Source organism: Mesorhizobium sp. M0618 (genome assembly GCF_040320765.1).
Taxonomy (GTDB): domain Bacteria; phylum Pseudomonadota; class Alphaproteobacteria; order Rhizobiales; family Rhizobiaceae; genus Mesorhizobium.
Map to the genome: position 1 here is coordinate 54,769 of NZ_JAMYQH010000022.1, position 55,703 is coordinate 110,471.

The 55,703-nt window shown below is 62.2% G+C and carries 55 protein-coding genes and 1 tRNA gene (2 of these 56 only partly in view); 39 read left to right on the top strand and 17 right to left on the bottom strand.

Annotation, left to right across the window (positions count from 1 at the left end):
- Both gap and tkt read right to left on the bottom strand, forming a co-directional pair.
- On the bottom strand, positions 1-823 hold the 5' portion of the coding sequence (gene gap / locus NKJ04_RS22310) for a type I glyceraldehyde-3-phosphate dehydrogenase (RefSeq protein WP_013529249.1). Its footprint begins 188 nt before the window's first position; the window shows 823 of its 1,011 coding nt (coding positions 1-823); the start codon lies at positions 821-823; the stop codon falls past the left edge of the window.
- A gap of 154 nt (positions 824-977) precedes the next feature.
- Positions 978-2,969, bottom strand: coding sequence for a transketolase (tkt, locus tag NKJ04_RS22315; RefSeq protein ID WP_352677395.1), 1,992 nt, complete (start codon positions 2,967-2,969; stop codon positions 978-980).
- 263 nt (positions 2,970-3,232) lie between these two features.
- Between tkt and NKJ04_RS22320 the strand changes: the two genes are divergently transcribed.
- The 4 genes from NKJ04_RS22320 (at position 3,233) to NKJ04_RS22335 (ending at position 5,785) form a co-directional block, all read left to right on the top strand.
- Positions 3,233-3,505 carry a DUF4164 domain-containing protein gene (locus tag NKJ04_RS22320; RefSeq protein WP_013529251.1) on the top strand — a complete coding sequence of 91 codons (273 nt, stop codon included), beginning with the start codon at positions 3,233-3,235 and terminating at the stop codon, positions 3,503-3,505.
- 11 nt (positions 3,506-3,516) lie between these two features.
- Positions 3,517-3,882: a cell division protein ZapA gene (locus tag NKJ04_RS22325; RefSeq protein ID WP_352677396.1), complete on the top strand. Its 366-nt coding sequence runs from the start codon at positions 3,517-3,519 to the stop codon at positions 3,880-3,882.
- Between the two features lie 223 nt (positions 3,883-4,105).
- Positions 4,106-4,765 (top strand): peroxiredoxin, encoded by a 660-nt coding sequence (locus tag NKJ04_RS22330; RefSeq protein ID WP_352677397.1) that lies wholly within the window; start codon positions 4,106-4,108, stop codon positions 4,763-4,765.
- A gap of 147 nt (positions 4,766-4,912) precedes the next feature.
- A complete protein-coding gene (locus tag NKJ04_RS22335; protein WP_352677398.1) occupies positions 4,913-5,785 on the top strand; it encodes an MBL fold metallo-hydrolase in 873 nt (290 codons plus the stop codon).
- 301 nt (positions 5,786-6,086) lie between these two features.
- Here NKJ04_RS22335 and rpoH read toward each other — a convergent pair whose 3' ends face one another.
- Together rpoH and NKJ04_RS22345 are read right to left on the bottom strand one after the other, a co-directional pair.
- Positions 6,087-6,998: an RNA polymerase sigma factor RpoH gene (rpoH, locus tag NKJ04_RS22340; RefSeq protein ID WP_013529255.1), complete on the bottom strand. Its 912-nt coding sequence runs from the start codon at positions 6,996-6,998 to the stop codon at positions 6,087-6,089.
- Between the two features lie 201 nt (positions 6,999-7,199).
- Complete coding sequence (locus NKJ04_RS22345; protein WP_352677399.1) at positions 7,200-8,240, bottom strand: RluA family pseudouridine synthase; 1,041 nt, start codon at positions 8,238-8,240, stop codon at positions 7,200-7,202.
- Positions 8,241-8,268: 28 nt separating this feature from the next.
- Between NKJ04_RS22345 and NKJ04_RS22350 the strand changes: the two genes are divergently transcribed.
- The 6 genes from NKJ04_RS22350 to NKJ04_RS22375 all read left to right on the top strand — a co-directional run bounded on the left by NKJ04_RS22350 (position 8,269) and on the right by NKJ04_RS22375 (position 11,665).
- The gene (locus tag NKJ04_RS22350) at positions 8,269-8,652 is read left to right on the top strand and encodes a fimbrial protein (RefSeq protein WP_013529257.1); all 384 of its coding nucleotides are present in this window, start codon (positions 8,269-8,271) and stop codon (positions 8,650-8,652) included.
- Positions 8,653-8,700: 48 nt separating this feature from the next.
- Complete coding sequence (locus tag NKJ04_RS22355; protein WP_352677400.1) at positions 8,701-9,108, top strand: VOC family protein; 408 nt, start codon at positions 8,701-8,703, stop codon at positions 9,106-9,108.
- A 90-nt stretch (positions 9,109-9,198) separates the two neighbouring features.
- Positions 9,199-9,273, top strand: a tRNA-Glu gene (locus NKJ04_RS22360).
- Positions 9,274-9,444: 171 nt separating this feature from the next.
- A complete protein-coding gene (locus NKJ04_RS22365; protein WP_352677401.1) occupies positions 9,445-10,026 on the top strand; it encodes a VOC family protein in 582 nt (193 codons plus the stop codon).
- Between the two features lie 22 nt (positions 10,027-10,048).
- Positions 10,049-10,906 carry a glutathione S-transferase family protein gene (locus NKJ04_RS22370; RefSeq protein WP_352677402.1) on the top strand — a complete coding sequence of 286 codons (858 nt, stop codon included), beginning with the start codon at positions 10,049-10,051 and terminating at the stop codon, positions 10,904-10,906.
- A gap of 390 nt (positions 10,907-11,296) precedes the next feature.
- On the top strand, positions 11,297-11,665 hold the full coding sequence (locus NKJ04_RS22375; protein WP_352677403.1) for a UCP034077 family protein: 369 nt from the start codon (positions 11,297-11,299) through the stop codon (positions 11,663-11,665).
- 10 nt (positions 11,666-11,675) lie between these two features.
- Here NKJ04_RS22375 and NKJ04_RS22380 read toward each other — a convergent pair whose 3' ends face one another.
- The gene (locus NKJ04_RS22380) at positions 11,676-11,888 is read right to left on the bottom strand and encodes a hypothetical protein (protein ID WP_352677404.1); all 213 of its coding nucleotides are present in this window, start codon (positions 11,886-11,888) and stop codon (positions 11,676-11,678) included.
- Between the two features lie 318 nt (positions 11,889-12,206).
- Here NKJ04_RS22380 and NKJ04_RS22385 point away from each other — a divergent pair, with 318 nt between their 5' ends.
- Complete coding sequence (locus NKJ04_RS22385; protein WP_352611785.1) at positions 12,207-13,121, top strand: DUF2865 domain-containing protein; 915 nt, start codon at positions 12,207-12,209, stop codon at positions 13,119-13,121.
- A gap of 124 nt (positions 13,122-13,245) precedes the next feature.
- Positions 13,246-13,482 (top strand): hypothetical protein, encoded by a 237-nt coding sequence (locus tag NKJ04_RS22390; protein WP_352677405.1) that lies wholly within the window; start codon positions 13,246-13,248, stop codon positions 13,480-13,482.
- Positions 13,483-13,555: 73 nt separating this feature from the next.
- Here the strand turns inward: NKJ04_RS22390 and NKJ04_RS22395 are convergent, their stop codons facing one another.
- The gene (locus NKJ04_RS22395) at positions 13,556-13,906 is read right to left on the bottom strand and encodes a hypothetical protein (RefSeq protein WP_023810980.1); all 351 of its coding nucleotides are present in this window, start codon (positions 13,904-13,906) and stop codon (positions 13,556-13,558) included.
- Between the two features lie 190 nt (positions 13,907-14,096).
- Between NKJ04_RS22395 and NKJ04_RS22400 the strand changes: the two genes are divergently transcribed.
- From NKJ04_RS22400 to NKJ04_RS22445, 10 genes are all read left to right on the top strand, one after another.
- Positions 14,097-18,656, top strand: coding sequence for a PAS domain-containing protein (locus tag NKJ04_RS22400; RefSeq protein WP_352677406.1), 4,560 nt, complete (start codon positions 14,097-14,099; stop codon positions 18,654-18,656).
- Between the two features lie 507 nt (positions 18,657-19,163).
- Entirely contained in the window at positions 19,164-20,192 is a 1,029-nt protein-coding gene (locus tag NKJ04_RS22405; protein ID WP_352611788.1) for a PstS family phosphate ABC transporter substrate-binding protein, read from the top strand.
- Between the two features lie 95 nt (positions 20,193-20,287).
- Positions 20,288-21,754, top strand: coding sequence for a phosphate ABC transporter permease subunit PstC (pstC, locus tag NKJ04_RS22410; RefSeq protein WP_127295148.1), 1,467 nt, complete (start codon positions 20,288-20,290; stop codon positions 21,752-21,754).
- A complete protein-coding gene (gene pstA, locus NKJ04_RS22415) occupies positions 21,751-23,067 on the top strand; it encodes a phosphate ABC transporter permease PstA (RefSeq protein WP_023810984.1) in 1,317 nt (438 codons plus the stop codon). Before pstC ends, pstA begins: the two co-directional genes overlap by 4 nt.
- Positions 23,068-23,084: 17 nt before the next feature.
- The gene (pstB, locus tag NKJ04_RS22420; RefSeq protein ID WP_013529271.1) at positions 23,085-23,903 is read left to right on the top strand and encodes a phosphate ABC transporter ATP-binding protein PstB; all 819 of its coding nucleotides are present in this window, start codon (positions 23,085-23,087) and stop codon (positions 23,901-23,903) included.
- 26 nt (positions 23,904-23,929) lie between these two features.
- The gene (gene phoU / locus NKJ04_RS22425; RefSeq protein WP_127413489.1) at positions 23,930-24,637 is read left to right on the top strand and encodes a phosphate signaling complex protein PhoU; all 708 of its coding nucleotides are present in this window, start codon (positions 23,930-23,932) and stop codon (positions 24,635-24,637) included.
- A gap of 16 nt (positions 24,638-24,653) precedes the next feature.
- Positions 24,654-25,343, top strand: coding sequence for a phosphate regulon transcriptional regulator PhoB (gene phoB, locus NKJ04_RS22430; protein WP_010911896.1), 690 nt, complete (start codon positions 24,654-24,656; stop codon positions 25,341-25,343).
- Between the two features lie 463 nt (positions 25,344-25,806).
- Complete coding sequence (eglC, locus tag NKJ04_RS22435) at positions 25,807-27,231, top strand: endo-1,3-1,4-beta-glycanase EglC (RefSeq protein ID WP_352442041.1); 1,425 nt, start codon at positions 25,807-25,809, stop codon at positions 27,229-27,231.
- Between the two features lie 74 nt (positions 27,232-27,305).
- The gene (locus NKJ04_RS22440) at positions 27,306-29,033 is read left to right on the top strand and encodes a type I secretion system permease/ATPase (protein ID WP_352677407.1); all 1,728 of its coding nucleotides are present in this window, start codon (positions 27,306-27,308) and stop codon (positions 29,031-29,033) included.
- Between the two features lie 3 nt (positions 29,034-29,036).
- On the top strand, positions 29,037-30,356 hold the full coding sequence (locus NKJ04_RS22445; protein WP_352442043.1) for an HlyD family type I secretion periplasmic adaptor subunit: 1,320 nt from the start codon (positions 29,037-29,039) through the stop codon (positions 30,354-30,356).
- A gap of 33 nt (positions 30,357-30,389) precedes the next feature.
- Here the strand turns inward: NKJ04_RS22445 and NKJ04_RS22450 are convergent, their stop codons facing one another.
- Complete coding sequence (locus NKJ04_RS22450; RefSeq protein ID WP_352442044.1) at positions 30,390-31,634, bottom strand: ROK family protein; 1,245 nt, start codon at positions 31,632-31,634, stop codon at positions 30,390-30,392.
- Between the two features lie 268 nt (positions 31,635-31,902).
- Between NKJ04_RS22450 and xylF the strand changes: the two genes are divergently transcribed.
- From xylF to NKJ04_RS22470, 4 genes are all read left to right on the top strand, one after another.
- A complete protein-coding gene (gene xylF, locus NKJ04_RS22455) occupies positions 31,903-32,943 on the top strand; it encodes a D-xylose ABC transporter substrate-binding protein (protein WP_352442045.1) in 1,041 nt (346 codons plus the stop codon).
- Positions 32,944-33,088: 145 nt separating this feature from the next.
- Positions 33,089-34,441 carry a sugar ABC transporter permease gene (locus NKJ04_RS22460; RefSeq protein WP_023810991.1) on the top strand — a complete coding sequence of 451 codons (1,353 nt, stop codon included), beginning with the start codon at positions 33,089-33,091 and terminating at the stop codon, positions 34,439-34,441.
- Between the two features lie 11 nt (positions 34,442-34,452).
- Positions 34,453-35,253, top strand: a complete 801-nt coding sequence (locus NKJ04_RS22465) for an ATP-binding cassette domain-containing protein (protein ID WP_352677408.1) — start codon at positions 34,453-34,455, stop codon at positions 35,251-35,253.
- A 127-nt stretch (positions 35,254-35,380) separates the two neighbouring features.
- Complete coding sequence (locus NKJ04_RS22470) at positions 35,381-37,009, top strand: CHASE domain-containing protein (protein WP_352677409.1); 1,629 nt, start codon at positions 35,381-35,383, stop codon at positions 37,007-37,009.
- Positions 37,010-37,105: 96 nt separating this feature from the next.
- Here NKJ04_RS22470 and NKJ04_RS22475 read toward each other — a convergent pair whose 3' ends face one another.
- From NKJ04_RS22475 to NKJ04_RS22495, 5 genes are all read right to left on the bottom strand, one after another.
- Positions 37,106-37,351 (bottom strand): YMGG-like glycine zipper-containing protein, encoded by a 246-nt coding sequence (locus tag NKJ04_RS22475; protein ID WP_023810994.1) that lies wholly within the window; start codon positions 37,349-37,351, stop codon positions 37,106-37,108.
- Positions 37,352-37,433: 82 nt separating this feature from the next.
- Positions 37,434-37,760 (bottom strand): hypothetical protein, encoded by a 327-nt coding sequence (locus NKJ04_RS22480; RefSeq protein ID WP_352677410.1) that lies wholly within the window; start codon positions 37,758-37,760, stop codon positions 37,434-37,436.
- 426 nt (positions 37,761-38,186) lie between these two features.
- Entirely contained in the window at positions 38,187-39,218 is a 1,032-nt protein-coding gene (locus NKJ04_RS22485) for a sensor histidine kinase (protein ID WP_352677411.1), read from the bottom strand.
- 176 nt (positions 39,219-39,394) lie between these two features.
- Positions 39,395-39,562 carry a DUF1328 domain-containing protein gene (locus NKJ04_RS22490; protein ID WP_013529282.1) on the bottom strand — a complete coding sequence of 56 codons (168 nt, stop codon included), beginning with the start codon at positions 39,560-39,562 and terminating at the stop codon, positions 39,395-39,397.
- Positions 39,563-39,733: 171 nt separating this feature from the next.
- Positions 39,734-40,528, bottom strand: coding sequence for a response regulator (locus NKJ04_RS22495; protein ID WP_023810997.1), 795 nt, complete (start codon positions 40,526-40,528; stop codon positions 39,734-39,736).
- A 221-nt stretch (positions 40,529-40,749) separates the two neighbouring features.
- Between NKJ04_RS22495 and NKJ04_RS22500 the strand changes: the two genes are divergently transcribed.
- Entirely contained in the window at positions 40,750-40,953 is a 204-nt protein-coding gene (locus NKJ04_RS22500) for a NepR family anti-sigma factor (RefSeq protein ID WP_352677412.1), read from the top strand.
- Between the two features lie 3 nt (positions 40,954-40,956).
- Positions 40,957-41,508 carry an RNA polymerase sigma factor gene (locus NKJ04_RS22505; RefSeq protein ID WP_013529285.1) on the top strand — a complete coding sequence of 184 codons (552 nt, stop codon included), beginning with the start codon at positions 40,957-40,959 and terminating at the stop codon, positions 41,506-41,508.
- 13 nt (positions 41,509-41,521) lie between these two features.
- On the opposite strand, the gene NKJ04_RS22510 is transcribed toward NKJ04_RS22505, so the two are convergent.
- On the bottom strand, positions 41,522-41,833 hold the full coding sequence (locus NKJ04_RS22510) for a response regulator (RefSeq protein WP_050592687.1): 312 nt from the start codon (positions 41,831-41,833) through the stop codon (positions 41,522-41,524).
- A gap of 208 nt (positions 41,834-42,041) precedes the next feature.
- Here NKJ04_RS22510 and NKJ04_RS22515 point away from each other — a divergent pair, with 208 nt between their 5' ends.
- From NKJ04_RS22515 to NKJ04_RS22525, 3 genes are all read left to right on the top strand, one after another.
- Entirely contained in the window at positions 42,042-42,803 is a 762-nt protein-coding gene (locus NKJ04_RS22515; protein ID WP_352611791.1) for a Crp/Fnr family transcriptional regulator, read from the top strand.
- A 128-nt stretch (positions 42,804-42,931) separates the two neighbouring features.
- A complete protein-coding gene (locus NKJ04_RS22520; protein WP_023811001.1) occupies positions 42,932-43,258 on the top strand; it encodes an ElaB/YgaM/YqjD family protein in 327 nt (108 codons plus the stop codon).
- A gap of 11 nt (positions 43,259-43,269) precedes the next feature.
- Positions 43,270-43,728, top strand: a complete 459-nt coding sequence (locus NKJ04_RS22525; RefSeq protein ID WP_352677413.1) for a hypothetical protein — start codon at positions 43,270-43,272, stop codon at positions 43,726-43,728.
- 13 nt (positions 43,729-43,741) lie between these two features.
- Here NKJ04_RS22525 and NKJ04_RS22530 read toward each other — a convergent pair whose 3' ends face one another.
- Positions 43,742-45,274, bottom strand: a complete 1,533-nt coding sequence (locus NKJ04_RS22530; protein WP_352677414.1) for a sensor histidine kinase — start codon at positions 45,272-45,274, stop codon at positions 43,742-43,744.
- A 149-nt stretch (positions 45,275-45,423) separates the two neighbouring features.
- On the opposite strand from NKJ04_RS22530, the gene NKJ04_RS22535 reads away from it, so the two are divergent.
- Positions 45,424-45,624 carry a hypothetical protein gene (locus NKJ04_RS22535; protein ID WP_127295178.1) on the top strand — a complete coding sequence of 67 codons (201 nt, stop codon included), beginning with the start codon at positions 45,424-45,426 and terminating at the stop codon, positions 45,622-45,624.
- Positions 45,625-45,653: 29 nt separating this feature from the next.
- Here NKJ04_RS22535 and NKJ04_RS22540 read toward each other — a convergent pair whose 3' ends face one another.
- Positions 45,654-46,574 (bottom strand): diacylglycerol/lipid kinase family protein, encoded by a 921-nt coding sequence (locus NKJ04_RS22540; protein ID WP_352554482.1) that lies wholly within the window; start codon positions 46,572-46,574, stop codon positions 45,654-45,656.
- A 253-nt stretch (positions 46,575-46,827) separates the two neighbouring features.
- On the opposite strand from NKJ04_RS22540, the gene NKJ04_RS22545 reads away from it, so the two are divergent.
- Positions 46,828-48,165, top strand: coding sequence for a PRC-barrel domain-containing protein (locus tag NKJ04_RS22545; protein ID WP_352677415.1), 1,338 nt, complete (start codon positions 46,828-46,830; stop codon positions 48,163-48,165).
- A gap of 48 nt (positions 48,166-48,213) precedes the next feature.
- Here the strand turns inward: NKJ04_RS22545 and NKJ04_RS22550 are convergent, their stop codons facing one another.
- On the bottom strand, positions 48,214-49,782 hold the full coding sequence (locus tag NKJ04_RS22550) for an alkaline phosphatase family protein (RefSeq protein WP_352677416.1): 1,569 nt from the start codon (positions 49,780-49,782) through the stop codon (positions 48,214-48,216).
- A 227-nt stretch (positions 49,783-50,009) separates the two neighbouring features.
- Between NKJ04_RS22550 and NKJ04_RS22555 the strand changes: the two genes are divergently transcribed.
- The 6 genes from NKJ04_RS22555 to NKJ04_RS22580 all read left to right on the top strand — a co-directional run bounded on the left by NKJ04_RS22555 (position 50,010) and on the right by NKJ04_RS22580 (position 55,102).
- On the top strand, positions 50,010-50,942 hold the full coding sequence (locus NKJ04_RS22555; RefSeq protein ID WP_352677417.1) for a VOC family protein: 933 nt from the start codon (positions 50,010-50,012) through the stop codon (positions 50,940-50,942).
- 4 nt (positions 50,943-50,946) lie between these two features.
- On the top strand, positions 50,947-51,567 hold the full coding sequence (locus NKJ04_RS22560) for an alpha/beta hydrolase (protein ID WP_352677418.1): 621 nt from the start codon (positions 50,947-50,949) through the stop codon (positions 51,565-51,567).
- A 2-nt stretch (positions 51,568-51,569) separates the two neighbouring features.
- On the top strand, positions 51,570-51,869 hold the full coding sequence (locus NKJ04_RS22565) for a GNAT family N-acetyltransferase (protein WP_023811010.1): 300 nt from the start codon (positions 51,570-51,572) through the stop codon (positions 51,867-51,869).
- A 144-nt stretch (positions 51,870-52,013) separates the two neighbouring features.
- A complete protein-coding gene (locus NKJ04_RS22570; protein ID WP_127295190.1) occupies positions 52,014-53,072 on the top strand; it encodes a dipeptidase in 1,059 nt (352 codons plus the stop codon).
- A 99-nt stretch (positions 53,073-53,171) separates the two neighbouring features.
- The gene (locus tag NKJ04_RS22575) at positions 53,172-54,482 is read left to right on the top strand and encodes a flavin monoamine oxidase family protein (RefSeq protein WP_352677419.1); all 1,311 of its coding nucleotides are present in this window, start codon (positions 53,172-53,174) and stop codon (positions 54,480-54,482) included.
- Between the two features lie 209 nt (positions 54,483-54,691).
- Positions 54,692-55,102, top strand: a complete 411-nt coding sequence (locus tag NKJ04_RS22580) for a hypothetical protein (RefSeq protein ID WP_023811012.1) — start codon at positions 54,692-54,694, stop codon at positions 55,100-55,102.
- A 104-nt stretch (positions 55,103-55,206) separates the two neighbouring features.
- Here the strand turns inward: NKJ04_RS22580 and NKJ04_RS22585 are convergent, their stop codons facing one another.
- A protein-coding gene (locus NKJ04_RS22585) for an ATP-binding protein (protein WP_352677420.1) crosses the window boundary here: on the bottom strand, positions 55,207-55,703 show its 3' portion. It continues 1,591 nt past the right edge of the window; only the last 497 of its 2,088 coding nucleotides appear in the window; its start codon lies beyond the right edge, outside the window; the stop codon is at positions 55,207-55,209.

A 55,703-nucleotide genomic window follows, 5' to 3' on the forward strand; every position in this document is an offset into this window, starting at 1 on the left:
CGAGAATGCCCTTGAGCTTGCCGTTGGAGGCGGCGATCACCGCTTCGTTGATCTCCTGCACCGTGGTCGACCGCTTGGCGATGAACTTGAAATCGACGACCGAGACGTTCGGGGTCGGCACGCGGATCGAGATGCCGTCGAGCTTGCCCTTGAGGTCGGGCAGCACCAGTCCGATCGCCTTGGCGGCACCGGTCGAGGTCGGGATCTGCGACAGGGCAGCGGCGCGGGCGCGGTAGAGATCCTTGTGCATGGTGTCCAGCGTCGGCTGGTCGCCGGTGTAGGAATGGATCGTCGTCATCATGCCCTTTTCGATGCCGACCGTCTCGTGCAGCACGGCTGCCAGCGGCGCCAGGCAGTTGGTGGTGCAGGACGCATTCGAGATGACGATGTGGTCCTTGGTCAGCTGGTCGTGGTTGATGCCGTAGACGACGGTGAGGTCGGCGCCTTCGGCCGGGGCCGAAACGATGACGCGCTTGGCGCCGGCGGTCAGGTGTGCGGCTGCCTTGTCGCGGGCGGTGAAGATGCCGGTGCATTCGAGCGCGATGTCGATGCCCAGTTCCTTCCACGGCAGCTGCGTCGGATCCTTGATCGCGGTGACCTTGAACGTCTCCTTGCCGACGGTGATCTGGTCGCCGGAAACCGAGACTTCATGCGGGAAGCGGCCATGCACGCTGTCGTAGCGCAAGAGATGCGCGTTGGTCTCGACCGGGCCGAGGTCGTTGACGGCGACGACGTCGATATCCTTGCGGCCGGATTCATGGATGGCGCGCAGGATGTTGCGGCCGATGCGGCCGAATCCGTTGATGGCAACTCTGACGGTCATTATTCTCTCCCTGGGAGTTGGAGGGCAGACGATGGGTCCGCAGTTTCATAGCGGCGGAAGCGGAAAGAATCCAGCCGCAGCGACGTGGATTTAAATCGATTAAGTTGGTCCAGCCCGGCGAGGCCGCCTTACGCGATTTCGCCGAACCTTGAACCTACTTGGCATGCAGGCGGGTTTCCGCCGCCTTGGCCGCGGCTTCGGCGGTGATGCCGAAATGCGGATAGAGCTGCTCAATGGTGCCTGAGGCGCCAAAGCCGGTCATGCCGACGAAGATGCCGTCGGAGCCGATCAGATGATCCCAGCCCTGGCGGATGCCGGCTTCGATCGCCATCTTGATTGGCGCGTTGCCGATCGTTTTCTTGCGGTAGTCGTCGCTCTGCTGGTCGAACAGTTCGAAGCAGGGCACCGAGACGACGCGGGTGGGATGGCCGTGCTTTTCCAGCAGGTCGCGGGCGCCGAGCGCGATCTCGACCTCGGAGCCGGTGGCGAAGATCGTCACCGCCGCTTCACCGCTGGCGGCTGCCAGCTCGTAGGCGCCCTGGCTGCTGAGATTCTCAGCAACGAATTCGTTGCGTACCGTCGGCAGGTTCTGGCGTGTCAGCGCCAGCGTCGACGGCGTCTTTTCCGACTCGAGGGCGATCTGCCAGCATTCAGCGGTTTCGACCGCGTCGGCCGGGCGGAAGACATTGTGGTTGGGAATGGCGCGCAATGCGGCCAGATGCTCGACCGGCTGGTGGGTCGGGCCGTCTTCGCCCAGACCGATGGAATCATGGGTCATGACGAAGATGGAGCGGATGCCCATCAGTGAGGCCAGCCGCATCGACGGCCGAGCATAGTCGGAGAAGCACATGAAGGTGCCGCCATAGGCGATGAGGCCGCCATGCAGCGTCAGGCCGTTGATCGCAGCCGCCATGCCATGCTCGCGGATGCCGTAGTGGACATAGCGCTGGCCATAGTCGTCCGACGTGATGTTCTTGGTCTGGCTGGTCTTGGTGTTGTTGGAGCCGGTCAGGTCGGCGGAGCCGCCGATGGTCTCGGGCACGGCGCCGTTGATGACTTCCAGCGCCATCTCGGAAGACTTGCGGGTGGCGACCTTCGGCTTGTCGGCCGACAGCTTCTTCTTGTAATCAGCGATGACGGCGTCGAAATTGGACGGCAGCTTGCCGCTGATGCGGCGCTCGAACTCGGCCTTCAGCTTGGCATCGGCCTTGGCCAGGCGGCTTTCCCAGTCTGTACGCGCCTTGACGCCGGCCTTGCCGGCGGTGCGCCAGGCGTCGAGGATGTCGGCTGGAATCTCGAAGGGCGGCGAATCCCAGTTGAAGAACTTGCGCGCGCCGGCGATTTCGTCGGCGCCCAGGGGGGAGCCGTGCGCCTTGTTGGTGCCAGCCTTGGTTGGCGCGCCGAAGCCGATGGTCGTCTTGCAGGCGATCATCGTCGGCTTGTCGGAATGGCGGGCAGCTTCGATGGCATAAGCGATGGCTTCCGGATCGGTGCCGTCGATGTGGCTGGCATTCCAGCCGGAGGCCTGGAAGCGGGCGACCTGATCGGTGTTGTCGGACAGCGAGACCGGGCCGTCGATCGAGATGTCGTTGTTGTCCCAGAAGACGATCAGCTTGTTGAGCTTGAGATGGCCGGCAAGCGCGATGGCTTCCTGGGAAACACCTTCCATCAGGCAGCCGTCGCCGGCCAGCACATAGGTGTAATGATCGACGAGATCGTTGCCGAAGGCGGCGTTCATGATGCGCTCGCCGAGCGCGAAGCCGACCGAATTGGCGAGACCCTGGCCGAGCGGGCCCGTCGTCGTCTCTATGCCGGCGGCATGGCCATATTCGGGATGGCCGGCGGTCTTCGAGCCCAACTGGCGGAAGTGCTTGATCTGGTCGATTGTCATGTCTTCGTAGCCGGTCAGATGCAGCAGCGAATAGAGCAGCATCGAGCCATGGCCGGCCGACAGGATGAAACGGTCGCGGTCGGCCCAGTGCGGGGCCTTGGGATCATATTTCAGGAAGCGCGTGAACAGCACCGTGGCGATGTCGGCGCAGCCCATGGGCAGGCCCGGATGGCCGGAATTTGCCTTCTCGACGGCGTCCATGGAGAGAAAGCGGATCGCATTGGCCATCCGGTCATGTTGTTCACGCGACGTCATGGTTCCTCCAGAAGTGGGGGTTTGGGGGCTTGGGAGAGCCCTTGAAAAGGGTGCGCGACACATAGCAGGCGCGGGCTTTTAGTCAACAAATCGGGTGCACATTTGCCGGTCTTGTGATGCCGGCGGCGGACCTACATTAGCGTTAGCGGGGGACAGTCGCGAGAGCTTTGTTGACGTTGCCTTCACCCGGTGCCTAATGTTTCAGGGATAACGCGTTCTGAACGTGAACGATTCGGTGATGGGCAGGGCACAGGACGAAGGCCATGACCGGGGAAGCCACACTCAAGGAAGTCATCGCGAGGCTGGGCAAGGCCATCGAGGGGCTGGAAAACGCCGTCGCGGCCAAGCTCGAGCATGAACGCGACTACTCCGAAGCCGAGGCCGAGGTGCAGCGGATGAATGCCGACCGCTCGCGGCTGGCGCAGGAACTCGATAATTCCGAAGCGCGCGCCGAACGGCTGGAAGATGCCAACAAGGAAGTCTCGCGACGTTTGGTGACCGCCATGGAAACCATCCGCGCCGTGTTGGACAGATAGGAGCTGGCCCGATGGCACAGGTCACGGTTTCAATCGACGGCAAGCAGTATCGCATGGCCTGCGACGAGGGCCAGGAAGAGCATCTGATCGACCTTGCCGAACGCTTCGACCGCTATGTTTCACACCTGAAGGACTCGTTCGGCGAGATCGGCGATCAGCGGCTGACCGTGATGGCCGGCATCATGGTGATGGATGAACTCTCGGAGTTGCAGAAACGCGTCAAGGGCATGGAAAGCGAAGTGCTGACCCTGCGCAAGACCCGCGACGAGGCTCTGACCAAGGCCGACAAAAGCGATAGCGTGCTGACCAACGCGCTCGGCGCGCTGGCACAGCGCATGGAAGACCTGACTGTGACGCTGGCGGTCAACAAAACCTGAGGCAGGAACCTTTCCTGTCCAGCCCAACAGGCTCTCATACGCGCGCAGCGTATTCGGCAGCATAAAAATGCTCGCCTGCCGCCGACAAGAGTTTCATATTATCTTGCAGCCACGATTTTTGCGCTAAGATGCAACGATGCCGGGCGGGACAGCTTGATGTCGGCGTGATTGCCGCGTGCTGTTCCTCGCTGCCGACGGGTTCCGTTTACAGGGGAGATGTACCATGAGCCTTCGTATCAACGACATTGCGCCGGATTTTACCGCCGAGACCACGCAAGGGACGATCAAATTCCATGATTGGATCGGTGACGGTTGGGCGATCCTGTTCAGTCACCCGAAGAATTTCACGCCGGTCTGCACGACCGAGCTTGGCACGATGGCGGGGCTCGAAGGCGAGTTCAAGAAGCGCAATGTCAAGATCATCGGCATTTCGGTCGATCCGGTCGAGAGTCACGGCAAGTGGCAGGACGACATCAAGACGGCGACCGGTCATTCGGTGAACTACCCGCTGATCGGCGACAAGGACCTCAAGGTCGCCAAGCTCTACGACATGCTGCCGGGCGGTGCCGGCGAGACGTCGGAGGGCCGTACGCCGGCCGACAATGCCACGGTGCGCTCGGTCTACGTCATCGGATCAGACAAGAAGATCAAGCTGGTGCTGACTTACCCGATGACCACGGGGCGCAATTTCGATGAGATCCTGCGCGCGGTCGATTCCATGCAGCTTACCGCCAAGCACCAGGTGGCGACACCGGCGAATTGGAAGCAGGGCGAGGACGTTATCATCACCGCTAATGTCTCCAACGAAGACGCGATCAAGCGCTTCGGCGCCTACGAGACCATTTTGCCCTATCTGCGGAAGACCAAGCAGCCATCGGCCTGATCCCAGGCGCTTCGGAGCGATCTTTGGCCTTCTCGCCCTTGCGAGCCAAGTGATACTTGACTGCCGCACCCGAGCGGACAACCATGCTCCTCTCGGGTGTCGTCAGAGCAAATCATTCCTGGCGACCGAGAGTTGGGGAAGCCGGAATTGGACGTAGCTTTGGCCAAGCCGCAGGTCAGCGGCTTCTATGACAAGCCGACCGGGGCCATCCAGTATGTCGTCGCCGACCAGGCGACGAAGCGCTGTGCGATCATCGATCCGATCCTTGATTTCGACGAGAAATCAGGTGCTACGGCAACGACGAATGCCGATGTCCTGCTCGACTTCGTCAGCGAGCAGGGGCTGAGCGTCGAATGGATCCTCGACACGCACCCGCACGCCGATCATTTCTCGGCGGCGCACTATTTGAGAGAGAAGACCGGAGCGCCGACAGCGATCGGCGACAGGGTCGTCGACGTCCAGAATTTGTGGAAGGCGATCTACAACTGGCCGGATTTTCCCGCCGACGGTTCGCAGTGGGACAGGCTGTTTGGTGAAGATGAAACCTTCAAGGTCGGCACGCTTCCGGTCAAGGTGCTGTTCTCGCCTGGCCATACGCTGGCCTCGGTCACCTATGTGATCGGCGATGCCGCCTTCGTCCACGACACGCTGTTCATGCCCGACAGCGGCACAGCGAGGACGGACTTTCCCGGCGGCAGTGCCGCGCGGCTCTGGCGCTCGATCCAGGACATACTGGCGTTGCCGGACGAGACGCGGGTGTTCGTCGGCCATGACTATCAGGCCGGCGGCCGCGAACCTTTGTGGGAAAGCACGGTCGCCATACAGAAGGCAACCAACACCCATCTCGCCGCCGCCCGCAGCGAGGCCGAGTTTATCGCCCTGCGCGAGGCGCGCGACAGGACGCTGCCGATGCCAAGGCTCATCCTGCATGCGCTGCAGGTCAACATGAATGGCGGGAGGCTGCCCGAACCCGAAGCCAATGGCCGGCGGTACCTGAAGTTTCCGCTGGACGGGCTTTGAGGGGCTGTTGGCGAAGTTGCCAATCTCGCCCCTTGCGGGGGAGATGCCCGGCAGGGCAGAGGGGGGTGCTGTCCCGCCAACCTGTCAGTTAATTGTGGCTGTGCCTTCAGTCTTTCGGTTGGGTGACTGACGCCGAAAAGTAGCGATCCTTCACACCCCCCTCTGTCCTGCCGGACATCTCCCCCGCAAGGGGGGAGATCGGATGTCGCCTTCGCTTTCGCCAACCACCATTGCAGTCCGCTACAAAAAAGGCGGCGCCAGTTTCCTGGCGCCGCCTTGATTTTTGTTGCCTTAGCCGGCTTTAAGCCGCGGGCTGTGCCTCAATCGTACGCAGCGCCTGGGTCTGGCGCTTGGCGGCGGCCTTGACCGCATCCTGCACCTTCTCGAAGGCGCGCACCTCGATCTGGCGCACGCGCTCGCGGCTGATGTCGAACTCGGACGACAGCTCTTCCAGCGTCAGCGGCTCCTCGGCGAGGCGACGGGCCTCGAAGATGCGCCGCTCGCGCTCGTTAAGCACGGCAAGAGCGCCCGACAGCATGCCGCGCCGGTTTTCCAGCTCGTCCTGCTCGATCAGCATCTCTTCCTGGCTTTCGTGGTCGTCGACCAGCCAGTCCTGCCACTCGCCGGACTCACCTTCGCTCGCCCGGATCGGGGCATTGAGCGAGGCGTCGCCCGACAGGCGGCGGTTCATCGACACCACCTCGGCTTCGGAAACGTTCAGCCTGGTGGCGATCTCGGCGATCTGGTCGGGCTTCAAGTCGCCGTCGTCCAGCGCCTGGATCTTGCCCTTCACCTTGCGCAGGTTGAAGAACAGGCGCTTCTGATTGGCGGTCGTGCCCATCTTGACCAGGCTCCACGAGCGCAGGATGTACTCCTGGATCGAGGCCTTGATCCACCACATGGCATAGGTCGCGAGGCGGAAGCCACGCTCGGGTTCGAATTTCTTGACGGCCTGCATCAGGCCGACATTGCCTTCCGAGATCACTTCACCAATCGGCAGGCCATAGCCGCGATAGCCCATGGCGATCTTGGCGACGAGCCTGAGGTGGCTGGTGACGAGCTTGTGCGCAGCAGAGGTGTCCTCATGCTCGGCGTAACGCTTGGCGAGCATGTACTCTTCCTGCGGCTGCAGCATGGGAAAGCGGCGGATTTCTTCCAGGTAGCGGCTGAGGCCGCCTTCGCCGGAAACGATACTGGGTAGTGACTGGGCCATGATAGCGCCCCCTCTCTATTGGAGTGATGCCCCCGAAACGCGGCGGGCATGTGACGCGAGCACCAAAAGGCTCGCCCGCGACATCAGATCTTATACAGGAACAAAACCAGAAAAGACAGGCATTTGTTCAACACGAAACAGTGTGTCACGGTGAAGTGAACAATGTCAGTCAGGTTTTTTGATGGCTTGTTGGTGACGGGTTCAGAGTTCGCGGAGGCCGCCGACGAGTTCCTCCATGTCCCTCGGTAACGGCGCCTCGAACCTCATCGTTAGATGGGTAGTGGGGTGCCGAAATGCAAGGAGCCAGGCATGCAAAGCTTGCCGGGGAAATGCCTTGACCTGACTTTTCAAGGGTTCGGGCAGCCGGTTGCCCTTGGTGCGGAAGGCCTGGCCATAATCGGGGTCGCCGATCACCGGATGGCCGATATGTGCCATGTGGACCCGGATCTGGTGGGTGCGGCCGGTCTCCAGCCGGCATTCGACCAAGCTGGCCGTGGCGAACTCCTTTTGGCTCTCGCCGAAACGCTCCTGCACGGCGAAGTGGGTGACCGCATGGCGGGCGTCGTCGCGTCCTTCCGGCACCACGGCACGGCGCACCCGGTCGGCGGCGCGGCCGAGCGGCGCGTCGACCCTTCCGGCCGGCCTCTGCGGTATCCCCCAGACCAGCGCCAGATAGGCACGTTCGAGATCGCCGGTCAGGCCGTGATCGGCGAAGGCTTCGGACAGCGACTTGTGGGCGCGGTCGGTCTTGGCGACGACCATGACGCCGCTGGTCTCCTTGTCGAGGCGGTGGACGATGCCCGGCCGGCGCACGCCGCCGATACCTAAAAGACTGTCGCCGCAATGATGGATCAGCGCGTTGACCAGCGTGCCGGTCCAGTTGCCGGCGCCGGGGTGCACGACAAGCCCGGCCGGTTTGTTGATGACGATCAGCTCGTCGTCCTCATAGAGCACGTCTAGCGCGATGTTCTCGCCCTGCGGCTCCGCCGGCTCCGGCTCCGGCATGGTAACCGACACGCTTTCGCCCGGCGCCATCTTGCGCTTGGTCTCGTCGACAGGCTTGCCGTCGACCGAGACCGCGCCCTGCCTGATCAGCATCTGCACGCGGCTGCGTGATATGTCCGGGCCAAGGCTTGCGGCCAGCCACTGGTCGAGGCGCAGGCCGGCCGCATCCGCGCCCGCCACCAGCACGGTCGGTACCGCCTCTATCAATTCGGGGGCCTCTTCGCTATGAGCGCTCATTGAAAAACCGTTCCGGAACTGTTTTGCCATGGCCAGCCCGATCGCCGAAGAAGACCAGGATAAGCCGCTCGACCCCGAGGTCGAAAAGGTGCGCAGGAAACTCGTCCGCTTCGTCGGGATCAATCTCGGCCTGCTGTTCCTCGCCCTTATGGTGGTGATCGGCGCCCTTGTCTACAAAGCGCGCAATGCACCGCCGGCGAACCCGCCGCTGGCCGGCGATATCCAGACACCCGCCGGCGAACCGGTCAGCGGCGACATCGTGCTGCCGGTCGGGGCCAAGGTGGTCAGCCAGTCGCTGTCCGGCAATCGTGTCTCGATCGATGCCGAGCTTGCCGACGGCAGCCGCACGATCTTCGTCTACGACATCACCGAGCGACGCCTGATCGGCCGCTTTGCGATCCGCAACAAGTGACCGAGCCGCAACGATGAACGGCAGCAGGCCAATGAGCAAGCCACAGGCATGATCGGGTTCGCCGAACGTCGACGCGTCGCGACCGTCGCCCTGGTCGTCGCCAGCTATGACGAGGCGATTGCCTGGTATGTCGAGCGGCTGGGGTTCCTGCTCATCGAGGATGTCGATCTCGGCGGTGGCAAGCGCTGGGTCACTGTGGCACCGGCCAGCGGCCAAGGCGCCAGGCTGCTTCTGGCCGAAGCTTCCGACGAGGCACAAAGCAAAAGTATCGGCAACCAGACCGGCGGGCGTGTCTTCCTGTTCCTCGAAACCGACGACTTTGCCCGTGACCACGCGGCGATGCTGGAAAAGGGCGTCGAGTTTCGCGAAGCGCCGCGCTTTGAGCCCTATGGCACGGTGGCGGTTTTCGCCGATCTGCATGGCAATCTCTGGGACCTGATCGAGCCGAAACGCTAGGCTTGCGCACGGCTTTTCCCCGATACGACAAAGCCGGCGAAGCCCAGTTGCTTTTTCCCAGCGCTCAGCCTATATCGCCGGTTCTTGAACGCGCCCATCGTCTAGCGGTCAGGACACCGCCCTCTCACGGCGGGAACAGGGGTTCGATTCCCCTTGGGCGTACCAAGCTTGTCTCCACCAATCGCTCGATCCTGGCTACGTTCGTGGCTTCTGGCGCAGTGGGCCCGATTGCATTAGCATCGCGTCATGGGTCCTCGGGCACGGCTCCAGCGGCGCGCAGAACGCCCGGTGTTGGGCGGATCCGGACGGGCAGTCGATGCCTCGGGAGGAAGGCCAATGCAGAAGCTGCAATCGCAGGGCGTCCATCACATCACGCTGGTCGGCGCCGGGCGCCAGACCTCTATCGATTTCTGGGAAGGCGTGCTCGGCATGCCGTTCATCTTCGAACAGCCCAATCTCGACAAGCCGAGGGAAAGCCACCTCTATTTCGATCCTGGCGACGGCCGGCTGGTCACCATCTTCACCGACGAGAGCCGCACACCAGAGAAGCGGCGCACGCCGACCGATCCGGGTTGTGTTCACCACATCGCCTTTTCGGTGTCGCGCGTCACCTTCCTGCAGGCGGTCTCCCGGCTTGACGAGCGCGGCATCAAGCACAGCGGCGTCAAGGATCGCGGTTTCATGGATTCGATCTATTTCGAGGATCCGCTCGGCCTGCTGATCGAGTTGGCGTCCTACCGCTTCGAACCGCCGGCGGGCTTTGCCCATGCCGACGTGCTGATGGAAGCGCACAAGATCCGTGTCGCGCGCGGCGACTACAACATCGCGGAAGTGCATCTCGCCGATGCGATCCAGGCGCTCGTCGAGCGCTCCCGCGCCACCTTGTCGGAGGACCGGGCAGCGAAGAACCCATACTGAACAGACCAGAGGGAGGAATAAGATGGCCAAGACAGCGACGAAGACTGCCGGGGAATCCGCGGCCAAAGCTGCCGCCAAGCCGGCGGCGAAAGCTGCGGCAAAGCCAAAAGCCAAGGCGGCCGCCAGGCCTGCGGTGAAGGCGACGGGAAAAGCCGCGCCCAGGGCCAAGGCCAAGTCGGCCAAGAAGCCGGCGCTGAAGCTCAGCATGCTGAAGCCCAGCGTCAACAACATGACCGTGCGGGTGTTTGCGCGCGCGGCCGGTTTCGACCATGCCGAGACCGATGCCTGGGGCCACACCCGTTCGCCGGAATTCATGGCGCGAAATCCCGCCCATTTGACACCGATGATCGAGGACAAGGGCCTCCCCAGAGGCGTGCTGTGGGAAAGCTGCGCCATCATGCAGTATCTCGCCAACAAGCACGGGCTGGAGAAATTCTATCCAAAGGCGCCGGCCAAGCGGGCGATGGTCGATAGTGCCATGTTCTACCTGATCGGTACGCTCTACCCCTATGTGGCGCGCGCGACATATCCGGCGCTCGGCTTCCCTCATTATGCCGGCGAGGTCGGCCACAGCGACGCGCACCCCGACAGGAAGTCGGAGGCCCAGAAGGCGGCGATGGCCGCGATCGCCGAGCCGCTGGAGGTCTTCCACAGCTTCTTCAGGGACGGCAAGCCGTTCATCGGCGGCAAGCATCCTTCGATCGCCGATATCCGGCTGGCGGCGACGCTCGAATTCCTGGCCGTCGTCGACTATTCCCTGCCCCGATGGGCGAAGGACTATGTGGCGGCGATCGAGAAGACGCTCGGCAAGGCCTATAGCGAGCCGGCCGGCGACGTGCGCGGCTATATCGCGCATGTGAAGTCGCAGGCCAAGGCCTGAGGTTAAGGATGCGTTAACCAAAGCCCTGTCTACTGCGGGGCAATTCGCTTTCGGCCCGCGACCACGGATGTACTGGCGCAGAACGTCGTAGCGATAGGAAAGGTCGGCGCAATGCCGGCCTTTTTGCTTTCGCACGCGGTCTCTTTGTTCAACGCAATTCCGAAGGGAAGCGCCATGCGCTTTCCCCGGGAAAACCGTTTCACACTTTTCCTGGAATTGCTCTATCGCCGGGCGCGATCGAGCAGTGATCAGGCCACGCAAGCCTCGGCCGCTGTCGCTTTTTTGGCGTCAACTTTTGCGGAGAGATATTGTCATCGCCGGCGTTGACCCTACCATCCATTTCGGCAGTCCGGCATGGATTGTCGGTCAGGCGCGAAATGAGGGCTGGCGATGAAAAGCGTTGCGAAGCGGGTTGCGGTTGTGGGTGTGATGCTGGCGAGTGCTGTTCATCCTTCAAATGCGGCTGAACTGAACACAATGAACGATGTCGGCACCGCCATTCAGGCATGCTGGACACCGTCGGCGGATGCCGGAACCGCCAGCGTCACCTTGAGCTTCAGCTTCAAGCGGGACGGCACGCTAATCGGCCCACCGAGGCCGACAGCCATCAAGGTGGAAGGCGATGCCAAGGCGAAGAAATTGTTTGTCGACGCCGCAACAACCGCCTTGCAGAATTGTCTGCCCCTGACCTTCTCAGCGAAGCTGGCGCAAGGGATCGCCGGCAACGTGTTCACATTGCAATTCGCTTCTCCAAAATAGGCGCTGCCGCTCAGTGGTGACTGCGCCTTGCCTCGGCATGCCGGGCAAGATCGGGCATCTCGAAGACGTAGTCGCTCCAGGCTGATTCAGGAACCTGGCCGGCCAGATAGCATTCCAGCAACAGGCTCTGCTCGGGATTGAGTGGCCTTGGCGCGCGCTGGTCCAGCCCCAGCGAGTGAAACAGGTTTCTTGTCAGGTCCGAGACGGTGAAGTGGATCGACATCTGCAATCTCCCTTTGGTCCTTCAACGCGGAAGGCTCGGCAAAGGTTTCGAACGCCTGGCGATAATGGCGCATTGATCTCGGTCCGTTGCGTTGCAAATCCTCGGCCATGGTCAGGCTTGCGCTTTCTTTCGAGGTTCGTCTCAATCTTGAAATAAAAATGTAATATCGAATTTACATGAGGTGACGTATTACAATAGACAATAGGTGCTTCAGATTGAAACTCTTTAGATTATTAGAAGTTACTCATGTAGCTGAAGCTTGCTGAAGTCATGGGCTCTAAATTCCAGGTTCTCCGCAAAAAGGACCAAGTTGTCCCGATGATCCGTTTCTGGCCTTCCATGGTGATCGCATTTATTTCGCTGGCGGCAGTTTTGTTCGGTACGCTTTCGTCCTACGCGGACAGCTGCGGCGCGATCAGAAGCCAGTTGCTTTCGGCTGGCCGCAGCGGCGGGGCGAGCCCGGAGCTTGCCCAGTTGCGCCGGCAACTTGCAGCCATCCAGACTATCGAGAGACAGCGCCAGTGCACGGCGAAAAGTTCGCTTGGTGGTCTCTTCAACGCCTGCGCCGATCTCGCCAGGAGCCGCTCGGATGTGCAGCGCCGGATCGCTGCCGCTGGGAATTCGGGCCGCGACACAGCGGGCCTGCAGGCGCGCCTCGTCGCGCTTGGCTGTGCGCCTTCGGCAAAGCAACGGCCTGTCCGCGCCGCGCCCAGCACCCAATCGGCGAGCACCACGTTCGCCGGCAATGCGATGCTGTTTTGCGTGCGTCTGTCGGACGGGTATTTCTTCCCGGCGCCAAAGTCGCAATTCGCCGCCAGCGGCGATCTTAAGGAGACGGTCGATCAATGCCGTTACATCTGCGATGACCCCAGCGTCGACCTCTACACGTTGAGCGACGCCAGCCTCGAAACCGACCAGATGACCGCGCTCGACACGCGCAAACCCTATACCGAGCTGCCGGCAGCCTTCAGATATCGCGATGATGCGAATTTCAAGGCATGCGACGTCAAGCGCTACTACCAGCGGGTCACCGAACTGCGAGCCAGGACTGTGACGCCCGCCAACATGCGCAACGCCATTATTCCGCTGCCAACGGCGAAGCCGGATCTCGGCACGGTTGCGGCCGTCGCCGGGATCGATGCCGAAGCCCCAGGTGCCGCCCAGCACCTTTCGATCGAGGCCGGCGAGTGGCCGGTGCGCGTGGTCGGCCCGGCATTTTTCCCGGCCGAATGATCGCCGGTCTTCCTCGATTGGCGATCACCGGTGGCGGCGTGCCTGCTGCGATGCGGTTGCGCGATCCCTCTGGAACAGAGGGGCACTCACGGCGTTGTGATCGACATCAGCCGGGAGGAACGCCGTGGCTACGTTCAGGGAAATGCGGTTGCTGGAGATCGTCGAAGACGACTTGCTGACCACCGAACAGAAAATCGCCGAACTGCGCGAGATCGAATCCGAGGCGCGTGGGTTGCAGCGGGCTGCCTCGGAGGGTCCAATGGACGACGATGACGGTTGGCAGGAAGATCTGCGTCAGGTTCGTCTTGCACTCGACAAGCTCGGAGCGAAGGAGCCGAAAAAAGGCGCTGCTTCCCTGTGAAGGCCGGGTCACCGAGCTATCCGCGGATCGCGTTTTGTTTGATCGAATCCCGCTTTTAGGACCAAGCTCCAATCTAATCGCAGACCATGCGAGCTCTCTTGCCAGGCTCGCTGACGTTCCTGCAGGTCAGCGATTTCGCCGGCGCGGATAGGGACGCCGACGCAGGCAACCTCGTCTGGTGCCGTCTCGGTGCGGCATGGCTGACCTTGCGCTCGGAAAAACGCCGGGGCGGCTGCGGCGCCACCGGAAAAGCGCCGTTTTCGACCTCGGCTTGCCCATAGTCGACATTCGGTGGCGGCCGGTCCCAGAAGCGCCGGACATCGAGCGGCCTTGGGATGACGACCGTGCCGTCATAACTGCGCGAGCAACCGCCGCCGAAAAGCAGCGCCAGCCCCATGAAAAAAGGCACAATCCGTCCAAGCATCAGCAATACCCCTGCCGTTGCTTATATAGCGGGTTCGACCCTGCCGACAACCGGGCGGATGAAGCAGACCCTGCCGCCCAATCCTGTCTAACCAACCGTTAAGGTTAGCGGATCCTTAATGCTTCTCGGGCACATTCCGCCGACGAACCGCGGAGGAGGGTTCGGCCTTGGTTTTCGGGGTGGGGACGGCATGGCGGAAGCGAACGAAACAATCGGCGCGCGCGGCAAGCGCGGGCCTCGCAGATCCACAGCGCATGGCGATGATGCATCATCGTCCGCCTCCTGCATGGATTCGAACGATGCGCTTCGCCAACTCGTTGAAGCCGGTTCCGACTGGGTCTGGGAGACCGACGCCGAACTGCGCTTCTCCTGGCTTTCGCAAAATTACCAGGCAGCCACGGGCATTGATCCGGCAAACGTGCTCGGCCGGTTCCGCTTCGACTTCCTCAACCAGGTCCTGAACGGCGATCGCAGTGGCGCCGCGCATCTGGAGGATCTGCAGGCGCACCGGCCTTTTCGCGACTTCGTCTACGAACTCAAGGGTGGCAACGCTGACTGTCGCTGCGTCTTGACGTCAGGCTTTCCGAAGTTCGACGACGAAGGAAGATTTGCCGGTTATCGCGGCATCGGCCGCAACGTCACGGCACTGGCGGGCGCCTTCAAAGGTCCGGGGCCGGGACCATCGGCCGACGGCGAGCCCGACCAGCATCTTGCCGACCTCGAGCGGACGATGGACGCCATGCATATGGGCGTCGTGCTTCTCGATGCCAGGCTCGACACGCTGATCATCAACAAGGCCTATCGCGACCTCTCGAGGATTCCGGACGGCGCTGTTAGCGTCGGCGCTCCGTTCAGCCTGTTGATGGAGCTCAACCGCCGCAGCGGCATCTATGGCGACATCGACGAACGGCAATGGCAGCGCTACCTTGCCGCTCGTCTCGACGAGATTCGCGCCGGATCCGTCGCGCCGCGCGAATTCGTCCATGCCAACGGCAGGACGATGATGTTCTCGGTGACGGCGCTGTCAGGCGGCAAGCGGCTGTTGACCTATTATGAGGTCACCGAGATGAAGCAACGCGATGCGGAGATCAAAAGCGCGAACGCCAAGATCGCCGAGACCTTCGCCAGTCTCCGCAGCATGGTCGACCAGATGCCGATCGGTGTCCTCGTCCTGGACGCCAATATGCGCGCCGAGATCATCAACCGTGCTTTCTATGATTTCTGGCAGATCGACGCCCGGCGCGCCGAGATCGGCTGCAGCTTCCGCGATCTGATGGACGCCAGCCGCGACATCGATCCGTTTGGTGCCGACGATGCATCATGGCAGCGGCATGTCGCAGAGCGCGAGGCGGAAATCAGGGCCGGGGTCGCCGCCTCGCGGCAGTTCCCGCGCAATGACGGCCGCACCCTGATCTCGTCGATGGCGCCGCTGGCCGGCGGCAAGCGGCTGATCTCCTATGTCGACGTCACCGACATGAAGGACCGGGAGGCCGAACTTGCCGACGCGCTGGAGAAGGCGCGGCTGGCGGAGGCGGTGATCAACGCCGTCAAGGATCCGATCTTCGTCAAGGACGACCATCTGCGCTTCGTCTTCGTCAACGAGGCGTTCGCTGCTCTGTTTGGCCAGACGCCGCAAACCATGCTCGGCAAGCCCGGCGGCGATTTCCTCCCGGCGAACGCTGTCGCGCTTTTCGAGCGGAGCGAAGGTGAGGTCCTTGCGACCGGGCGGCCGTACGAAGTGGAAGAGAATTTCGAGGTCGATGGCGCCAGCCGATCGCGCATCGTCAGGAAGAGCCGCGTCGGCATGGCCAGCGGCCGCAACTATGTTGCCGGCTTCCTGTTCGACATTTCCGACATGAAACGCCGCGAGACCGAGGCGCAGGATGCGCGCAAGCATCTCGCCAGCGTCCTTGAATCCTTGCCGGCCGCCGTGATCATCTACGATAGCGACGACAGGTTCGTGTTCGCCAACCGCAAGATCCAGGATACGCTGCCGGCCTTGAAGCCGGCATGGCAGCCCGGCTGCACATTCCGCGAGGCACTCGTTCTGGGCCATGCGAACGGCTATTTCCGCAACAGCGGCGATCCACAAGTCGACCAGCTCTACGACAGCGACCATGACCGCTGGCTGGATGCGATCCTCGCCCGCTACCGCTTGCCCAATTCCTGCTACGAGCGTCATAACCCCGACGGCCGCTGGTACCAGGTCTACGACATGCGGACCGATGACGGCACCTTCATCGGTGTTCGCGTCGACATCTCCGAGATCAAGAGCCGCGAGGCGGCATTGCGCGATTCGATGCGCCAGATCGACCTGTTCCGGCACGTGATGGACGAGTTGCCGGTGGCCGCCTTCATCAAGGCGCAGGACCTGAGCATCGAATTCGTCAACAAGGCCTGGTGCGCGATCACCGGCTTGGCCAAGGAGGATGTCATCGGCCGCACCGACCGGCAGTTGTTCGGTGCGCAGGACGCCGATGGCTACAGCCATGACGACACGCAAGTCGTCGTGACGGGCGCCGTCAAGGAGGTCGAGGAACCCGTCACCCATAGCGACGGTACGGTTCGGCAGTTGATGACGCGCAAGAGCCGCCTGGTGACGCTGGACGGGTCGGTGCATCTGGTCGGTTCGAGCACCGACATCACCGACGTCAAGGCGCGCGAGCGTGCGCTGGAAGAAAGCATGCGCGAGAACGAGGTGTTCCGCAGCCTGATCGACAACGTGCCGGTATCGATCTACGCCAAGCGCTCCGATCTGAGGCAGTTCTATGTCAACAAGGGCTGGTGCGATCTCACGGGCTTCCGCAAGGAAGAGGCTATCGGCAAGACCGACATCGAGATTTTCGGGCCGGATGGCGAGGCTTTCGTCAATGGCGACCTCGCCGTGCTGCGCACCGGCGAAACCCAGGAGGTCGAAGAGACGGTGACGTTGGCCGACGGCAGCGTCAGGCATCAATTCGCCCGCAAGGGCGCGATGATCGCCTCCGACGGCTCGCTCTATTTGATCGGCTCGACCACCGACATCACCGAGCTGAAGATGCGAGAGGCCGAACTGCGCGAGGCGCGTCAGCGCGCCGTGCTCGCCGACCGCGCCAAGTCGGAATTCCTCGCCAATATGAGCCATGAGATCCGCACGCCGATGAACGGCGTGCTCGGCATGGCCGAACTGCTGGCCAAATCGGACCTCGACCCGAAGCAGAAGACGTTTACCGACATCATCGTGAAATCGGGCAATGCGCTGCTCACCATCATCAACGACATCCTGGACTTCTCCAAGATCGATGCCGGTCAGTTGGTGCTCGATCCGGCGCCCTTCAATCTGGCCGAGGCGATCGAGGATGTAGCGACGCTGGTGTCCACACGGGCCAAGGAAAAGGACCTCGAGCTGATCGTTCGTGTCGAGCCTCGGCTCGAGAGCCTGTTCGTCGGCGATGTCGGCCGTATCAGGCAGATCGTCACCAACCTGCTCGGCAATGCGGTGAAATTCACCGATGAAGGCCATGTGCTGGTCGACGTCACCGGCGAGAGGGTTCCAACCGGAACGAAGCTGACGATCTCGGTCACCGATACCGGCATCGGTATCCCCGAGGAAAAACTGAAACTGGTGTTCGAGAAATTCAGCCAGGTCGACACCTCTTCGACGAGGCGACACGAGGGGACCGGTCTCGGCCTCGCCATCACCTCGCGGCTCGTCGAGCTGATGGGCGGCGATATCGGGGTCGAAAGTGCGGAAGGCAAGGGCTCGACTTTCTGGTTCTCGGTGACGCTGCCGAGGGCCGGACAGCAGAACGGGCAACGCATCATGCCGATCGACGTGACCGGTGCGCGTGTGCTGATCGTCGACGACAATGCCGTCAACCGGGCGATCCTGACCGAACAGATGACATCGTGGACGTTCGATTCCTGCGCGGCCGAAAGCGGCGCCGAAGGCCTCAAGGTGCTGATCGCCGCCGCAGCCTATGGCGTGCCGGTCGACTGCGTCGTGCTCGACTACCAGATGCCTGAAATGAGCGGCGCCGAAATGGCGCGGATCGTGCGCAACACCGCCGGTCTTGCCGGCACGCCGATCATCATGCTGACCTCGGTCGACCAGTCGCTCGCCAACACCAGCTATCGCGATCTCGGCATCGATGCCCAGCTGATCAAGCCGGCGCGCTCTTCGGTGCTGCTGGAAACGCTGGTCGCCACCATCCAGCGGCATCGCCACAATACTGGCGACACGCAGCCGCTCGCGGCCGACACCACTCCAGGCAATGTTGCACGGCCGCAGCCCTCGGCACCGTCCGAACAGCGTGCGCTGCTGCAGCCGCCTTCGATTCGCCCCCGGCCACCGGTGGCGGCTGGCGGCGACAGGCTGGACATCCTGGTGGCCGAGGACAATGAGGTGAACCAGATGGTGTTCACCCAGATCCTCGGCGAGACCGGTTATGGTTTCGAGATCGTCGGCAATGGCCGCAAGGCGCTCGACGCCTTCGGCCGGCTCAACCCGTGCATGATCCTGATGGATGTCTCCATGCCGGAGATGAACGGTCTCGAAGCGACCGCCGCCATTCGCCGGCTGGAGGAAGAAACCGGCACGCATGTGCCGATCGTCGGCGTCACCGCGCATGCGCTGAAGGGCGACCGCGAGCGCTGCCTGGAGGCAGGCATGGACGACTATCTGCCCAAGCCGATCAGTCCCCGGGCGTTGCTCGAGAAGGTCGAGCGCTGGGTCGGCGCCAGCCGGCAGGCTCAGCGCAACGCCGGGTAAGCCGGCTCTGCCCGAGTGCGGGGAACGCGGCGAAGATTCGCGCCCCTGTCAGCGGCCAAGACTATGGCGCGATCGCACCATATCAAAGGCGGCATCCAGCCGAGACAATGGCTACATTCGAATTCCGCTCTTCCCAGTTACGGGCGGGAGCAGCGACCGCCGGCATGAGACAGCGTCAACCTACCCCAACGGACCTGTTTTCGGCGATGGCCCGGCCACGACACCGTCTGGCTGAGAGCAACGCGCTCCCGTCCGGCTTTTCTTCACAGAGGCCGGCTGGTCCCAAATCGCCGGCCAGCCTCGGCTGAATAGAGCAAGTCCCTGATTCCGGTGACAAAGCCGGGCTGCGTCGGGAGTGCCGGCCAGGCGGCATTCTGCTCATCCCGATGAAGCGTTACCGGGGTGACATCAAACTGTCATGCGACTGTTATAATCGAAGGCTATTGGCCTCAGCGGGCGCCGACTGACGAGCGCCGAGAGACCATCTTCCGAACAGGAGCAGGCCACATGAAGAAATTCCTCTATACGGCGTCGGCCGCTGCGCTTGCGCTCGCCGCGTCGTCCGGCTTCGCCGCCGCGCGCGACCAGATCCAGGTCGCCGGGTCATCGACCGTGTTACCTTATGCCAAGATCGTTGCCGAGCAGTTCGGCGAAACGTTCACCAACTTCAAGACCCCGGTCGTCGAATCCGGCGGCAGCGGCGCCGGCATCAAGGAATTTTGCAAGGGCGTCGGCGAAGACACGATCGACATCGCCAACTCGTCGCGTCCGATCAAGGCGGACGAACTCAAGTCCTGCGCCGACGCCGGCGTGAAGGAAGTCCAGGAAGTCCGGATCGGCTATGACGGCATCGTCTTCGCCACCGACATCAAGGGCCCGGACTGGGCGCTGGTTCCCGCTGACATCTACAAGGCGCTCGCGGCCAAGCTGGTCGTTGACGGCAAGCTGGTCGACAATCCGAACACCAAGTGGAGCCAGGTCAATCCGAAGCTGCCCGACTGGGACATCGCCGCCTACATTCCGGGCGAAAAGCACGGCACGCGCGAAGTGTTCGAGACCAAGCTCCTCGATGCCGGCTGTGACAAGGCTGCTCTCAAGGCTGCCGGCATTGCCGACGACAAGGAAATCGGCAAAACCTGCATCGCCATCCGCAAGGACGGCAAGGCCGTCGACATCGATGGCGACTATACCGAGACGCTCGCCCGCATAGACTCCAACAAGACCGGCGTCGGCGTGTTTGGCCTCGCCTTCTATGAGAACAATGCCGACAAGCTGAAGGTCGCCACCGTGGAAGGCATCGTGCCTTCGACCGAGACGATCGCCAGCGGCAAGTATCCCGTCTCGCGCCCGCTGTTCTTCTACGTCAAGAAGGCGCATCTGGGCGTCGTTCCCGGCCTCAAGGAATATGTCGAGTTCTTCCTTGACGACCAGATGGTTGGCCCGGAAAGCCCGCTCGCCGAATACGGCCTCGTTGCTGCACCGGATGCCGAGCGTCAGGCCCAGCGTGACGCTTTCGCCGCCGGAAAGTCGATGTAATCAGCTGCCGAACCGGGGTGCGGGCCAATCCCGCGCCCCGGTTTCATCGCAGGCCGCAATGGCGGCTGCGTAAGAATTTCTCTTGGGGTGGGTCCATGTCGTCCTTGCTCGTACTGGCCATCGTCGTTGCCGTCGGCCTGGTTGCCTTTTTCATCGGCCGGCAACGTGCCGCGGCCCAGGACAATGGCAAGGTCAAGCCGCATTCGCGCGCCCATTATCATGGCTGGTGGGCCTTCCTGCTCGCCGTTCTGCCTGCTCTTTTGCTGCTTGCCGTCTGGACCGTCGGGTCTTCCATCTATCTGGACCGACACATTCACGCTGCCTTGCCCGAGCGCACCGTCGACAGCAAGGTTGCCAGTGAGGCACTGGACGTCAGCCTGGTAAAGAGCCTCGCCAGGGGCCTGCGCAAACTCGATGCGGGCACACTGGCCGCAATGCCTGCCAGCTTTGCCGAGTTGCAGCCGCTGCTCGCCGCCAAGGGTGTGGCACTGGCGAGCGACACGCAGGATTACATGATCCCGATCGCCGTCGAGGCGAACAAGGTCCAGGACCGGCTCGGCCTGTTCGGCGCCATTGTCATTCTCGTTTCCTCGATCGCCGGCGCCTTCTATGCGCTCAGGCAGATCGAGCCGCGCGCCAGGGCACGCAACAATGTCGAGAGGCTGATGCTGTGGGGGCTGCTTGCCGCCTCCACCATCGCCATCCTGACCACCATCGGCATCGTGCTTTCGATGCTGTTCCAGACGATCACCTTCTTCGAAAGCGTCTCGCCGATGAGTTTCTTCTTCGGCACCGTCTGGGATCCGCGTTTTGCCGCTGCCGGTTCGGGCGGCAGCCAGGGCCAGTTCGGCCTGATCCCGCTTCTTGCGGGCACGCTCTACATCGCCGCCGTCGCACTGCTGGTTGCGGTGCCGGTGGGGCTGATGTCGGCTGTCTACATGGCCGAATACGCAACGCCCAGGGTGCGCTCGGTGGTCAAGCCGGCGCTTGAACTGCTGGCCGGCATACCGACCATCGTCTACGGCATCTTCGCCGTCGTCACGCTTGGGCCATTCCTGCGCGACCTGTCCGCGGCACTGACCGGCGGTTCGCCCTTCATCCAGGGCCAGAGCATCTTCACCGCCGGCCTGGTCATGGGCGTCATGCTGATCCCGGTCGTGTCCTCTCTTTCGGACGACATCATAACCGCGGTGCCGCGCGCCATGCGCGACGGGTCGCTCGGCCTCGGCGCGACCCGCTCCGAGACGATCAAGCGGGTGATCCTGCCGGCTGCACTGCCCGGCATCGTCGGCGCCGTCCTGCTGACTGCCTCGCGCGCTATCGGCGAAACGATGATTGTCGTGCTGGCGGCGGGCGTCGCCGCCAACCTCACCATCAACCCGTTCGAGGCGATGACGACCATCACCGTCAAGATCGTCAACCAGCTCACCGGCGACCTCGAGTTCAATTCGCCGCAGACGCTGGTCGCCTTCGCGCTCGGCCTGACGCTGTTCGCGCTGACGTTGGTGATGAACATCGTCGCGCTCTACATCGTGCGCAAATATCGGGAGCAGTACGAATGACCGACATTTCCATGGATACGATGGTCAGGGCGGCGGCCCATCCGCGCCGCGACATCGGCCTGAAGGCCCGTTACGCTGCCGAGCGCCGATTCCGCATCTATGGCGTCGTGGCGATTTCCGTAGGCCTGGCGTTCCTGGCAATCATGCTGATCACCATCGTCTCGAAAGGCTACACCGCCTTCTGGCAGACGACGGTATCACTGCCGATCTCGTTCGACGAGAAGGTGATCGATCCTTCCGGCAAACGCGCAACCGATCCGAGCGTTCTGATCAAGGCGAATTATCCCAAGCTCGCCGAAAACGCGCTGGTGGCCAAGCTCGGCATCAATCCCGACGACAAGCCGGCGATCAAGCAGCTCAAGGGCTTCCTGTCGGAAGGCGCCCGCGTCCAGTTGCGCGACATCGTTGCCGCCGATCCGTCCGTGATCGGCACGACGCGCGACGTCAACATCCTCGCCGCCGCCAATCTCGACTCGGCTTTCAAGGGTCAGATCGACCTCAGCGTCGAGGAAGCGCGACGCAAGGTCTCGGACCAGCAGATCACCTGGATGAACAAGCTCAAGGCCGAGGGCGCGATGGCCGAGCACTTCAACAGCGGCCTGTTCACCTACGGCGCCTCCAGCCGCCCGGAAACCTCGGGCATGGGCGTGGCGATCATCGGCTCGTTCTATATGATGGTGATCGTGTTGCTCCTGGCGCTGCCGATCGGCGTCGCCGCCTCCATCTATCTGGAGGAGTTCGCCAAGAAGAACCGTTTTACCGACCTTATCGAGGTCAACATCAACAATCTGGCCGCAGTGCCGTCAATCGTCTTCGGCTTGCTCGGCCTCGCGGTGTTCATCAATTTCCTGGGCATGCCGCGCTCTGCCGCCTTCGTCGGCGGCCTGGTGCTGACGCTGATGACGCTGCCGACGATCATCATCGCGACGCGAGCCGCACTTGCAGCGGTGCCGCCGTCGATCCGCTCGGCAGCTCTCGGTCTTGGCGCCTCCAAGATGCAGATGGTGTTCCAGCACATCCTGCCGCTTGCCGCGCCCGGCATCCTCACCGGCACCATCATCGGTCTGGCGCGTGCGCTCGGCGAAACCGCGCCTCTGCTGCTGATCGGCATGGTCGCCTTCGTCGCCGATCCACCGACGACGCCTTTCGATCCGGCCACCGCGCTGCCGGTGCAGATCTATATGTGGGCGAACGAGGCCGAACGCGCCTTCGTCGAGCGTATGTCCGGCGCCATCATCATCCTGCTCGTCTTCCTCATGGCCATGAACATCACCGCGATCGTGCTTCGGCGTCGGTTCGAGCGGCGCTGGTAGAAAAAAGGCATCTTGGTATGAACATCATGACCGAACAGTCCCTTGAAAACGCAGTGGGCGACAAGATGAAGTCGAACGAAGTAATCAAAATGCGCGGCGACAAGGTCGGCGTGTTCTATGGCGAGAAGCAGGCGCTGTTCGACGTCGATCTCGACGTCCGCCTGAACCAGGTGACGGCGCTGATCGGCCCCTCCGGCTGCGGCAAGTCCACCTTCCTGCGCTGCCTCAACCGCATGAACGACACCATCGATTCAGCACGGGTAACCGGCAAGATAACGCTCGACGAAGAAGACATCTACGACAAGAACATCGATGTCGTCGAACTCAGGGCGCGCGTCGGCATGGTGTTCCAGAAACCCAATCCGTTCCCCAAATCGATCTACGAGAACGTTGCCTATGGTCCGCGCATCCACGGATTGGCCAAGCGCAAGGCCGACATGGACCAGATCGTAGAGTCGAGCCTGAAGAAGGCGGCGATCTGGAACGAGGTCAAGGACCGTTTGCAAGAACCTGGCACGGGTCTTTCCGGTGGCCAGCAGCAGCGTCTGTGCATTGCACGCGCCATCGCCGTGTCACCCGAGGTGATCCTGATGGACGAACCGTGTTCGGCGCTCGACCCGATCGCCACCGCTCGCGTCGAGGAACTGATCGACGAACTGCGTCAGAACTATACCATCGTCATCGTCACCCATTCGATGCAGCAGGCAGCGCGCGTGTCGCAGCGCACCGCGATGTTCCATCTAGGCTATCTGGTCGAGGAGGGCGCCACCGACAAGATGTTCACCACCCCCGACGACAAACGCACCCAGGACTACATCACCGGCCGGTTCGGCTGAGCTCAGGCATACGAGGGACGAAGATCATGGGTGAACATACCGTCGCATCTTTCGATGAGGATCTGGAGCAGATCAGCCAGCTGATCCGCGACATGGGCGATCTCGCCCGCTCGATGGTCAGTGGCTCGACCAGGGCTTTGCTCAATTCGGACAATGCGCTGGCGCAGCGCGTGGTTTCCGATGATGCCATCATGGATGCACGCCAGCGCGAGCTGGACGATCGCGCCATCACGCTGATCGCCAAGCGCCAGCCAATGGCCAACGATCTGCGTGCGGTGGTCGGTTCGATCCGCATGGCCGGCGACCTTGAGCGCATCGGCGACCTTGCCAAGAACATCGCCAAGCGCGTCGGCACTGTCGGGCTGAGTGTCACGCCGCACGACCTTTCGCATTCGATCGACGCGATGGCGCAACTGGTGCTGATCCAGGTGCAGGGGGTCGTCGACGAGTACGCCGCCGCCGACCCGGCAGCGCTTGCCACGCTCAGAAACAATGACGAACGCATCGACGTCAAATACACCTCGGTGTTCCGCGAGCTGCTGACCTACATGATGGAAGATCCCCGCAACATCACGGCGTGCACGCACCTGTTGTTCTGCGCCAAGAACCTCGAGCGGATCGGCGACCACGTGACCAACATCGCCGAAAATGCCTACTATGTTTTGACCGGCACGCAGCTGCCAGCCAATCGTCCGAAGCAGGACGAGACGGCAATGTCCGCGCCAGCGGCATAACAGGGGTGACCAGCCGATGATCGCACCACGCATCATGGTGGTGGAGGATGAGGAGCCGCTAGGCGTGCTGCTCCGCTACAATCTTGAATCCGAAGGTTACCAGGTCGAGGTGGTGACGCGCGGCGACGAGGCCGAAATCCGGCTGCAGGAGAACGTTCCCGACCTTCTCGTGCTCGACTGGATGGTGCCGGCGGTTTCCGGCATCGAACTCTGCCGGCGCCTGCGAATGCGCCCAGAGACCGAGCGGCTGCCGATCATCATGCTGACCGCGCGAGGCGAGGAAAGCGACCGCGTGCGCGGCCTGTCGACCGGCGCCGACGACTATCTGGTCAAGCCGTTCTCGACGCCGGAGTTCATGGCCAGGGTCAAGGCGCTGCTGCGCCGGGCCAAGCCGGAAGTGCTGTCCAGCGTGCTAAAGGTCGGCGACATCGTGCTCGATCGCGAGTCGCACCGGGTCTATCGCAAGAAGAGCGAGATCCGGCTCGGGCCGACCGAATTCCGCCTGCTCGAATTCATGATGCGCCACCCCGGCCGCGTGTTCTCGCGCAGCCAGCTGCTCGACAATGTCTGGGGCGAGACGATTTACATCGACGAACGCACTGTCGACGTGCACGTCGGCCGGCTGCGCAAGGCGGTCAACAACGGCCGCATGCCTGATGTCATCCGCACCATCCGTGGGGCGGGTTACGCGATCAGGGAAGACTAGGTGGCTGTTCCGTCCCGATAGATCGTGACCGGGAAAACTCGATTAGCACGTGGTCGCCAACAGCCGCGAAGAGTGGAATGTTGCACTCGTCTCATCGATGGGGAGCGAGCACGTGACGCTTTGGCCCAAATGCGGTCATTCGAAACCTGATGAGGATGACCGCTCTTGGCGGTACGTCGCCATCTTGCCCGCAGACTCCGACCAGAAAGCCATGCAAGAATAAATTTGAGTTAACTTAGATATACGTTCGTTAAACGACGTGTGTTCTGCATAAATATACGATTTTACTAAATTGCTTCAATTTACATTGAGCCATCACCTCCTTATTCATTATCCGCCTTCCGATTATTGCGGTCTCGGATCGAATGACGATTCCGTGGAACGATCTCGTTCCTTGCAGCGTTGCTTTGGGAGCGGTCGCCGGACCTTTGACCAGGTCGGACACCATGAGGAAGGATTTCTGATGAGCACGGTCTTAAACGCCAAAGGCATCCCTCTTGCCTACACCGGCGCTTCCACTCATTGGTTCTCGGCCACCGGGTCTGGACCGGAACTGCATGGCACCTCCGGCAACGACTCCTTCTGGGGAGACACCGGCGTCACTGTCACGATCCACGGTGGCGCCGGCGACGACTACTATCATCTCTATTCCACCAACAACAAGGTGGTCGAGGATCCTGGGGCAGGGATCGACACGATCGACACATGGATGAGCTACAAGCTCCCTGACAATTTCGAGAACCTCGTCGTTACCGGCACCAACCGATTTGCGTTCGGAAATGCGTTGGACAACATCATCAAGGGCGGGTCAGGTCACCAGACGCTGGATGGCGGCAAGGGAAATGATGTCCTGATCGGCGGCGATGGCGCCGATACTTTCGCCATCTCCAAAGGTAATGGAAGCGATCTTATCTTCGATTTCGGTGCGACCGATGCGCTCCGCCTTAACGGCTACGATTTCACTTCGTTCGATGCCGTCCGTTCACAGATGGTCCAAGTGGAATCGAACGTGATGCTGAACCTCGGATCCGACGAAATCCTGGTGTTCAAGAATACGACCATCGACAAGCTGCAGCCCACCCAGTTCGAACTTCCGATAGACAAGTCCGCAATGACGCTGTCCTTCTCCGACGATTTCAACACGCTGAGCCTTCGGGACGGGCAGGACGGCACCTGGAATTCCAATTTCTGGTGGGGAGCGCCGAACGGCAGCACGTTGAGCAGCAATGGTGAGTTGCAGTGGTATATCGACGCCAATTATGGCCCGACGAGTTCGGTCCATCCGTTCAGCGTTGAGAACGGCGTCCTCACCATCACCGCCGCGCAGGCGCCGGAGGACATCAAGCCTCTGATCAACAACTACGAATACACCTCGGGGATCCTGACGACCCACGACACCTTCTCGCAAACCTACGGCTATTTCGAAATGCGGGCGGATCTTCCTGAAACAGCCGGAGCCTGGCCGGCGTTCTGGCTGCTTCCGGAGGACGGATCGTGGCCGCCGGAGCTGGACGTTGTCGAAACGCGCGGCCAGGACCCGAACACGCTCTACATGACGGCGCATTCCAATGAGACGGGAGCGCACACGAAGGTTTCGTCAACGGTGAACGTTGCGGATACCGACGGTTTCCACACCTATGGCCTGCTCTGGACGAAGGATGAGCTTGTCTGGACCTACGATGGTGTAAAGGTCGCTCAAGCAGCGACGCCGGCCGACATGCACGATCCCATGTATATGCTGGCCAATCTCGCGGTGGGCGGCATTGCCGGCCAGCCTCCTGACCATCTGGCTACGCCAGCGGAGATGAAGATCGACTACATCCGCGCCTATACGCTGGACGACCTGCAGCACCACCCCTTGGACATCGCCGGCGACCATTCGGTCTAAGCGACGCCCTTATGTTGGGGCCATGAGCCGTTAGGAGCGCGGGAATGATTGCACGGTCTGATCTGCGGGCAGTCTTGAGGCGCGCCATCGCCGATGTCGGTGTTTTTTCGTTCCTCATCAACATCCTGCTATTGGTGATCCCCCTTTATCTGTTGCAGGTCTATGACCGCGTCCTGCCTTCCTCCAGCGTCGAGACGCTTCTTTACCTCTCTGCTATCGCGGTTCTCGCACTCGCCTTTCTCGGTCTCCTCGATGCGGTCCGCTCCGTTTACACGCAGCGCGTTGCAGCCATTGTCGACAACAGACTGGGCGCGAGGACATTCGCCGTCTCGCTGGAGGCTAAGTACGCCGGGGGAGCAGCCCTGTCTCCACTGCGCGACCTTGGCTCGGTATGCGCCTTCATCAGGTCACGCGGCGCGGCGGTCTTGTTCGACCTGCCGTTTGCTCCGTTCTTCCTCGCCCTGCTGTACCTCATCCACCCTTTGCTGTTCTGGCTTACGCTGGCGGGATCTGGGCTGTTGCTTGCGATGGTCCTGGCAAATCAGTTTGCCATCGGCAAGAATGATGCCTTGTCGGCGGAACGCTCGGCTGTTGCCAGCCTGTCGGAGCAGGCCTTTGCCCGGAATGCGGAGACGCTGCGCGCCATGGGCATGATCCAAAACGCCGCGCGAGTGTGGGGAAGGCACGTGGCGGAGGCGCTAGTCCTGCATGACCGTTCGTCGATGGCCAACGCGATTTTCAGTGGAACGTCGCGAGCCGTACGCATGATGCTTCAGCTAGCAATACTGGGTGTCGGAGCATGGCTCGTGCTGCAAGGGAAGATGACGGCCGGCATGATCTTCGCGTCTTCCCTGGTGTCGTCCCGTGCGCTGCAGCCGCTCGACCAACTGATCGGGTCATGGCGGCAGATCGTCGACGCCAGACGATCGTGGAAGCGTTTGGACAAGGCGCTTTCCGCCTATCCGGCACATGCGCAAAAACTGACCTTGCCGGACCCGTCCGGCGAAATTGTCGTGCAGGGCCTCATCTTTGTCGCGCCGAACGCCACGCCAGGCACCGAACCCATCATCAAGAGACTGAACTTCCGCATCGGCGCAGGCGAAGCGGTGGCGATAATAGGTCCGAGCGGAGCCGGCAAGTCCACCCTGGCAAGATTGCTTGTCGGTGCGATTCAGGCAACCAGCGGCTGCGTCAGGATTGACGGCGCCGATCTCAGAACCTGGGACGAGAAGCAGCTTGGCCGGCATATCGGATATCTCGCTCAGGAGGTGGAGCTCTTTCCCGGATCGATCGCGGAAAATGTCGCCCGCTTTGAACCCGATGCGAATGACGCCTCTATCGTCGAGGCAGCAAAGAATGCCCGGGCGCATGAGCTGATACTGGAGCAGCGAGACGGCTATCAGACCAGAATAGGTTCGTCGGACAGAACACTGTCGGGCGGCGAACGCCAAAGGATCGGGCTGGCGCGCGCTTTTTACGGCAATCCGCATGTTCTCGTTCTGGATGAGCCCAGTACCCATCTCGACGGCAGCGGCGAAGCCGCGCTCGAAGAAGTGCTTGCCGCCGCGAAAGCGGCGGGCGTTACGACAATCGTGATAACGCACCGCCCTTCGGTCGCCGCAGCCTGCGACCGCGTGATGCTTCTACGCAGCGGAGTGATCGAAGCCTTCGGTCCAAGCGGCGACGTGATGCGGCAGCCGATCGCCGGCATCGGCCTTGCCCCACAGCGCAGCATGGCGGTGACAGGGTCTTTTGCAACGACGAACCGCGGCACCCCTCATAGTGTCCGCTTTGGATCGTAGAAGATGACAGCACAGAGCCTCGTCCGGGAAGGCACAGCACGCACCGACATTCGCCGGGTGGCATTCACCGGATACGCGGCAATGGCGATATTGGTGGGTTGCTTTGGCTATTGGGCGGTCAGTGCACCGTTGTCCGGCGCGGTCATCACGCAAGGCAAAATCTCGGCGACAGGCGGGAACATCCTCATCCAGCATCCCGAGGGCGGCATCATCCAAGAGTTGCTCGTCCATGAGGGTGATCGCGTGCAACAGGCCCAGGAACTGATCCTGCTGGATCGAACAGCCGCGCAAGCCGAACTCAACCGGCTGACGAGACAGTCGATCGCGTTGAAGGCCAGCGCTTCGCGGCTGGAGGCGGAACGCGACGGGTTGGATCGGCTTGCGCCAATCACAGAGGCTGCGCCAGCACCGTTCCAGCACAATTTCGAGGTCCTGGTTCAGGAACAGCGGAAGGAATTCAACGCCAGGCTCGCCCGATTTCGATCCGAACAATCGATCCTCAGGCAACGGGTTGCCATGCATCGCCAGTCTGTTGTCGGGTTGCAGGCCCAGAAACAGGCCATTCAGCAACAGGCCGAAGTCGTGAAGAAAGAACTGGGCATCAAGACCAGCCTTTTGGACAAGGGCCTCACCAATCGCACCGAATATTCGCAGCTTTTGCGTAGCGAGGCAGATCTCGTCGGGCAGGCAGGGGCGCTGGAGGCAAATCTTGCATCGGCCAACACCCAGATCGTCGAAGCGCAGGAGCAGATAGAGCGCCTGACCACGCAACGCGTGGAGGAAGCCCTGACGAAACTCGACGAGGTACGTTCTTCGCTGGCTGACATTGACGAACAGATGCGGGCATCCGAGGCAGTGCTGCGGCGGACGACGATCAAGGCGCCAGCGGCGGGCATCGTGGTATCGTCCACCTACAATTCCAAGGGCAGCGTGATTGCCCCCGGCGAGAAGATCATGGAGATTCTGCCTACGGCATCGGGCTTGATCGTCGATGCACGGCTGCCGCCGAAAGACATTGACCAGGTTCGTGTCGGCCAGCCGGCAAAACTGCGACTATCAGCGTTGAACATGCGGCTCACCCCTGAGATTTCAGCCATGGTGACACAGGTTTCCGCAGATCGGCTCATCGATCAGGCTACGCATGAACCCTATTTCCGCGCCAAGCTGAAGATTGCCGCCGACTTGCCGCCCGGAGTGAAAGCGGAGCAGCTTTACCCTGGAATGCCGGTAGAAGCGTTCATCGGCACCGGCGAACGGACCTTCTTCGAGTATCTCGTACGGCCGATGCGCGATTCCTTCGCGCGCGCTTTCACGGAGCGGTAGATGTTGCGGACCGCGCAATTTTGACCCTGGCCCTCACGCCACGCTCTTTCCGGCGCTCCCTCTCGCCTGCACGCCCGGCGCAAAAATCTCCTGATCGACGAAGATCAGTGCCCGCATGGCGCAGCCTTCGCGGATCAGTGGCAGTTCGTTCGGCTCTGTGTCGAAGGAAATCGATTTTGAGTGCTGGCCGCCGGCGGTCTGGGCAATCGCCTCGCGCAGTGCCGGCTCTATCAGGTCGAAGGCGGCCGCGCTGACGCCGACCATGGCAACGGGCGCCGGATCGATCAGCGCGAACAGGCTGCCGAGGCCGTAGCCGAGCGCTTCGCCGGCCTTGCGATAGGCTTCCCGTTCGGGTCCGTCACCTTCGCGGGCCGCGGCAGCCAGGGCGCGCATGTCGGCGTCGCTGACATCGGCGACGGGTTCTGCATCCTCGCCCATCTGCCTGGCGTTGCGCCAGATGGCGTAATTGCCCGCATAGGCTTCGACGCAGCCGCGCCGCCCGCAGCGACAGAGCGCGCCGTTCGGCCGATGGATCATGTGGCCGAATTCGCCGCCCGAAGAATGGGTGCCGGTGAACAATTCGCCCTTCAGCACCAGTCCCATGCCGATGCCGTGCGACAAAAGGATAGCGATGAAATCGTCGCGGTAACGATCGGGGTCGCGCCAGCGCAGCGCCACCGCCATCATGTTGCAGTCATTCTCCATTATGGCGGGGATGCCGAACGCGTCTTCGAATATGTCAGCGAAGGCGATGTCGGTGTGCGGCGTGATCGGCGACCACAGCATGGCGCGGGCACGGGTGTCGGTGATGCCCTGGATGGCCAGCGCGATGCGGGCGATGCTGCGCACGTCCAGGTCGGGATCTGCCAGGCGGCGCCGCACGATTGCCGTGCATTCACCGATCAGCGACTCGCGCGACATCGTCAGCGTGTCCAGCCGGCGCTGTTCCTCGGATACTACCTGGCCGGCATAGTCGATGACGGCGACGGAGAGGAAGTTCAGCGACAGCACCACGGTCATTACCGCGGCCGCTTCCGGATTGAGGCTGAGGCCGACCTGCGGCCGGCCGCGTTTGAGCGAGCCGGCCTCGCTCGGCTTGCTTTCGGTCAGGATGCCTTCGACGATCAAGTCGGAGGAAATCGCCGAGATGGTCGAATGGCTGAGGCTTGTGGTCGCGGCAATCTCGGTTCGCGACGGATGTCCGGCGCGGCGCACCGCCGCGATCACCATGGCGCGGTTGCGGCGGCGCAGATCGTCATGGCGGATTCCGACCGACATGCTTTTTCAATCCTCCCGGTCGCCGCGGTTCTTCCTGCCCTGGAACGCTGTCGGTGACGCGGATAAATACTGGCAGAAGCCGCGCGCCCTGTCATTTATTTATTCCGGGGCTCGAAAAAAATTCGAAAGGCCATCAAAATCCATCAGATTCGATGTTGACAGCGTTCAGGCGTTGCCCCAGTGTTTTTTCGAGGCTCGAAAAAATAGGGCTTCTGTGCCGGCCCTCGGGTCAGTTTGGTCGCGCCATACGCGGCGCAGGGAGGATAATATGAAAAGATTCACAGCCGCCATCCTGGCGGGTGCCGCCATGTCGCTGACGCTCGCGTCTCTCGCGCAGGCGAAGGACAAGGTCGTCGGCGTTTCCTGGTCCAATTTCCAGGAAGAGCGTTGGAAGACCGACGAGGCCGCCATGAAGACGGCGATCGAGGCCGCTGGCGACAAGTACATCTCCGCCGATGCGCAGTCCAATCCCGGCAAGCAGCTCACCGACGTCGAAAGCCTGATTTCGCAGGGCGCCAATTCGCTGATCATTCTGGCGCAGGACGCCTCGGCCATCGGCCCTGCGGTGCAGAAAGCGTTGGACGAAGGCATCCCGGTCGTCGGCTATGACCGGCTGATCGAGAACAAGGACGTCTTCTATCTGACCTTCGACAACAAGGAAGTCGGCCGCATGCAGGCCCGCGAGGTGTTCAAGGTCAAGCCGGAAGGCAACTACGTCTTCATCAAGGGCTCCGGTGCCGATCCCAATGCCGACTTCCTGTTCTCGGGCTCGATGGAAGTGCTCAAGGAAGCCATTGACAGCGGCAAGATCAAGAATGTCGGCGAAGCCTACACGGACGGCTGGCTGCCCGCCAACGCCCAGAAGAACATGGAACAGTTCCTGACCGCCAACGACAACAAGGTCGACGCGGTGGTCGCGGCCAATGACGGCACCGCCGGTGGCGTCGTCGCGGCGCTGACGGCGCAGGGCCTTGCCGGCACAGTGCCGGTTTCGGGTCAGGACGGCGACCACGCCGCGCTGAACCGTATCGCGCTCGGCACGCAGACCGTTTCGGTGTGGAAGGACGCGCGTGAGCTCGGCAAGACCGCCGCCGAGATCGCTTCGCAGCTCGCAGACGGCAAGAAGACCGGCGACATTGCCGGCGCCAAGGACTTCACGACGCCGGGCGGCAACACCGTCAAGTCGCTGTTCCTGACCCCGATTGCCATCACCAAGGACAATCTCAACCTCGTCATCGACGCTGGCTGGATCAAGAAGGAAGAAGTCTGCACGGGCGTCGCTGCCGGCACCGTCGCGGCCTGCAACTAAAAGCTGGCTTGTTCCTGCATTCTCAACGCCGCGGCCCAAAAGCCGCGGCGTTTTCTCAAAGACTTTTGTGTTTCCGCATCATGCGGATAGCTTCTAGGCTGGGCTCCGGTATACGCGTCAGACGGCCAGTCGGTGGGAGGAAATCATGACCGATACGACGTCCAACCCACAGGCCGATACGGCGCGCGCGTCGGAACTCGGGGCCGTCGCCCGGTTCCTGAAGGCGACCGAGATCGATACCCGCATGCTCGGCATGATCGGCGCGCTGCTGGTCATCTGGATTGGGCTGCATGTCATTTCCAGCCTGCGCCTCGGCGTCAACCCGCTCGATTTCGACAGCCGCACCTTTCTCACGCCGCGCAATCTGTGGAACCTGTCGGTGCAGACATCCGCGGTTGCCATCATGGCCTGCGGCATGGTGCTGGTCATCGTCATGCGCAACATCGACCTGTCGGTCGGTTCCGCCGAGGGCCTGATCGGCATGGTGATGGGGTTTGCCCAGGTGCATTTCCTGGTGCGCTTTGTCGGGCTCGAACTCGGCAATCCGTGGATCTGGGTCCTGGCGCTGGTCATCGGCCTGGCGCTCGGCCTGCTGATCGGCGCCTTTCAAGGCTTCGTCATCGCCTATCTCGAAGTGCCCGCCTTTATCGTGACGCTGGGTGGCCTGCTGGTCTGGCGCGGTGCGGCCTGGTGGGTCACGTCAGGCCAGACCGTGGCGCCGCTTGACGCCACTTTTCAGCTGATGGGCGGCGGGCCGGCGGGATCGATCGGCGCGACCTGGAGCTGGGTCGTCGGGATTGTCGCCTGCCTCGCCGTGGTGTTTGGGCTGTTCAACGGGCGGGTACAGCGCAAGCGTTTCCGGTTTCCGCTACGTCCGATCTGGGCCGAGACGCTGCTCGGAGTCGTCACCTGCGGCGCCATCATGGGCGCGGTCTGGCTCGCCAATTCCTATCCCTGGCCGATCGGCATCGTGAACAGATATGCGGCCGCCAACAACATCACCCTTCCCGAAGGCGGCCTGTTCATCGCCCACGGTATCGCCATACCGGTGCTGATGGCGGTCGCCGTCGGGCTGGTCATGACCTTCATCACCAACCGCACCCGCTTCGGCCGCTATGTCTTTGCCATTGGCGGCAATCCCGAGGCGGCCAATCTCGCCGGCATCAACACGCGCTGGATCACCATGAAGGTGTTCATGATCATGGGCGTGCTGGCCACGATCGCCGCGGCAATCTCCTCGGCCCGGCAGAATTCGGCCACCAACGTGCTTGGAACGCTCGACGAGCTGCTGGTCATTGCAGCCGCCGTGATCGGCGGCACGTCGCTTGCCGGCGGGTCGGGAACGATCATCGGCGCCATGCTCGGCGCCCTGCTGATGCAGTCGCTGCAGTCCGGCATGGTGCTGCTTGGCGTCGATTCGCCGCTGCAGAGCATCGTCGTCGGCGCCGTACTGGTGATCGCCGTGTGGCTCGACACCGTCTATCGCAAGCGCGTCTAGGAGGGCATGCCATGACTGACAAGACTGCTCCTACAGCCACCGCGCTGATCGACATGAGGAACATCTCGATCGCGTTTGGCGGCATCCGCGCCGTCGACGACGCCTCGATCGATCTTTTCCCCGGGGAGGTCGTGGCGCTGCTCGGCCACAATGGCGCCGGCAAGTCGACATTGATCAAGATCCTGTCCGGCGCCTACAAGCGCGATTCGGGCCAGATCTTCGTCAACGGCGAGGAGGCATCGATCTCCAATCCACGCGACGCCAAGAAATACGGCATCGAGACGATCTACCAGACGCTGGCATTGGCCGACAATGTCGACGCCGCCGCCAATCTGTTCCTCGGCCGGGAGCTGATGACCGCCTGGGGCACGCTCGACGACGTTGCCATGGAGGCCGAGGCGCGCAAGGTGATGGGTCGGCTCAATCCCCGCTTCCAGCGCTTCAAGGAGCCGGTGATCAAGCTGTCGGGCGGCCAGCGGCAATCGGTGGCGATCGCGCGTGCAATCCTGTTCAATGCGCGCATCCTGATCATGGACGAGCCGACGGCGGCGCTTGGTCCGCAGGAAACGGCGCAGGTCGGCGAACTGGTTAAGCAGCTCAAGTCCGACGGCATCGGCATCTTCCTGATCAGCCACGACATCCACGATGTGTTCGAGCTTGCCGACCGGGTCTGCGTCATGAAGAATGGCCAGGTCGTCGGCACCGCCCGCACCACTGATGTCACCCAGGACGAGGTGCTGGGGATGATCATTCTGGGCAAATGCCCGCCGGGCGCCATTCCCGGACCGGGCGCGCTGAAGATAGCGGCCTGAGATCGAGCCAGATCGCGGTTGCCGGACACGTGATATGCCAGCCGTAAGGATGGCTTGGCCTTGGCATTGTGTTGGCACGGCGACTTGCCCATAAAGGTCCGACATCGCTCAGGGACCTCACGATCCGTTGAAGAAGCTTTTTCCGATCATCGCCTTTATCGCCGTCGCGCTGATCAGCATGGTGATGGCAGGTTTTGCTTATTTCGCCACGCAGGAAGCCGCGCGCATCAAGTTCGAGGCGACTGCCGACGATGCGCTCAACCGGATCGAGAGCCGCATCGACCTGCATCTGTCGCTGCTGCGCTCGACGCAGGCCCTGTTCGACGCCCGCAATGGCGATATTTCTCGCAATGAGTTCAAGGCGTTCTTCAACGCGCTCGATGTCGACAAGAATTTCGCCGGCTTGCGCGGCATCGGTTTCCTCAGGCTGGCAAAGGCGGGCGACGAGGCGACGGTCGAACGCGATATGCTGCACGATTATGGCGTCAGTCATCCAATCTACCCGGATACCACGCAATCCTGGCGTACCCCTATCGTGCTGTTCGAACCGCTGGATCCATCCAACCAAGCCGGCATCGGCTACGACATGTTCAGCGAACCGGTGCGGCGTGTGGCGATCGAAAAGACGATGTCCGACGACCAGCAGCACGCCAGCGGGTTGGTGCAGCTGGGCCAGGACACGGGCGCCGCGCAGACGTTCACCGGCTTCTTCGTTTTCGTGCGGCTCAATGTCGAAACCGCTCCCGACGTCATCAATGCTTCGAGATCCTCGACGGCCGGTTTTCTCTATGCGGCCTTTCGGGCTCGCGATCTGTTCCAGACCGCGCTCAGCCGGTCGCCGCTGCTGCCGGTCAACACCGAAATCTATGATGGCGATGGTGCCGTGAACGGCGATAATCTGCTGTTCCGGTCGGAGACGCCGCCGGCGTCGACTTTCGGCGACAGGCTGCTGGTCACCCGAAAGATCATCGTCGCCGGACGGCCATGGACTGTCCTGTTCCGGCCGACAAGCGCCTTCTCGCAGCCGTCGTCGCGCGCCATTCCGGTGATGCTGGGGCTGTTCGGCCTGTTGTTGGCGGGCGCCATCGCGCTGGTGGCGCGCTATCAGGAGCGGGCCTATGAGGCAGCGTCGCGGTTGCACGAAACGACGGAAAAGAGCCTGATCGAAAAAGACCTGATGCTGCAGGAGATGAAGCATCGCATCAAGAATTCGATCACCAGGGTGCTGGCTATCGCGCGCCAGACGGCATCGCGGGCTACCGACGTCAACGAGTTTTCCGCATCCTTCTCGGCCAGGCTGCAGGCTATGGCGGCGTCCCAGGACATGCTGACGCGCTCGCGCTGGCAGAAGGCCGATCTTGGCGATCTCCTGCGCATCGAACTCGGCCAGGTGTTCGGCAAGGAGCTGCCCGAGGGGCTGCTGTCAGGGCCGCAGGTGCTGCTCGACGAAACCACGACGCAAGCGCTCGGCCTGACCTTCCACGAACTGGCGACGAATGCGCTGAAATACGGCGAAGCCGGCAATTCCGTCGGCGCGCTGAAAGTGGACTGGTCGGTCGAAGGGCGCGGGCGCGACAGGACGCTGGCTCTAAATTGGCGCGAAAACGGGCAGACGAAACTCGAAGCGCCAGCCAAGACCGGATTCGGCACCAAGCTGATCGATCTCAACGTGACGCGGGAGCTGCGCGGTACGATCAAACGCGATTACCAGGCCAATGGGCTGAACGTTGAAATCAAAATTCCACTCGCCAACTGAGCGCGACCTTCACCCGAAAAGGATCAAGCGTCCAGACATGAAAAATCCGAAGGCCAGCGGACCGGCCTCCGGATCGACGTTTCGATTATCGCCGAATTAGTTGCAGCGAGCCGTGTAGATACGGCCGCGATGATCGCGATATTGACAATAGCCGTTGCGCAGGTTGCGCACCAGCAGGCCGGAACCGGCACCAACGGCCGCGCCGATCAGCGCGCCCTTGCCGCCGCCGACCAAGCCGCCGACACCGGCGCCGATCAAGCCGCCGCCAACCACGTCCTGCTCGGTCGAGGTGCAACCACTGACCGCAACCACCGCAACCAGGGCAATAATCATCTTCCGCATAGAGTCACTCCTCACTTTGTGTCCTCACTTGGTAAGCTCCAGCTGCCACTTAGCATGAAATGACGGCCTTTGCTGCTGCAATCTATTGTTGTCGAAGATAGTCTTTTTCTGGGCGTGTCGCGTTTGACGCCATTACCAGGCTGGAAACTTCCAGAGACGCGTCAAGCGTACCATCGGCGCGCACGTTCCAGACGATCTGATCGTAGTCGTCTTCAAGCGCCGGATCGACGGCAAGGCATTTGGCGACGATGTGGTCAGCCTGCCCTTGCACGTCGCCCAAGACGAACGGGCGTTCGGCCACGCATTGCTCGGCGCTCGCGAAAACGCTGACGGGCACCTGGAGTTCACGGCAGTCGGCCATCGTGTTCGAGCAACCGATGACCAGCAGCAATGCAGCGATATGTTCCATGGCGGGAAGTCCTCTCGCCATAGTAACGGTCTACATTCGCCAAAGTTCCTGGCTCGCTGGGCCGGGCTGGGAAGTAAGAGGGCTACAATCGATTCTGTCACCGGCCGAAACGAGCTGGCCTCAGACCAATTGGTACAGGGCGACTACCGCGATCACGGCCAGCAGGCCCAGCGCGACAAGGCGCAAGGCCCCATTGGGAACAGGGGCCAGCGGTGGCGCGGATGCCTCGGAGCCTCAAACTCGCCCATGGAAATCCGGGCGGCCTGCTCCAGTCTGTTCATGTTGGCAACCGTCAAGGCAATCCTCCCGCACCATGCTGCAAATCCTGCTGCGGAAATGTTCGGTGATGCAACGAGTTCCAGCGGTATCTGGGAAAAACAGCATCTGCTTTTATGGTGAACAGCTGGTTAAGGAAGCTCGGGCCGCTCAATCCGTCTCGAAATTGCCGTGCGGAACGACAAGGCGGTACTCGAGACGGCCGGCCGCGATTTCGAGCGTCGCCGTTCCGTTCAGCGACGTCGGCACGACCCGTTCGAGTGCGACGCTGCCGAAGCGCTTCTCGCTACGCCTAACATCACTGGCTTCGATTGCCTCGGCCCATGTCAGGGACAGGGAGGTTCCCGTGTCGGCGGCGGTCAGGTTAGCTGTAACATTGACGAATCCATCGGGGCGCGACAGGGCGCCATAGCTCACCGAATTGACGGCGAGTTCATGCATCGCAAGGCCGATATGCAGGGCAGCGTTGGGATTGAGATAGGGGTTTGCCCCCTGAAACCTCAGGCTGCGGACCGGATCGCCGCCGTAGCGGCCCACCTGGCCCGATACGAGTTCGCGAAGCGCCGCACCCCGCCAGTTGGAAGAGGTCACGAGATCCTGGGACGAAGCCAGCGATTGCAGCCGGCCGCGAAAGCGTGTCAGGAAATCGCCGATGCTGTCGGAGTAGCGACCGGTCTGGGTGGCTATGCTCTGGATGATCGCCAGCAGGTTTTTGGAGCGATGGCTTACCTCCCGCAACAGCGTCGTCAGGGTCTGCTCGCGGCGCTTTTGCTCGGTCGTCTCGACCATTGTGGTGACGACGCCTTGCACCGTGCCGCCGTCGCCGTGGTCGGCATCGATCCAGACCTCAAACCAGCGGCTGCCATCCTCGACGGGAACGCTGATCTCGAGACGTTGGGGGTTGCCGGATGCAATGACGTCGCGCTTGGCCGCGCCGATGCGGTCGGCCTGCGCCTCCGGCAGAATACCGATGCTGTCGGTGGTGTCCGAAACCCAGGGCGCACGCATGTTTCGCGCCCATACGGTTTTCATCTCGCGATCCTGGTAGAGAACGGAAATGCCGGCATTGTGCAACGCGTGAAGAAGGGCGCGGCCGAGCTGCATGCCGCTTTCGGCAGGATGGAGGGCGATGACTTCATCGCTTTGCACGTCGTCCTTCCTGTTTCCGGTCCTGGAACCCATCGGCCAAACTGTCCACCCAATTCAGGCTGAACGGCTCACCGGTAAATGGGTTCCAAACAGGTTTCCCGAACCCGCCGCCAAAAAACGGTCCGCCGGACGGCGTCCTTTAGGACACCGCCCGGCGGTGGCTGGAAACCGTTTGAGGGGTGCGGCTTCCAGTGTTCGGCCGTTGGTCGTTACGAAGCCCGTTTGAACAGGCCCGCAAGAAGCGAAATGACCAGGAAAGCGAGGAAGATGAAAAACAATATCTGCGCTATGCCGGCAGATGTACCGGCGATGCCGCCGAAACCAAGCGCGCCGGCGATGATCGCAACGACGAGAAATACGAGCGCCCAGTAAAGCATGATGCATCTCCTTCGAATGGTGCGATAAAAACGTGGGTGGCTGCGGTTTGTTCCCACCCTTTGCCGAAAAAGACCGAGCTTGCAAATCGTTCAAGCAGGAAGCGCGCAGGAATTTCACCGTCGCCGCCCGCGTGCATCAGGCGGCACGATTACCACTTCCCCAATTCACGACTATGCGGCGGCTTTCGCCTGGCGGTCAAAGAACAGTGCCTGGCTGATCAGCGCCTTGACCATGTCGGGATTGAACGGCTTGGTGACCAGGAAGGCCGGTTCCGGCCGTTCGCCAGTCAAGAGGCGCTCGGGGAAGGCGGTGATGAAGATGACCGGCACCGACGTCGATGACAGGATCTCGTTCACGGCCTCGATGCCGGAACTGCCGTCGGCAAGCTGGATGTCGGCCAGCACCATCTTCGGCCGTGTCTTGCCGAACATCATCACTGCCTCGGCATGGGTGCGCGCCGTTCCAACGACGCGGTGCCCGAGGCTCTCTACCATTTCTTCGATATCCATGGCGATCAGCGGTTCATCCTCGATGATCAGGACGTCGGTTGCCACCTGACGGGATATCTCGTTGCTCGCTTGGGCAAGCAGCTCTGAAAACTCCTGGTCGCCGACGTCGAGGATCTCAGCCGCTTCGTCCTCGCTGAAGCCTTCGACAGCCACGAGCAGAAAGGCCTGACGAGGCCGCGGCGCGATCGCATTCAGATTGGCGGCGGTGCGCTGTTCCCACGCCGATTGCGCCTGCTCCTGTGGGACGCGGATGGCGACCGATGTGAACAGCTTGGCGAACACCTTGTACAGCGCGATGCGGTCGCTCGATGCTTCGGGAAATATTTCGATATCGGCGATGATGGCCTCGAGCATCGCGGCTACCAGCGCATCACCACTCTCTTGCGACCCGGAAACAGCCCGCGAGAAGCGGCGCAGGAAGGGCAGATGTGGTGCGATGGTGGCGGATAAGCTCATGGTAAGACGTCTCCCTCAGAATGACGTGATTGCATAGGTGCATAGGTCAAGCTGACTGCAAGCCCTGACGTTAACGCGGATTTTTTGAAAAAGTTCCGCCTCGACGGAACAAAAGCCGGGGAGTGGCGTTTGTGGTCGGGATGGGCGACCAGACGAGGGCGCCGCTTGCGTTGTGTTGAGTATGATAAGAGCGGCTTGAGCGCTGGGAATACAAGGGCAAAATGAAGGATATGACGAAAGATATTCTGGCTGGCGCCGAGAGCAGGCGCCGGAACGGTTCTGGTGATGTTCTTGGACCGAACTCCGAAATCGGACGCAAACTCAAACAATATTACGACGCGCTGGTCTCCGACGATGTGCCGGATCGCTTTTCCCAGTTGCTTAGCCAGCTGGAACAGGCTGAACCCGCACAGAAGAAGGACTGAGGTATGGCCGCGGTCTCCCAAGGCTTCAAGACCGATCTGCTTGGGGCAATCCCAAGTCTGCGCGCGTTCGCCGTGTCGCTGACGCAAAATGCCGATAAAGCCGACGACCTCGTCCAGGAAACGCTCGTCAAGGCTTGGGACAAGCATGAGAGCTTCCAGCCCGGCACCAACCTCAAGGCCTGGCTTTTCACCATCCTGCGCAACGAGTTCTATTCGCAGATGCGCAAGCGCGGGCGCGAAGTGCAGGACAGCGACGGTATCATGACGGCCAGGCTTGCCGTTCATCCGGCTCAGCACGGCCAGCTTGACCTGAAGGATTTTCGTGGGGCGCTGGAACAATTGCCGGAGGACCAACGCGAAGCCATCATCCTCATCGGCGCGTCTGGTTTCTCCTACGAGGAGGCCGCCGAGATCTGCGGTTGCGCGGTGGGGACGATCAAGAGCCGCGTCAGCCGAGCCCGTACGCGCTTGCAGGAGATCCTGAAAATATCAGGCGAGGACGAGTATGGTCCGGACGCAATTTCGGCCCAGGTAACGAGCTCGCCGGCAAGCTGACCGCGATCGTGTCTCAAGCGCGTCCGCAGGCCGCGGCGACCGCTTGCACGAGGTCTTCACCCGAATAGGGTTTGCCAATCAGCCTGACGCCCGGAAACGATGCCTTGATCTCCTCTGCATCCGAATAGCCCGACGCAAACACGAAAGGTATGCCTGCCGCGCGCAGGCCGGAGGCGAAATCGATCGTCGAGACACCGCCCAGCATCAAGTCGACAATGGCTGCATCGAATCGCGTGGCGACCTCGCGGCCATCGACCTCGGTCAGGTCACGGGCGATCACCACCTCATCGGCGCCATGGTCGCGGCAAAGCTGCTCGACATCCATGGCGATCAGAAATTCGTCCTCCAGGACCAGAATCCGCAATCCGTCAAGCAATGTGGGCACAGGCAAAGACTCCTTGAAACGCCGGAGTCATGATCGCTAATTCGCTTGCTGTCATTTAAAAAAGACATGTGGCAAGCGGGCGGAATCTCAATCCTTACAACGGGATGAAACGCGCTCCTCCAAGAGCGGGCTTTCGAAGGGGGTCGAAATGTCAGTCCAGAACAATAGCGCTTTCTCCAGCCGCCAATATCCTTGCGAGAACTGCCCATTGCGGCCGTTGCCGATTTTCCGCGATTTCGAAAAACAGGAACTGGCCTTCATCAGCAAATTCAAGAAGGGCGAACTCGCAGTCGAAAAGGGTGGCACGGTGCTGGTGGAGGGAAGCCATAGCGCCCATCTCTACACCGTGCTCTCCGGCTGGGCGTTTCGCTACAAGTTGTTGCGGGACGGCCGCCGCCAAATCCTCAACTATCTCATGCCCGGCGATCTGATCGGCCTGCAAGGCAGTGTGATGGGCGAGATGCAGCATTCCGTAGAGGCACTGTCGCCGATGCTGCTGTGTGTTTTCGAGCGCGAATATCTGCATGAGCTGTACCGCAATCATCCCGGGCTGGCCTATGACATCACCTGGATCGCATCGCGTGAAGAGCGGATGCTGGACGAGAACCTGCTCAGCCTCGGGCGCCGCAGTGCGATCGAGCGCGCTGCCTATCTCATCGCCTTCATCGGCAGCCGCGCCAAGGTCGTTGGACTGAATGGCAACCAAACTGTCCAGATACCGATCACGCAGCAGCACATTGCCGATACGCTCGGCCTGTCGCTGGTTCACACCAACAAGACGATCCGCAAGCTGATGGATCGCAAGCTGATCGTCTGGCGCGACGGCGGCTGCGTGGTCTCCGACAATGAAGGCCTCAAGCGGCTCGCCGGCTGGGAAGGGCTGGGTGAAGCGCGCCGGCCATTAATCTGAGGAAGCGTCTTTTGCGGGAGCCGACGGACCGGGTGCGCGCCGATGCGTTTTCGGCTACTTTGTCCCCAATGCCGGAACCTTGAGGCGGGCAGCGCGTTTGAAACCAAGCAATCACAAGGAGTTAAGCCATGGCCACTGCCGCAGGAAAGACCGCAAACGACGCCCGTGCAAATGCGGACCTGGAAGCCGACATCAGGCAGTTGAAGGCCGACATCGACAAGCTCACCAAACAACTGGCCAAGACCGGCGAGCATGGTTATGGCACCGCGCGCCGCGCAGCCACGGAAGGGGTCGAGCAGTTGCGTGCGCAGGGCGAAGCAGCCTTTGACAGCCTGCGCAGCAATGCCAAGGACATCGAAGCGCAGATGATGGCAAGTGTACGCGAAAAGCCGGTGACGTCACTGGCGATAGCCGCCGGCGTCGGCTTCCTTTTCGCGCTCATCGCGCGTCGCTAGTCGCGCTTCGGATGGGAATGCTGGCAACCCTGATCTCGGGTCTCGCCTCGGGGGAGACCGTGGCCGCCATATACCGGGCGCGCACGGCGGCAATCGTCTATGTGATCGCCCTGGCCGCCGCACTTTGCGGTCTCGGCTTTCTTGTCGGGGCCGCCTATATCTGGACGGCGATGCGCTATGGGCCGCTTGCCGCGGCACTGGGGTTCGGCGTCGGTTTTCTGGTGCTTGCCGGGGTTGTCCTGCTGGTCTACCGGATATCGGCAGGCTCGCGCGCCCGGCGCCGGGCGCGGCGCCGCAATGCCGACATGAAGGCGATCGGCATCACCGCCGCACTCGCCGTGCTGCCGAGCCTGCTTAAGGGAAAAGGCGGTCTCGGCGTCATTCTGGGGCCGGCCGTGGCGCTCGCGGCCTACGCCATCTACCGCGAGAATGTGAAATCCGACGATCCGGACGAGAGCGAGCGGAGATAGACCTGTCGGGAGGTCACTTCGACAGATCTTCCAGGGGCATCGATATTTCGGCAAATACGCCTTCCGGCCGGAATTCATGGGTCACTTCGCTGAAAATGACCTTGGCAAGGCTGCGGCGAATGAGGATCGAGCCGAAGCCGTGCCGATCCGGCGGAGCGACTTGTGGGCCGCCGCTTTCGCGCCAGATCAGCACAAGACGCCGGGCATCCCTCCTGCCTTGCGTCCTCCAGCCGAGGTCGACCCTGCCTGACGGCACCGACAGCGAGCCATATTTCAGCGCGTTGCTGGCGAGTTCATGCAGGATCAGGCCAAGCCCGATGGCCTGGTCGGGCGACAGCAGCAGGTCGTCGCCGGAGATCGTCATGCGCGGCTGCTCGGCCGTTTCGAAAGGTTTGACCTCGATTTGGACGAGTTCACTGATGCCGATGCCACGCCACTCGCGGTCCGACAACAGATTGTGGGCGATGCCCAAGGCCTGAAGCCTGGCGCCGAAGGCCTCGAGGAACTGGCTTGGCTGGCGGGCGTGGCGCACGGTCTGGGTTGCCAGCGCCTGGACGGTCGCCAAAGTGTTCTTGACGCGATGGTTGAGCTCACGCAGCAGCAGCCGTTGCCGTTCGTCGCCGAGCTTGCGCTCGGAGATGTCGTAGTTGACGCCGAAGATCAATGTCGGCTTGCCGTCGCCGTCACGCTCGATCACACGGCCGCGCGTGGCGAGCCAGCGCGGCGGATGAAAGCCCTTCACCCGGTATTCGCCGAAATAGTCGTCGCTGCCGGTCAGGGCGTCGCGAAAGCGGGTTTCGGTCTGGTAGACGTCACGCGGATCGATGGCGGCGAGGATGTCACGTGCGCGCAGCCGGTTGGAGCGCGGCAGGCTGAACAGCTCCGACATCAATGTGTCGCATTCGATGATATCGGTGCGGATGTCCCATGCCCAACTGGCGAGCGACGCCGCATCGAGTGCGATGGCGCGTCGTTTTTCCTCGCGCACCAGTGCGGCCTCGGCGATCGCGCCGCTGCGGGTTGCATCCTTGAGGGTGAACAGGCTGGCGGCGAGGCTGGCGAGCGCCTTCAACTGGTCGAGCTCGGCGCGGGATGGAAAACCATGCGGCTCGCGGTCGAGCACGCACAGAGTACCGATGCGGGCACCTGCCACGATCATCGGCGCGCCGGCATAGAAGCGGACATGATGTTTTCCGGTGACCAGCCGGTTGGTCTTGAAACGGGGGTCCGTCGTTGCATCCACGACCACCATGGGCTCGTCGCCGGCGGAAATCGCATGGGCGCAAAACGAGACGTCGGTCGCCGTTTCGGTCTCGTCCAGGCCGAAGCAGGATTTGAACCACTGCCGTTCGAGGTCGACGAGTGTGACCAGGGCCATCGGCGCCTGCATCACCGCCGCGGCAAGGCTGCTGACCCGGTCGAAATCGGGGTCGGGCGCCGTATCCAGCATCTCCAACCCGTGCAGCACAGCGAGCCGGTCAACATCCTTGACTGCGCGCGCAACTTCGGCCGGCAGATCGGGTGTTGTTTGCGTCTTGCCAGTCACCCTAATTGCCTCGTCCCGGTCTTCGCCGCCCCATGCTTGCGCTGGTGCAAGGCCAGGGCGCATTTCCGGAACCATCCTAGCGAGGAACCGTTACCCGACCATGATTTGCCGAGCGCGCCAGTTGGTGCAGTATGAGACAGGGATCGAGCATGGCCAAGATCATTCCAGAAAACAAGGCGCGGCAGGGGCGATGGGGCTGGCATGGATTTCGAATCCTGATCGCCGCATTGCTTTTGGTGTTTGCCGCGTGGGGCGTTGCCGAGATCTATGGTGTGTTGATCAAGGCGCCAACCAGTGATGAACAGCATGTCCCCACACCTAGCACCACCGAGCAGGCTCCTGCTGGTTAAAGCCGATTTGTTCGTTGCAACGCATCGTATCATGCGGCTCTCGATTGGGCCGCGCTCGTCGGCACCAGTACATTCAGCGCGCCAGGCTGGATTTCGATTACCGTTTCACGGTCAAGCCTGACCAGTTCGCCGTCCATGACGGCGCGAAACTTGCGGCTGCTCGAATGGATTCTCAGCACCGTTCTGTTCGTCTGGTGGATTTCGACATGTTCGTTGTCGCGCCATTTGCCGCGCGCCACGTTGAAGAAGAACTTGACCAGTTCGGCGCGCTGCTTCGCCACCGTGACATAGACACCAAGCACGCCGCCCGCCGGATTGTCGGCGTAGGGCAAATGGCCTTCGCCGAACAAATTGTTGGTGACGCCGATGCCGGTGATGCGGGCCGCCATTTCGGCTTCGCCGATGCTGAGCGTCACATTCATCGCAGGTGGATTGTTGATCGTCGCCCAAGCCGCCTTGGCCGAGGCGCGGATCTTTCCCAACCGCGAACCGAACTCCATCTTCTGGCGCAGTTGCACCATCTTCGCATGCATGCCGATCGAGAACTGGTGCACGAAAGGCTGCCCATTGGCCGTCGCCACGTCCACTGCGATGATTTCGCCGTCGGCGAAGGATTTCAGCGCGCCGTCGAGCGACTGCGGGATGCCCAGCCCGCGTGCGAACAGGTTCATGGTGCCGGCCGGTAATATGGCAAGCGCCTTCTTCGTGCCCATCAACCGGGCGGCCGCGGCGGAAATGGTTCCGTCGCCGCCACCCGCCAGCACGATATCGACCGAGCGACGCGAAGCCGCACTGTCGAGCGTTTCCACCACGTCCTTGCCGGCGACAATCTCGATGCTGAGCGAGTGACCGGCCGTCTCCAGCGTCTGATGCATCCTGTCGGAGAAAGCGGCGAGGTCGGTGGTGCGCAAAGTGCCGCCATCCCGGTTCAGCACCGCTGCGAATTTCATGCCCCGCTCCACCGTGTCAGCCAAAAGCGGCCGGGACACGCCCAGCCGATGGCTGAAACGCGGCGGCGACGGAAAGGTTCCCTAGCTACGCGTGGGCTGCCCGGCGGCCCGATATTTCTGTGGTTTCGTTTCCCGGACGGCAGCGGTTTGTCGGAACAACAGACTGGTCACGACGTTGTGAACCTGTAGATGCCGCGTCCGATTTCCCCAGCGAAGACGCGGCGCATGAGATCAGGCACGAGGAGAGACTATCATGATCCGCAATCTTTTAGCCACGACCGCACTCGCAACACTGATCGCCACCGGCGCTTATGCGCAGAGTGCGACGACCCCGACGCCGGCGCAGAGCCCCGCCGTTCAGGAGTCAGGCGCTGCAGCAGTCCGCGCAGAGGGCAGCATCGTCACCAACATCATCGGTGAATCCGTCTACAACGGCACCGGCGATGATGCCGAGAACATCGGCAATGTCAGCGACGTCGTCTTCGACAAGGATGGGCAGGCGAAATCCGTTGTCATCGACGTCGGCGGTTTTCTGGGCGTCGGCGCCAAAAGCGTTGCCTTCGACTACAGCAAGCTGCAGTGGGCCGAAAAGAATGGTGACCGCTGGCTGGTAGCCCAGACGACCAAGGACGAGTTGACCGCTCAGGCGGAATTCGACAGCCAGCCCTACAGTCCGGCCCCTGCACCTGCGGCATCGACTGACGCGGCCGCACCGACGGCACCCGCTACGACGGATACGGCACAAAAGCCGGCCGACATGAACGCCGCACCGGCGGAACCGGTGAAGCGCGCGGATGGTAACCTTGCCACCAACATCATCGGTGAAAACGTCTATAACGGCACCGGCGACGACGCGCAGAATATCGGTGACGTCAATGACATCGTGCTGACCAGGGAAGGCAAGGCCGAGTCCCTTGTCATCGGTGTTGGTGGTTTCCTTGGTCTCGGCGCCAAGAACGTCACCTATGACTTCTCCAAGGCGCAGTGGGCCGAGAAGGATGGCGACCGCTGGCTGGTCGCCCAGACCACCAAGGAAGAGCTGCAGGCGCAGCCGGATTTCGACCGCAAGGCCTATGATCCGGCGCCGGCAACGACGGCTTCCAATGAGCCTGCGGCCACCGCTCCGGCAGCTGTGCCCTCTGACGCCACGGCTCCTGCTGTCGCTCCGGCAGACAAGACCGCCGAAGCTCCGGCCGCGACGACCCCTGACGCCTCGGCTCCCGACCAGACACAGACTGCCGCCATCGACAAGTCGACGTTGACCGAGATGCCGGTCGGCGAGATTCGTGCCGATGACCTGAAGGGCACGACTGTCTACGGCGCCAACGACGCCAGGGTCGGCGAGATCGGCGATGTCGTGCTTGCGCCCGACAAGAAGGCCGACGCGGTGATCGTCGACGTCGGCGGCTTCCTCGGCATTGGCGAGAAGGAAGTCGCGGTCGGCATGGATAATCTCAAATTCATGACCGACAAGGACGGCAACAAATACCTGTACACGACCTTCACCAAGGAACAGCTCGAGGCTCAAACCGCCTATGACAAGGGCAGCTATGCCGAACAGCGCGATCAGCAGCGCATGATCGTAAGGTAATTCTGTTCAGCCAAATGAAGCCCGCGCTGGCAACAGCGCGGGCTTTATTTATGTGTGGCCAGGTGGCAGGCCAGCGGCATGGCCGACTAGGCCGTTCTCGGTCAATTCGGCCAGTGCCAACGACTGGTCGAGATGTTCGGCCCGCCAGGCGAGCAGCCGTTCGGCGAATTCCAGGCGCACGGTGAGATGACTGGGGTCAGCCGCGAGATTGTCCAGCTCGCCCGGATCGTTTTCCAGATCGAACAGCAGCGGCGGCAGGTTGCCGCCGAAATGCACATACTTGAAATTTTCCGTGCGGATAACGGCGAGGTTGCATTGGCGTGCGGCGATGCCGAAATGGTTTTCGGCCTCGCCCGCGGCAATCGAGCGGAAGTCAAACTCCCAATGCGCGGCATCGCGCCACGCCGCAGGGGTTTCTCCGCTCAGGAACGGCTTCAGCGAGGCGCCGTCGAGATGCGGCGCGGGCTTTTCGCCGAGCAGGTCGAGAAGCGTCGGCAAAATGTCGACCGCTTCGGTGAAGCTGTCGACACTGCCGCCGGCCGCCTTGCCGTGGCGCGGATCGCGAATGATCAGCGGAATGTGATAGCTGCCGTCGAAATAGCCGCCCTTGCCCAGCATGAAATGGTCGCCCATCATCTCGGCATGGTCCGAGGTCAGAAGGATGATGGTGTCGTCCCACGCGCCTGCGGCCTTAACCGCTTGCCAGACGCGACCGAGCTGCGCGTCGACCTCGGAAATCATGCCGTAATAGATCGCGCGGATGCGGCGAAAATCGTCTTCGCTCCAGTCGAGCACCTTGCCTCTGGCGTCTGGGCGGAATTTTATCTGTTTCTGCCGGCCGAGATCATAGGCAAGGTAGGGATGGTTTCCCGCCTCTTCTTGCCAGCTTGCCGCGCGCCGGAAGGCCGCGCCGTCAGCCGGATCGTACATTGTATTGTAGGGCTCCGGGGCAATGAAGGGCGGGTGCGGGCTGATGAAGGAAAGATGCGCGAACCACGGCGCGGCGTGCTCCTGTTCGCCAAGCCAACGCGTGAATTCGCCGGTCAGGAAGGCCGCCGGGGTTTGTTGCCCGCGGTAGACGGGCGGCGCGTCGCTGATGGTGGTCCCGGCGCCGTCGGCCAGCGGACGGTGGATGTCGGGGGAGCCGGCGCTGGCGTCGACACCTTGCAGCTCCAGCCAGGATAGCCATTGCTTCTGGTGCTCCGGCAGCAACTGGCGCACCGTAAAGCCGGGCAGCACGCCTTCATAGCTTTGCAGCCGCGGATCGCCCGGGGCCAGCAGGCGCGGATCGAGCGAGACGTCGGTGTAGCCGAACAGCGTCGGATCATAGCCCAAGGCCCGAGCCGAGAGCGCGATGTTGCCGTGGCGCGCGTCGAGCGGCGTGCCGTTGCGGCAGACGCGGTTGTTCATCTGGTAGAGACCGGTGTAGAGGCAGGCGCGGGCGGGCGAGCAGGGCGCCGCGCCGCCATAGTGCCGCTTGAACAGCACACCCTCCCCGGCCAGTGCGTCGGCGTTCGGCGTCTGCACAACCGGATGACCGGCTGCGGACAGACAATCGCCACGCCACTGATCGCATGTGATCAGGAGAATGTTGGGCCGCCTGGCTTTTCCAGTCACTCACGATACCTTTGTCCCGGAATGTCGAATGCCGTTCATGGAAACGAATTCTGGCCACGGCGCAAGCCCGACTCTGCGAGCCAATTGGTGAACGAACTCTGTTCCATCGTTCACTTTTGCGACACAGTCCATTCTGTGTTTGCCGCCTTTGCGTAAACTGCTCGGGTCCTCATATTGGCATGGACAGCGGCGAGGGCCGCACAAGTACCAAGGGAAGGAGCAAGACAATGCTCGACCAGATCAAGGGCCTGCATCACGTCACGTCGATGGCCAGGGATGCCCGCCAGAACAACGATTTCTTCACCAGGAAACTCGGCCAGCGCCGGGTCAAGAAGACTGTCAATTTCGACGCGCCCGACGTCTATCATCTCTATTATGGCAATGAGACCGGCACGCCGGGTTCGGTGATGACCTATTTCCCTTTCCCCGACATCGGCAAGGGCCGGCATGGCGTCGGCGAAGTAGGAACCACCGTCTACTCGGTGCCGGAAGGCACGCTTGCCTATTGGGAAAAACGTTTTGCCGATGAGGGCGTCACCGGCCTCTCGCGCGAAGAGACCTTCGGCGAGAAGCGCCTGGCTTTTGCCGGACCGGATGGTGACGGCTTCGCGCTGGTCGAGGGCAAGGGCGACGGCAGAGCGCCCTGGGCGAAAGGCGGTGTTCCGGTCGACCAGGCGATCCGCGGTTTCCATTCGGTATCGCTCAGGCTGAAGGATGGCGGCGCCACTGAGGAGCTGCTGAAGTTCATGGGCTATGAGGAAGTCGACAAGTCCGGCAATCTCAGGCGGCTGGCGGTGAAGAACGGCAATGGCGCCGATGTTATCGACATCGAATCGTTGCCGAGCACGGCCTTCGCCGATCTCGGTGCCGGCTCCGTCCATCACGTCGCCTTCGCGGTCGAGAACCGCGCCAGGCAGCTCGAGGTGCGCAAGGCGTTGATGGACACCGGCTATGGGGTGACGCCGGTGATCGATCGCGACTACTTCTGGGCGATCTATTTCCGCACACCGGGTGGCGTGCTGTTCGAAGTCGCCACCAACGAGCCGGGTTTCGATCGCGACGAGGATACCGCTCATCTGGGCGAAGCGCTGAAGCTGCCGACACAGCACCAGCACCTGCGGCCCTATCTTGAACAGCATCTGCCGAGACTGGAAGGCTGAGGTCATGAGCAAGGACGCTTACATCCACAAGCTGCTGCCCGGTTCGCCGGGCGGCCCATTGCTGTTCGTCTTCCATGGCACTGGAGGCGATGAGAACCAGTTTCTGTCGCTGGGGCGCGATCTCACGCCCCAGGCAACCATCATCTCGCCGCGCGGCGACGTGTCCGAACAAGGTGCTGCGCGCTTCTTTCGCCGCACCGGCGAGGGCGTCTACGACATGGAGGATCTGGCACGGGCGACGATTAGGATAGCCGGCTTCGTCAAGGCCCATGTCGAAGCAGCGAAGCCATCGGCCGTGCTGGGTCTCGGCTATTCCAACGGCGCCAATGTCCTGGCCTCGGTGGTGTTCGCGGCTCCAGCGCTGTTCGACGCGTCGGTGCTGATGCATCCGCTGATCCCGTTCGAGCCGCAGGTCAAGGGCAGCCTCGCCGGCCGCCATATCCTGATGACCGCCGGCAAGCGCGACCCGATCTGTCCGCCGAACCTGACCACGCGGCTCGAGGCCTATTTGCGTGCCGACGGCGCCGATGTCACAGTGGAATGGCACGATGGCGGGCACGAGGTGCGGCCAAACGAGATCGAGGCGGCACGGCGGTTCTTTGCCGATGCTGCCCAAGGAGCATAGCGATGCCTGAACAACTGCCTGAGATCGAACTTGAGGATCGCGGTTCCAAGGGCCGCTATGTCCTGCGTGGACCCGATGGCGCCGAGGCCGAGATGACCTTCACCAAGATCGGTGAGCACCAGATCATCATCGACCACACCGAAGTGCCGGACGTCTTTCGCGGCCAGGGTGCCGGGCTTCGGCTCGTCACCCGCGCCGTCGAGGATGCGCGTGCGGCAGGCAAGAAGATCATCCCGCTCTGCCCGTTCGCCAACGCCCAGTTCCGCCGCCATCAGGAATGGGCCGACGTGCTGAAGCGGTAGGGATTTCGTTGCTTGGAAACGGCGCGGCAAGCGGCTGCCATCCTGCCGGGGCGGCTTTGGCATTTGCGCGGGTGGCGCATCCTGCCTAAGTAGATAGGATATATCCTAGCCGCCGCGCCGACAAACGAACCGAATGATCCCCCAATGACCGAAACCGATCTCGTTCCCGTCTTCGACGGCCACAACGATACGTTGCTCAGACTCTATCAGTCGAAAGACACGGACGTCGAAAAACTGTTCATCGAGGGGAAATCGGGCGGCCATATCGACCTGCCACGCGCGAAAGCCGGCGGCTTCGCCGGGGGCATGTTCGCCATCTTTCCGCCGCCTGTCGAGAAATCCAGGCGCGGCGCCGTGCCCCTGGCGCCGAGCGTCGCCGAACCGCTGCCGCCCGAGGTTCCGCGCAATGAGGCGCTGACCTCGACGATCGCCATGGCCTCGATCCTGTTCAGGCTGGAACGGGCCGGAGCGCTCACCGTCTGCCGCAGCGCCGGCGATGTGCGCAATGCCATGGCGCAAGGTTCGATCGCCGCGGTGTTCCACATCGAAGGGGTCGAGGCGATCGATCCCGAGCTCACCATGCTCGACGTGCTGCATGAAGCCGGCCTGCGCTCGCTCGGCATCGTCTGGAGCCGTCCGAACGCCTTCGGCCACGGCGTGCCGTTCCGCTTCCCGTCCTCGCCCGACACCGGACCCGGCCTGACCGATGCCGGCAAGGCGCTGGTCAAGGCATGCAACCAGTTGAAGATCATGATCGACCTGTCGCATCTCAACGAGAAGGGCTTTCGCGATGTCGCGGCGCTCAGCGATGCGCCGCTGGTCGCGACCCATTCCAACGTGCACGCGATCTGCGGCCATTCGCGCAACTTGACCGACTGGCAGCTCGGCGCGATCCGCGAAACCGGCGGCATGGTCGGGCTGAACTTCGCAACAGGCTTCCTGCGCGAGGACGGTCGCATGAATGCCGACACCAGCCTCGATATCATGGTGCGGCATATCGATTCGCTGCTGCAGGCGCTGGGTGAGGATGGCGTTGGTCTTGGCTCCGATTTCGACGGCGCCATGATCCCGGCCGTCATCGGGGATGTCGCCGGCCTGCCGAAGCTGATCGATGCATTGGCGGCACGCGGTTTCGGCCGCGCACTGATCGAAAAAATCGCCTATCGCAACTGGCTCAATATGCTCGAGAAAACGATAGGTTAGAGACAAGCCTGCGGCATGGCGTGTGCGGCCCGCCGGCATATGTCGACAAGGACATACTTCGTCTGTGGAAGCCGGATGCGACTGGGTGGATAGCCGGCAATGCTGAAGACCTTCACGGATGAGGGCGGCGAATTCGAGCGAACCGATGTCGTCATCGTCGGTGCGGGTTTCACAGGCCTGTCGGCGGCGCTTGAGATGAAGAAGGCCGGCATCGATTTCATCCTGCTCGAAGCACGCGACCGCGTTGGCGGACGCGTCGAGTCCCGACTGAACGGACTTGGCGAACGGATCGATAGTGGCGGCCAGTTCCTGTGCGAGGACATGCCGGAATTGATGGCCCTGGTCGAAGCACGCGGCAAGACGCTGGTTGAAACCTATGTCGATGGCGATTTCATTACCCAGCCGACGATGTCCGTACAGAGAGCAGAGCGGATCTATGACGCGGCAATGGCAATCCGCGAGCGCATGAACGGGATCGATCCGGACGACGTCTCGATTGCCGGACTGGCCGTTGCCGACTGGCTTGCCCGCCAGCGCGATTCCGCCGATGCCAGGGCCGTCTTCCGTTCGATGATCGAAGGTCTCTGGTGCATGGCGCTGGATCAGATTCCTCTCTGGTATCTGATCGACAATGACCGACGCGTCACCAACGAGGTGCCGGAGCTGCAATATTTCGTGCGCGAAACCATGCATTCGCTGGCCGACGATCTGGCCCGCGACCTTGGCGATCGGTTGCGGCTCAGCGAGCCCGTCACGCGCATCGAGCACAGTTCGCAAGGTGTTCTTGTCGTTTCGGCCGGGAGTGCCATCGCGGCGCGCGCGGTTCTGGTCGCCGTCCCCCCGGCGACGGTGACGGAGCTCGCCTTTGTCCCTGCCTTGCCGGCTGGACTGGGGCGGGCGCTCGGCGCCTGGAAAAGCGGCGCGGCTATCAAGATCCTGGTGCGCTATGCCAAACCGTTTTGGCGCGGGCGGGATTTGAACGGCATGGTGATGTGGCTCGATCCGCCGGGACTGTTTGCCTGCGACGCTGGCAAGGATGTCGAGCATGCCGCGCTCGTCGTGTTCGTCGGCGGGCCGCTCGCGCTGCGCTGGCGCGACCTCGGCGAGCCGGAACTGCGTGCGGAGGTGACCGGCCGGTTGGAGGCAGCCCTTGGCCCGAGTGCCGGCGACGTCATCGATTTCAGTTTGCGTGACTGGGTAGGAGATCGCTGGAGCGGCGGCGCGTACAGCGATCTTGTTGTCGACGTGACAGCAAGAGATGCCGAGCGAACGATCCTTGCCGGCGCACCCCCGGTGTATCTCGCCTGTTCAGAACTCTCGCCGTCGTTTCCGGGGTATGTCGAGGGCGCTATTATTGCCGGGCGTATCGCCGCGCACAAGATCATTGCCGAGCTTCAAGCTCCGGCCTGAGCCTGGTCTTTTCGAAAAACTGTTTGGCAAGATCGGTCGGGTTGCGCCTCGAGCCCGAGCGCCGTCGAAGCTATGCCCGATTTTGCCCGACTTCGCCCGAATGCTGTTTCGAACTCGTTACAGTGCCAGTCCTTCGCCACCCCATCGTCGTTACAAAGTGCGGATAAGTTCATTTCACCGCCAAAAGAAACTCAGCGAAGGGGAAGGCAATGCATGCGAAAATCCAGACGATCCGCGGCGAGAGCCGCCTTCAGGCTCCAGAACGCAATGACCGCCGTCCGAAACTGGCGCTGCGCCAGCGGGCCAGCGACCACCCCATGGCGATGTTCATGGTGCTGGCTGCTTGCGCCTTCGTCGGCATGGCGTTCACGCCGACAATCGGGCCGGCCTTCGCTTCGTTGAATCCGCCGTCCAATCTCATCGACGGCGCGCAGACGACGACCAGGACCGCGCGTCTGCCGGTGCCGGTGACCGACTTCGCCTGCAAGGGCCAGGCCTGGGGTGCCGAGAGTATCGATTGCCTGCGCGCCATCGCCGAACAGTCCGGAACACACAAGAACCGCGCCATCCGCATGATCGCCTATGCCGCGCCCTTGGCCGACACGCCGAATATTTTCTGATTTTGTCGAAGCATGATCCGAAACCGTTCCCGCTTTGGGATCATGCTCCGGACTCCCCGAGCGCTCCCTCCAGTGCGCTCTTCTTCGGCCCCGGGGCCTCTTCCTTATCCTTTCAAGACCGCCTGTTCGGCAATGGCGGACAGCACACTGCGCACATCCAGCGTGCTGAACGGCTTTTCCAGGATCTGCGGCCGCTGCTGTGCCGGCAGCGCCTCGATTTCGGCTTTCGCACCGATCAGGTCGCCTGTGACCAGCACGAAACGCCGTGCCAGATCAGGCTTTTCGGCGAGCAACTCGCGATAGATCGATATGCCGCTAACGCCGGGCATGCGCAGGTCCGAAAAGACGATGTCCGGCGGCATGTGGCCGCTCAAAGTGGCGGCGGCCGATTCCCAGACAGGAACGATCCGTGACTTGATGCCCATCAGTTCGAGAATGTCGGAGAGCGAGCCGGCGACATCCGGCTCGTCGTCGATGATCAAGGCATGCCGCATGCCGCTCGATCGCGGCTGGTTGTCGCCGGCGGTGGCGAGGCCGGCCACGATGGCCGGCAGCTGGACGACGAAGCGCGCGCCTCTCGGGAGCACTTCCTCGAACCAGA

Excerpts from the sequence above, each read along its gene's own strand:
- NKJ04_RS22540 (WP_352554482.1), bottom strand. The coding sequence starts at position 46,574 with ATGAAATTCGCAGCGGTGCTGAACCGGGATGGCGGCACTTTGCGCACC.
- rpoH (WP_013529255.1), bottom strand. The coding sequence starts at position 6,998 with ATGGCCCAGTCACTACCCAGTATCGTTTCCGGCGAAGGCGGCCTCAGC.
- pstC (WP_127295148.1), top strand. The coding sequence starts at position 20,288 with ATGTCGTCCTTGCTCGTACTGGCCATCGTCGTTGCCGTCGGCCTGGTT.
- NKJ04_RS22500 (WP_352677412.1), top strand. The coding sequence starts at position 40,750 with ATGAAGGATATGACGAAAGATATTCTGGCTGGCGCCGAGAGCAGGCGC.
- NKJ04_RS22375 (WP_352677403.1), top strand. The coding sequence starts at position 11,297 with ATGAAAAGCGTTGCGAAGCGGGTTGCGGTTGTGGGTGTGATGCTGGCG.
- NKJ04_RS22505 (WP_013529285.1), top strand. The coding sequence starts at position 40,957 with ATGGCCGCGGTCTCCCAAGGCTTCAAGACCGATCTGCTTGGGGCAATC.
- pstA (WP_023810984.1), top strand. The coding sequence starts at position 21,751 with ATGACCGACATTTCCATGGATACGATGGTCAGGGCGGCGGCCCATCCG.
- NKJ04_RS22395 (WP_023810980.1), bottom strand. The coding sequence starts at position 13,906 with ATGCTTGGACGGATTGTGCCTTTTTTCATGGGGCTGGCGCTGCTTTTC.
- NKJ04_RS22570 (WP_127295190.1), top strand. The coding sequence starts at position 52,014 with ATGACCGAAACCGATCTCGTTCCCGTCTTCGACGGCCACAACGATACG.
- NKJ04_RS22490 (WP_013529282.1), bottom strand. The coding sequence starts at position 39,562 with ATGCTTTACTGGGCGCTCGTATTTCTCGTCGTTGCGATCATCGCCGGC.
- NKJ04_RS22350 (WP_013529257.1), top strand. The coding sequence starts at position 8,269 with ATGGCCAGCCCGATCGCCGAAGAAGACCAGGATAAGCCGCTCGACCCC.
- NKJ04_RS22485 (WP_352677411.1), bottom strand. The coding sequence starts at position 39,218 with ATGGGTTCCAGGACCGGAAACAGGAAGGACGACGTGCAAAGCGATGAA.
- NKJ04_RS22450 (WP_352442044.1), bottom strand. The coding sequence starts at position 31,634 with ATGTCGGTCGGAATCCGCCATGACGATCTGCGCCGCCGCAACCGCGCC.
- NKJ04_RS22520 (WP_023811001.1), top strand. The coding sequence starts at position 42,932 with ATGGCCACTGCCGCAGGAAAGACCGCAAACGACGCCCGTGCAAATGCG.
- NKJ04_RS22555 (WP_352677417.1), top strand. The coding sequence starts at position 50,010 with ATGCTCGACCAGATCAAGGGCCTGCATCACGTCACGTCGATGGCCAGG.
- phoB (WP_010911896.1), top strand. The coding sequence starts at position 24,654 with ATGATCGCACCACGCATCATGGTGGTGGAGGATGAGGAGCCGCTAGGC.
- tkt (WP_352677395.1), bottom strand. The coding sequence starts at position 2,969 with ATGACGTCGCGTGAACAACATGACCGGATGGCCAATGCGATCCGCTTT.
- NKJ04_RS22580 (WP_023811012.1), top strand. The coding sequence starts at position 54,692 with ATGCATGCGAAAATCCAGACGATCCGCGGCGAGAGCCGCCTTCAGGCT.
- NKJ04_RS22320 (WP_013529251.1), top strand. The coding sequence starts at position 3,233 with ATGACCGGGGAAGCCACACTCAAGGAAGTCATCGCGAGGCTGGGCAAG.
- eglC (WP_352442041.1), top strand. The coding sequence starts at position 25,807 with ATGAGCACGGTCTTAAACGCCAAAGGCATCCCTCTTGCCTACACCGGC.
- NKJ04_RS22355 (WP_352677400.1), top strand. The coding sequence starts at position 8,701 with ATGATCGGGTTCGCCGAACGTCGACGCGTCGCGACCGTCGCCCTGGTC.
- NKJ04_RS22480 (WP_352677410.1), bottom strand. The coding sequence starts at position 37,760 with ATGGAACATATCGCTGCATTGCTGCTGGTCATCGGTTGCTCGAACACG.
- NKJ04_RS22525 (WP_352677413.1), top strand. The coding sequence starts at position 43,270 with ATGGGAATGCTGGCAACCCTGATCTCGGGTCTCGCCTCGGGGGAGACC.
- NKJ04_RS22495 (WP_023810997.1), bottom strand. The coding sequence starts at position 40,528 with ATGAGCTTATCCGCCACCATCGCACCACATCTGCCCTTCCTGCGCCGC.
- NKJ04_RS22400 (WP_352677406.1), top strand. The coding sequence starts at position 14,097 with ATGGCGGAAGCGAACGAAACAATCGGCGCGCGCGGCAAGCGCGGGCCT.
- NKJ04_RS22510 (WP_050592687.1), bottom strand. The coding sequence starts at position 41,833 with ATGGATGTCGAGCAGCTTTGCCGCGACCATGGCGCCGATGAGGTGGTG.
- NKJ04_RS22545 (WP_352677415.1), top strand. The coding sequence starts at position 46,828 with ATGATCCGCAATCTTTTAGCCACGACCGCACTCGCAACACTGATCGCC.
- NKJ04_RS22325 (WP_352677396.1), top strand. The coding sequence starts at position 3,517 with ATGGCACAGGTCACGGTTTCAATCGACGGCAAGCAGTATCGCATGGCC.
- NKJ04_RS22560 (WP_352677418.1), top strand. The coding sequence starts at position 50,947 with ATGAGCAAGGACGCTTACATCCACAAGCTGCTGCCCGGTTCGCCGGGC.
- xylF (WP_352442045.1), top strand. The coding sequence starts at position 31,903 with ATGAAAAGATTCACAGCCGCCATCCTGGCGGGTGCCGCCATGTCGCTG.
- NKJ04_RS22365 (WP_352677401.1), top strand. The coding sequence starts at position 9,445 with ATGCAGAAGCTGCAATCGCAGGGCGTCCATCACATCACGCTGGTCGGC.
- NKJ04_RS22575 (WP_352677419.1), top strand. The coding sequence starts at position 53,172 with ATGCTGAAGACCTTCACGGATGAGGGCGGCGAATTCGAGCGAACCGAT.
- pstB (WP_013529271.1), top strand. The coding sequence starts at position 23,085 with ATGAACATCATGACCGAACAGTCCCTTGAAAACGCAGTGGGCGACAAG.
- NKJ04_RS22370 (WP_352677402.1), top strand. The coding sequence starts at position 10,049 with ATGGCCAAGACAGCGACGAAGACTGCCGGGGAATCCGCGGCCAAAGCT.
- NKJ04_RS22380 (WP_352677404.1), bottom strand. The coding sequence starts at position 11,888 with ATGTCGATCCACTTCACCGTCTCGGACCTGACAAGAAACCTGTTTCAC.
- phoU (WP_127413489.1), top strand. The coding sequence starts at position 23,930 with ATGGGTGAACATACCGTCGCATCTTTCGATGAGGATCTGGAGCAGATC.
- NKJ04_RS22565 (WP_023811010.1), top strand. The coding sequence starts at position 51,570 with ATGCCTGAACAACTGCCTGAGATCGAACTTGAGGATCGCGGTTCCAAG.
- NKJ04_RS22515 (WP_352611791.1), top strand. The coding sequence starts at position 42,042 with ATGTCAGTCCAGAACAATAGCGCTTTCTCCAGCCGCCAATATCCTTGC.
- NKJ04_RS22385 (WP_352611785.1), top strand. The coding sequence starts at position 12,207 with ATGATCCGTTTCTGGCCTTCCATGGTGATCGCATTTATTTCGCTGGCG.
- NKJ04_RS22475 (WP_023810994.1), bottom strand. The coding sequence starts at position 37,351 with ATGCGGAAGATGATTATTGCCCTGGTTGCGGTGGTTGCGGTCAGTGGT.
- NKJ04_RS22445 (WP_352442043.1), top strand. The coding sequence starts at position 29,037 with ATGACAGCACAGAGCCTCGTCCGGGAAGGCACAGCACGCACCGACATT.
- NKJ04_RS22345 (WP_352677399.1), bottom strand. The coding sequence starts at position 8,240 with ATGAGCGCTCATAGCGAAGAGGCCCCCGAATTGATAGAGGCGGTACCG.
- NKJ04_RS22330 (WP_352677397.1), top strand. The coding sequence starts at position 4,106 with ATGAGCCTTCGTATCAACGACATTGCGCCGGATTTTACCGCCGAGACC.
- NKJ04_RS22465 (WP_352677408.1), top strand. The coding sequence starts at position 34,453 with ATGACTGACAAGACTGCTCCTACAGCCACCGCGCTGATCGACATGAGG.
- NKJ04_RS22460 (WP_023810991.1), top strand. The coding sequence starts at position 33,089 with ATGACCGATACGACGTCCAACCCACAGGCCGATACGGCGCGCGCGTCG.
- NKJ04_RS22405 (WP_352611788.1), top strand. The coding sequence starts at position 19,164 with ATGAAGAAATTCCTCTATACGGCGTCGGCCGCTGCGCTTGCGCTCGCC.
- NKJ04_RS22535 (WP_127295178.1), top strand. The coding sequence starts at position 45,424 with ATGGCCAAGATCATTCCAGAAAACAAGGCGCGGCAGGGGCGATGGGGC.